Raw genomic sequence first — 57,671 nt, 5'->3', positions numbered from 1 at the left:
ATAGCGAAATTTCATGATCAGTTACAGTTGCTGTTAGTTATTTCTGTAGTAGCAAGTGCTTTATTAGCTCTTATAGATCAACTTATGCCTAATAGTTTTATAAAAAAACAAAGATTATTGAGTAAACTCTTTTCAACAACACTTTTTTATACAATTAACAGAATTATTGGAGCAACCATTGCTGTTGCTGTATTTTTTAAAGTTGGACCAAATTTTTTAGTATCTCCTGATACAGGTGGTGCTATGCTTGATTTAGCTACACAACTTGGAGTATTAGTTCCAGTAATGTTACTTTTCCAAACTTTTATTTTAGAATTTGGTGCTATGGAGTTTCTAGGATCCTTTGTAGGATTCATTGTAAGACCTATTTTTAAAGTTTCAGAAATTTGTGCAGTTAATATCATTAGTGCATGGGTTGGTCCTGGTAACGCAGCAATTATTGGAACTCAAGAACTTTTTAAAAAAGGTTATTTCACAGTCAAAGAAGCAGCAGTTATTGGTAGTCTATTTTCTACTTCAAGTGTTGGATGGGTAGTACTAGTATGTTCTGTTTTAGATGTTATGGATTCATTCGGTGCTATTTTTATCGGTATTACTTTAATAGGAGTTATTTTAGGTTTTATTGGTGTCAGAATCCCACCTATTAAAAACTATCCAGATTTATATGTTGATGGAAGTTCTGAAACAAAAATTAAAGTTAAAAAACAAGGTTCAGCTTTAAATAATGCTTTCGTAAGTTCAAGTGAACGTGCTAACGATGTAACAGTTAATAATTTTCTTTCAAAAATTGATAACATGTTATTCTACGTACTATGGTTAACACCAATTATTATTTTCTGGGGAACCGCCGCTCTTGCTATTTCTCTATTTACTCCTGTATTAGGATGGATTTCTTTACCAGTAGAATATGTATTAACTTTAGCTAACGTAGAAGATGCACGTGTAACAGCCAGTGCTATTATGTCTGGGTTTGCAGATAACTACTTACCTGTAATATTAGGAAAAGGTATCTCTTCAGCTGAAAGTAAAACTATAATTGCTATGATGAGTATTCTTCAGCTTATTTTCATGTCAGAAATTGCTACATTATTAACATCTACTAATATAGTTAAGAAATTTTTAGATGTTATCATAATCTTTGTCCAAAGAACATTCATCGCACTACCTTTCGTTATTTTATTTGTTAAGTTTTTATATTAAATACTATTATATATACTTAAAATTAATGGTAGCGAGAGTTTGGATTAAAAAGTACCACAACTCTATGCGTTAGCGTCACTAAAATAAGTTTAAATTTCTTTAAAATTGTCCTTAAGAGCCCTGCTTTAATCTCCTGGTCTGAGGATCAGGATTATCGCCCGTGTCATTAACGATAGAATTCCCCTTAAGGGGGAAAGGCTACATTCAGTATTTATTTTGATCCCTTAGCCTTTCTAGTTACAGCGACGATTAGTCAAACGGTCAACGCGAAGCCTGTCACGCACAAAGCTTGACTCTTGTGTCGTAAAAAAAGAATTGCTAATTAACACTCCTCAAAAAGACAAATATAATAGAACTACAGAACCTATATAAGTTTATTGTCTCGTAGATTGGCGTCTACGGGGCTTTTTTTTGTTTAATTTAACTACATACATTATATTAGCACTTTATACTTGTAGATAAGTTTTAATTAATTAAAATACATAAAAATATACCGTTATTACAAAAAGGGTTTCAACTTTTATTTCAGTACTTCTCTGGAACATTCTGAGTATACCTCCATTTGTTATGTATATATCTATGCTTTGTAAATGATAAAGGACTATTCCCAAAAACAAGTATTTTTGGTGTTTTTTTATAAATAGAAGTTATCAGAAAGTCATACTATATTACTTTTAATCTTAATTAAAAATTTTAATGTTAGAGATTGTAAGGGATATTTATGATTTTAAATAAAGAACAAAAAAAGAGCAGCCAATCGAATTCGATTGGCTGCTCTTTAAATCTTTGGTTATCTTAATATTTTTTTAAAGACTATCTATAATACTTGCTTGTACAATCAATCTTTCTGTTCCATCATAGTTGCAAGTAACTAACGTTAGTTTAGGAGTTGCAGTGTCATTTATTACATCAATACGATCAGGAGTGACAAGCATAATCGTATCAATTTTATAATGATGTGTGCTTTCCATATCCGTAATAGAGACCACCATTCCTTTTTCAACTTGATGTAATGGTGAGAATAATGATTTTTTGTCTCGCCAATTATGCCCCGCTAAAGCATAATTACCTACTCCTATTTTTTGATTTTTTTTCATCGTTCCTGCTCCAACCATTAAATTACTCTGCGACATTCCGTTTAAGATTGGAATTTTCATCTCTACCTCTGGAATAGAAATCACTCCAATAGCTTGACTACTTTCAAATTTAGATAAAGAAAGAATAGAGGATGCCTTTATGCTCTCTACATTTGTAAAATCAAACATTCCTTCCTTTATCTGATTATCCACTATCTGACCTGATTCGAACTCTTCTACTAGGTTTCCTGATAAATTTACTACAATGAGCTGCTGTATAGGTACCCACAGGGTCAAGCAGATACCTATAAAAATCATTACAAAACCGATTAATTTCGTTTTTTTACCCATCTCTATCTTTTCCTATTTATCATTTTGGCGCTTAACTAAGAAAATACCAGAAGAAATAAATAGCAACCCTAGTAATACTAATAAAGTATTTAACATTTCTGCCCCAGTTTGAGGTAATAAGCCGGATCCAGAGCCGGAGTTGCTTGCATCATCTGTTATTGCAGTATTTAATGACTCTTTTTTATTTATAACTTTTAATTGAATTCTTTTTACTGAACCATTTGATTCTTTGGCTATTTCAAATGATATCGGCTTATTAGAATGGATATATGACTTAGGTGCTTTAGTTTCTATTAAAGAGTAATATCCTGGTGCAAGTCCTTCAACTAGAATGCGCCCTTCGTTATCACTTTTTAATTGACTATAAACTTTCTTTCCATCATTATCTAAAATTGAGAATTCAGCGCCTTGTAAAGCTTTTTCGTTCTCATCTACTTTAAGAATTTCCAATGAACCTTGGTAATTAATAAATTGTCCTAATTGGACAGTAGCAGGTTTACCTTTTGTAGTATCTTTAATATCAAACTCTACTACATCTGTATTCCTGACGTAGCCTTCAGGTGCTTGGGTTTCGCTAATAGTATACTTTCCAGGCGCAAGTCCATTTACCTTTACCTTACCATTATTATTAGAAGTCAGTCCTGATTGAATCAGATTATCTTTACTATCTCTTATTTCAAATACTGCATTACTCAATCCTTTACCTGATACATCAACCTTTTCTAGTACAACACTTCCTTTGAAGTTCTGAACGTCTCCAACTGTAACTACTTCAGGTTCTCCTTCAAATTTATCTAGAATAGTAAATGGATAATCTGTTGTATCCTTCACATAATTTCCCGGTGCTTTTACCTCTACAAATGTATAGTTTCCTGGCGCAAGGCCTTCGGCCATGATTCTGCCATTCTCATCTGATGTTAGTGTATCCATCACTTTACCGTCTGAGTTTCGTACTTCGAAGACCGCATCTTTCAATACTTTCCCAGCTTCATTTGTTTTTATTAATTGAGCTGTCCCTTGATAATTTTTAAAATTATCTATAGAAAGTGTTACAGGCGTACCTTCTGAACTAGAAGCTATGGTAAATTCTACCGTTTCTGTGTTTAATAAATACCCATCGACAGTAGTAGTTTCTTGAATCGTATAGGTGCCTGGTGCCAAATCATTGACTGAAACTAATCCAGCTTCATCAGAAACAACATTTTCTGCAACGATGATGCCGTCTTTATTCAATACATTAAATACTGCGCCAGCTAAAGGTTCACCCGTTTTCGTTGTTTTTTTCCACTCAACACTACCTTGGTAGTTTACGAATGTTTTAACGTCAACTTCTACCGGCTTGCCTTTTGCTGAATCAACGATTGTAAAAGGTACCGTTGTTTCATTTAAAACGTAGCCTTTAGGAGCGACTGTTTCAATAAATGTATACTCTCCAGGAGCAAGATTTTCAACGAATATTTTGCCGTCTTTAGTAGACATTAAGTCTTTTTGGACGATCATTCCTTCGGAATCTACCACATCAAAAACAGCGTCTGCTAAAGCTTTTCCTTTAGAATCAACTTTTTCTAAAACAACGGATCCTTGATAGTTAATAAAGCTTCCTGCCTTTATTTGTTCTGGTTTTCCGATATGCTCTGATGCTACGGTGAATGTAATCTCTGTTTCATTTAATACATAACCATTTGGAGCTTTTGTTTCTTTAAATACGTAGTTTCCTGGTGCTAAGTTTTCTACTTTGACTTGACCTTTTTTATTTGAGATCACATCTGCTTGGATCAAGTTGCCGTTTGCATCATATAAATCAAATGCTGCACCTGCTAAATCCTTATTAGTTGCGTCTGTTTTTTGTAAGATAACGGATCCTTGATAATTTTCAAAGTTTCCAGTATTAATCATTTCTGGTTCACCTTCTGCCTCAGTCGCAATAATAAATGAGACAGGTTGCGTGTTCGTGATATAACCATCTGGAGAAGAAATTTCTACAAATGTATAGTTTCCTGGCGCAAGGCCTTCGGCCATGATTCTGCCATTCTCATCTGATGTTAGTGTATCCATCACTTTACCGTCTGAGTTTCGTACTTCGAAGACCGCATCTTTCAATACTTTCCCAGCTTCATTTGTTTTTATTAATTGAGCTGTCCCTTGATAATTTTTAAAATTATCTATAGAAAGTGTTACAGGCGTACCTTCTGAACTAGAAGCTATGGTAAATTCTACCGTTTCTGTGTTTAATAAATACCCATCGACAGTAGTAGTTTCTTGAATCGTATAGGTGCCTGGTGCCAAATCATTGACTGAAACTAATCCAGCTTCATCAGAAACAACATTTTCTGCAACGATGACGCCGTCTTTATTCAATACATTAAATACTGCGCCAGCTAAAGGTTCACCCGTTTTCGTTGTTTTTTTCCACTCAACACTACCTTGGTGGTTTACTACATCGATTATTGGAATAGTTTGCGTTCCATCTTCATTAATTGTGATAGTAAACGGAATCTTATTTGTATTTCGAATATAGCCGTCTGGTGCAACCTGTTCTTCTAAAAAATAATTTCCAGGTGCTAAATCTTCGACAATAACCGTTCCATTAACGGTTTCAATATTGCTACGTACGACTTTTTCATCTTTATCATAAATAGTAAATGTAGCCGATTTAGTAATTGGTAACTTATTTGCTCCAATTTTATTAATTTGAATTTTTGTTAATTTATTAATATATTTAAAATCGACAAATGGGTTGTCCTTACTAAAAGATAAATCAATGATGACTCCTTTGGCTAATTTATCATTTATAACATAACCTTCTGGGGCTGTTACTTCTTTAAGAAGGTAATTTCCTCTACGTAAACCGCCAAATTTTAGAATTCCTTTTTCATCCGTGGTACCCGTACGTAAGAGTTGTTTTCCATCTCTGGTATATAAATTGAATACTGCATCTTGTAATACGGTCCCTTTTTCATTTTCCTTTTGGATAGACAGTCCGCCACGAATGCTAGAACCATCTCCACCGCCAGCGTTATTTTTAGTTACCGTTTTTATATCTGAAGATTCTATAGTTTCTGTTGTCTCTCCTGTAACTCCATATTCGTTTTTTATTTCTTCACCCTTTGATAATAGAGGGTCGATATATGAACTATATTCTAATATATAAGCTTTAGTAATATCATTTTCAAATTTCAAACTGAATTGTTGTTTTCCTGTACCATTATCTGTTTTAACATCTAGGATATAATCAACATTTTTTTCTAGTATGTGGTCAGTCTTTGTAACATTTCCTTTTGTATCAACTTTTGCTTCATAAAGAATAAATGTATCTTCCATCAAGACAGAATTTAAATCAGGATTATCTGTTAACGTGTAATTAGAAACTTTGGTCTGAGTAGGATTCAATACAATACTCCAGTCCACACGTTCATTAAATTCTCCAGCTTGTTTTCCTGATTTATTTGCATATTTTCCACCATTCGGTATTTCAACAGAGGCTTCTAAATTAAATATATTTTCTCCGTTTGTAACTTCAGCTTTATTCGTCACTGTAGCATCTTGTACCCATTCATCGGTGAATTTTGTGTCAAAACTAATCCCTATAGCTGTTTTCTCACCAACGAAAGTATCTTTGAGTATAATGGTTAAATTATTTTTGTTCTCCTTGTTAGGGAATTCAATTGTGTACTTATCCGAAGAAATTTTATCTTTACTAACAATATCTCCCTTCGCATTTACTACATAGCTATACACTTCAAGTGTTTCGTCAACAAATTCTTGGTTTTTAGGAATTGTATCACTAATTTTATAAGGTGAAACAATTGGCAATCGTGCATAGTTTGTATTCACTTCCCAAGAAACTTGTTTGTTTTGGGCATTATATTTCCCTGACTTAACTCCATTTTTAGCTGTGTGTCCTCCAGGTGTCACTACAACCTCTTGACTGCTACTGTTATAGTCATTTTCACCTTCAGACCATTTAATCGTTGCTCCATTTCCATAAGAAGCTGTACCATCTGAATTTCGTTCAAAATAGGTTTTGTAGCTAAGTGTATAAGATTCGTTAATCGGTTTGTTAAATTGGATTTTAAATCCTCCTGGAGATCCCGGACTAGGTTCGGTATACGTCGGAGTATACTCCGTAAATTCTTTTCCATTAGCATCAACAATTTTTAATTCATATTTACTAGAATTCACTTGGTTTTCAATCAAGCTTAATCCGTCACCAATAAATTTATCTTCTAATAGAAGATTTTCCATTAGGTAACCATTCTCGTTTAGTTTAATTTCCCAGTCAATAGACTTATTAGTAACATCTGTTTTCACATGTTTTTTCGTGATCCCTTTTTGTTTCCATGTACCGCTACTGCCAGTTTTATTTTCAGTACCTGTTTCTACTTGGTTTTTTACAGTACCATTATTATTAACAATACCTGTTCCAGTAGAGCCAAGAATTTTTGTTTGGTATTTTATTTGGTAAGCTTGTCCCTCAACTTGGTCCTTAAAGGTTAAAGAGAAACCAGACTTATCATTAACGAGTACATATTTGTCAGGAGAAATCGCAATTTCACTTACTGTTGCCTTGCCATTTTCATCGAATTCAACTGGAAAAGCAGCAAATTCTTCTGGGACCAATTCCATTACATCTATCGGAGTCCAGCTATCTTTAATACTTGCCTTATCTGCATCAATAACCTTTTGATTGAAATTGTAGTTTATTGTCCAATCAAAAGTCTGGTGCTGCTGATTATATTCAGGTGCCCCTTTTTCAATCGATTTCCCATAATTACTACTAACTGTTGTTGAAGCACTTGTGGTCTTTTGATTATTAGTTAAGGTAGCTGTATTTTTAAATACTTGTGTTCCTTCAAACCCCTTTTTTGGTTCAATGATATTTGTCGTATACTTCAATAGATAGGCTTTAGCAGATTCTTCTTCTGTCAGTCCATCAAATAAAATAATCAACTTTCCATTCTCATCTGTTTTAACTGAATATTTTGTTGCATCTACTACAGTAGACTCTGTGCGGTTACCGAAAATATCCACATCAAGCGTATACACAACTAAGCTTCCTTCTTGATAACTCATATTAGTTGGAATAGAGTCTGTCACTGTCGGAGTTGTCAACTGCTCTAAGCCAGTATTTATATCCACCTGCCAGTAAGCTTCGTCTGAGTTCTGTCCATTGTTATTAATTGTTCCTTTTTTATCAATTAGTTTCCCACCTTTTGGTTTAACTGGAAACTTAATCGTTGTATTAGATCCTTCTTCAAATGGAATCTCTTGTTCGATAGTTCCGTCCATTAAGCTTTCTTCTAAAAAAACCTCAAACCAAAAGCTACCTGTCACGTTATCTCCATCTACACCTTCATTGAATGTAAAGGTAACCTCCCCTTCTTTACTCACTTGCCACTTCCCAATACTGCCTAATGTTCCTGAAGTTGCTGAAGAAGGTTTAAATTCACTTGGGAGATTGAATATGTAAGTATCTCCACTTTTAACCGTATGACCTTCAGGAAGTGATAAATCAAAACTTAAGCGTCCTAATTCTTTTGCTTCCAAGTCATAAGGATTGGTTGAATTAAATTCTTCTCCTTTTTCATCTTTAAATGTAACGTTTTTAAATATGATATCATCTTGATCTAAGATTGCACGATCCTTCATTACTTGTGTATTTTTTATTTCTGTTTCTTTTATTTCTGTTTCTTTTACCTTTTCTACGTCTATTTTTTCTTCTATTTCTGAATCTTTTGTTTCTTCTATTTGTTCTACTTTATCTGAGTCTTCTTGTTCTTGGTTTTCCTTATTTTCTTCATTTACCTTTTGTTGATCCATTGCTTGATCGGTTTCTTCTTCTAACTTGTTCTCATCATTAGATTGAATAGACGTTTTCAATAAATAGGCTTTTCCATCTATAAAGAATTCTAACTCAATCTTGCCAGGTTTTTCTTCTGTTACTTTTATTGGAACAAGTAACGTACCAGTTGCAGCCTCTGCTTCTGTTACGGACAAGTTAATAGTATTTGTATCTACTGAATACGTTCCAACTTTGACTTTATTTTTATTTATTAATTCTGCCTGTTCGATCGTACTTGCTGTTATTTTACTAGGAAGCACAATCTTACTTGTTGCTCTATTTTCAGCTTGCTTATTATTCCAGCCTATAGCTAAGAATATTTCCTCACCAGAAATGATTTTATCTACTGGTTCTCCTATGTAATTAGCTAAGCTTAATGATTCAACAGAGAGATTCACAGTAGGATCTATCCCCTCAGCAAATACTTCATATGGCAAGGATAAAAAGTTTGGAAGCACTAATGTAGTTACCATTAGTAACAAAAATATCTTTCTTATTTTGAGTAACATCTTTATTCCTCCTTTGTTATTTTATAGTTCTTGGCTCTCATAACGTATGCTACAATATAAGTAGTGGATAGGCAACACTTTGTTAGACAGATTTTATAAGGTGCTTCATTTTATACTCTTCAGGCGTCAAATAATTTAAGGTTCCATGTATTCGAATCGTATTGTACCAATGGACGTAGTCCATTAACCCCGTTTGTAAACTGACTAAGTTCTCAAAGTGCTGATTTCTAACAAACTCTGTCTTAAAAACTTTAAACATGGCTTCTGCAACAGCGTTATCATAAGGCGTTCCTTTATTACTTAACGATCGTTGAATAGAAAACGCAGTTAAAACATCATCAATTAAACGATTATCGAACTCATTTCCGCGGTCTGTATGAAATACCTTGATATTGGTCAAATCTGTCTTGATCGTCGCTAAAGCTTGGTAAACGAGCTGTGCATCCTTTCGGTTGCCTGCACTATAACCAATGATTTCACGGTTAAATAAATCAACAAACAGGCAAACGTAATTCCATTGGCCACCCACTCTAACATAAGTTAAATCACTAACGACAACTCTTAATGGTTCCTTTTGGTTAAATTCACGGTTCAAATGATTCATGATTTTCGCTTCATTTGTTGGTGTTTTCTGTGGCTTAAACTGAGCAATAGTGTAAGAAGATACTAAACCATTTTCTTTCATAATTCTTCCAATTCTACGTCTAGATAATAGGATTTTCTTCTTTAAAAGTTCGACTTTAATTTTTCTGGTTCCATAGTTCTCACGACTATCTCGAAAAATTTTTATAACAACTTCTGTATAGAGGTCTTGTTTCTTTTCTCGGTTCTGTTTTAAAAGGTAATAATAGGTACTCCTTGGAACAGATAAAACCTGGCACATCGCTGATACGGCATACTTATGGGCATTATTCTTGATGACTAGGACTTTCGTCCAAATATCAGCGCTGCTTGCTTTAAAATATCATTTTCCATTTCCAATTGAGCATTTCGTTTCCTTAACCTTTCTAACTCAAGCTCTTCAGGTGTCTTATTGTCTTTTTCTCTAAATGATCCTGATTTGGAATTCTGTTTAACCCATTTGTCAAAGGCCGAAGGCGTTAGATCATATTCTGCTAAAATTTCTTTTCTGGATTTGCCTGTATTGTGGAGTAAAACAATTTGTTTTTTAAATTCTTCTGAATAGGCCCTTCTTGGTCTTCTAGTCATTATAAAAATCTCCTTTTTAGTTTCTATTGATTCTAATTCTAGAGACCTTATAATAATTGTCCAGTTAAGTGTAACCTATCCATCATCATTCTAACTTCGACAGATTCAATAGCTCCATTATGAAATAACTGACTGTAAGACATTACAGGAGTTTCACGTTTTTCACCATACGAAACAAGCATTCCATCAGTATTAAAACTTAAATTTCCTCTTCTGGAACTTCCCCTAGAAGTAGGACTGAATACATCAAAAGAGTTATCTTGCTTTACCGCTTCGCGGTTTATGCTATTTATATCAATGTAATTACTTAACCCAATACTCCAATGAGGAATGATATGAAGAACTAAAATAGTTTCATTTTCAAAGTCTCCAAATATTTCTCCGTTGAGAAGCATAGCCAGTCTATTATCTCTAAAGCTTGATATTTTGGATTGAATAGATTCTAGTTCAGTAAAAGATCTTTTCAAATCGTCGTAACTCATATGGTTACACATGTTTCCATATCGAATATAAAATTCATCTCTATTTCCATCATAAAAAGCATGAGGTTTAAGAATACTCTTAGGTATATCTATAGTAATCAAAAATTCATCATTATATTCAACTAAAGTACAAGCTATTCCATGTAACACAGGTCTAATTTTTGTTTTACAAAATGATCGAAATGATTGCTCCCACATCTCCCATGTATCTTTATTTACTCCTACATCAGATGCAGCTATAGGATTATGGTTATCATCTTCTCCAATACCTACGACAAGCGTTCCTCCTTCAGCGTTGGCAAAAGAACAAATCTCTTTAAGAAAAGCACTTCTTTGTTTTTGTTCTAGTGAATTAAATTTTCCATCTTTAAATGAATATTTTTTATATTCTAATTTTTGATTCTCTTGTAACTTGTTAGTTAACAGTTCATGGATATCCATAATACGTTCCCTTTCTAGTTATGAATTTTATATCTCGTTTCAGATTGTTATAAATAGAGAAAATAGAAAGATTGAACCATATTTATTATTCTCCAACCATTCCATCGCCATCGTTATCACGCATATAAATATAAAGCCAATGATCTTTTGTAATGGGCATGGAGAAGCCAGCATCTTTTGCTTCTTTGATTGTTACCATTCCGTTATTATCTGTATCGACTGAAGAAATGTCTCCACTAGGTTTTTCTGGTTCTACAATAGAACTTTCTGGTGAGGGTTCACCTTCAGTTGACTCACTTGTTGTTAACCCTTGCTCTTTGTTGTATTCATCAGGATTTCCGTTCTGAAATTCGTCAACAACATCATTTCCTAGAATAGTATACGTATACCTATACTTACTTGGAATCTGTGTTTCAGTATCAGGATAAGTAATAATGGCTTCAAAATTGGTTGCTCCGCCTGCTTGACGAATGTTTCGTTCCATATAAGCCTGATCACCATGTCTATTCAATATACTATCTTGTGGAGTAATATTGTAAGCGTTAGATACTCCACCTAAAGAGTCTGCAATCACGTGTCCTTCATCGAAGTTTGAATTTTCAACACCAGGAACTTTTGCTTCATCATGATAATATCTACCATTCGATTTAAGGGGTTCTGTTGTATCATCTTGAAGGATAATCGAATCCGCTATGACACGAACAAGTTGCCCATGTTCATTAGTAAATCCCCAATACTCACGATTTCCAAATCCAATATTTACACGTACGTTAGGTTCTCTATGTCCAGACAGATCACCACCTTCTACAACAATCGTTTTGTAACCCTCTATCGGTTCTTCTGATGCTACTTCTTCAGTCTGGCTTTCCTTATCTGATTGTTCTTTTGTACCTTCGGTTTGATTGGAAGAGGATCCTTCTGGACTATCCTCTTCTTTGACCTCTGAACTTCCACTTGTTTGAGCACTCTCTACTGCTGTTTCTGTACCTAAATAACTTTCTGCTGCTTCGCTCTCATTTGCTGAAGGACTGCAAGCCCCCAACAAAAGAGAAGTAGCAATCAAAAAGGAAAGCATGTGTTTTTTGACGATCATTTCATTGCTCCTAAACTTTGTATATTTTTCATTTTTAAACGCTCGTTAATTAACGAACGTTTATTTTATTCGTTTTTTTATAGGTTTACGTCGTTAAACTAAGGTTTGCGTAAAGGTAAAATCGTTTCGTTAATCATATCTTCAACAGCGTTCTTTATTTCTCTCCAATACGTTAACCGTTTTACAGGATTTTCTGTCGTAGCTTTATATGCCTCATAATCACTTGTTCGTTTTAATTCGGATTCCCCGTTTTGTCTTTCTTTTTTAGGGTTGTAATGATTGACATAAAAAGTTAAGACGCTCTCTTTCATCGCCCATTCTTTTGAAAGACGATTTACTTGGTAAGCGATCGCTTCTTGAATCATTTCTTCCAATAGACTAGAGACTTGCTTGCCACGGTACTGTTCTGGTTCTTCTTGAATATCTTTCCATAATTGTTCCATTAACTCTGCAAGTTTTGGATTCGTTCGTTTCAAATCGTTGATATAGCTATCAATTTCTTCTGAATCAGACTCTAGTTCAGAGCTCATTTCAGATTCTATATAGGTTGGAACCAATGCTTGAATCAGTTGTAAAATATACTCGTAATTGATATCTTCTGTCTTAACAGACTCTAGCTCATATTCCATATCCATATCTATTGGCTCGTCTATTTCTTCAGGATCTGGTTTTATTTCTTCTAGGACATTTTCATACTTTCCATGGTAATGTTCTATTTCTTCTACAGTGACATGATACTCTTTTTCTAGTTCTGCCTCTTCATATTCCGTATACACTTGAATGGCCGCAAAAGCTTTGTCTACTTCTTGAAACGCTTTTGCATACTTTTTCTTTTGTCCTAAACTTAATGCATCAACAGATTCTGGTGAAGGAGCGATTTTTCTTAAGCCTGCTAAAGCATCTTTAAAGGCCTGATGGGCTTCTTTGAATACCGGTGCTAATAACTCGTTCTCTCCCCCATTTGAATACAACACGAGAGCATCCTTTACTTTTTGTGTATATAAAGCAGGGGTTTGAAACGTGACGACTTGACCAAAGTGTTTAGAACGATCAAATAAACGATTGGTCCGCGAAAAAGCTTGGATCAAGTCATGTGGCTGCATGGGTGCACGGTCGATAAAAAGCGTTGAGAGACAAGGTGCATCAAAGCCCGTTAACAAACGATCCACTACAATCACTAAATCCAATTGTTCTTTTCTAAATAAGTATTTTTCTTGTTTTCGTGCTAAGCGATCATTGACGTTTTTATTATACGCCCGCATGGTCTCAATAGAAAAAGAGGTGCCAAACATCTCATTGTAATCTTTAATTGCTTCTGCCATTTTTTCCTGATTGTTAACAGACGTTGCCTCGTTTTCAGAAATCGAATAAGTAATGGCCACTCTTGGAAAAGTGGGCAAAACACTTTTGGTTTTGTCATGAATCGTTACTGGTGTTTCTTCAGCAACCACTTTTTTAAATAAGTCGTAGTAACGTTGGGCTTGTGCAATAGAAGATGTCGTTAACACAGCATTGTACGTTTTACCTGGACCATTTTGAAAGCCTAATTTTCGTCGAGATTTGTTTACAATTGAATGAATGACTTCTAACATATGCTTTTCGTCTTCATAAACGGATTTTGGAATCATGCGTTCCTTTTCTTGTTCAGACAAACTTGCTAGGTCTATACTTGGATCTAGTTTTAAAACCAAGTCTTCTAATTCATCATCCGAAAAAGTGCTCTTGTATTCAATTTGAAAGCCTAAGACCGCTTTATCGTGAATCGCTTCCTTAACGGTGTATTCATGTAGGCGGCTGCCGTATTGTTCTTCCGTCGTTCGTGCTAAGTTTCCTAAAGCTTGTTTAGCATTTTCAGCAAAAATAGGCGTACCGGTAAATCCATACCAAAGAGACTGATAAAAAAATTTTTCGATCTCTTTTTTCTTTTGTGGAGAGACTGCACGGTGGCATTCATCAACTACAAAAGCGACATGCAGGTGTTTCAATTTTTTATACCGTGGAGTCGATTCTTTTCCTTCGAAACGCTTCATAACATGGTTTAGCTTTTGAATCGTCGTCACAATGACCGAGCGATCAGCTGAGAGTAATTTTTTAATCAAATCACTGACATTATCCGTCTCATCGATTTGGACCACATCGTTTTCTGCATAAGAAGTAAAAGATGAAGTCGTTTGTTGGTCTAAATCGACACGGTCAACGATAAAAATGGTTTTATCTAATGAAGGAATTTGCAACAAGTTACGGGCTGCTTTATACGACGTCAATGTTTTACCTGAACCCGTTGTATGCCAGACATACCCTGATTCTTGTCGTTTAGAAGCTTGTTTAATGGCCTCAATAGCGTGTATTTGATACGGTCTTAGTAAAATTAGCGCTTTTTTATCGCTATCGATAACGGTGTATTGAGTTACCATCTTATGAGCTTGTGGAATCGATAAAACATGTTCGGCAAAGTCTAAATAACTCGTAACAGGATCATTTTTTGAATCCACCCAAGTCGATAAAAATTGCTCATTTAATTTTGTGTCTTGTGCAGCAGCTATGTAGCGTGTATCGCTGCCATTCGATACAATAAACATTTGAAGGGCTGAAAAAATTCCGTTAAACTTGCCTTGTATTAAGTATTTTTTTATCTGTCTAAACGCATCCATATAAGAATGGGCTCTATTTTTTAGTTCAATATGAATCAGCGGCAAGCCATTGATCAACAAAGTGACGTCAAAACGTCGATCTCGATCATCCGCGCTTTGTTTAAAACTCTGAAATTGATTAATAACTTCATAAGAAGACATTCCACCTGCTATGTCTGCCCGATTTAATACTTTTAAACGAATGGTTCCAAGAGACGCATCTTCGCGTTGGACTTGCACTTTTGCCACACCATTTTCACCAGCCAACCATTTAGCTGCGTCATAGAAGTTCGCAAAGGTTAATTGGTTTTGAACCTGACGGAATTCTTGTTCCGTCAGGTTCACTCCATTTAAGACATCTTTATTGTTTCGTTCTAGTTTTTCTCTAAGGTTTACCCATAATTTTTCTTCTGTGTTTAAGTCTTTCCGATAGGTCCATTGCGAATCTCCACTAATCAATTGGTTAATGAGATTTTGTTCCAACTCTGATTCAGAAGTAAACGTGATTGCCATCCACTCGCCTCATTTCCTTAATCTTAAACAAACATCTTTTGTAGCATAGCTTTCTTTAAGTTTTGATAGGTTTCTAATTTTTTTTCATGAAGAGTAATGGTTTTATCTAATTTTCCAAATAGATCCCCTATTTTTTCTTGTTCTTCAAGTGAAGGAACCATAATTTGTAAGTCTTGTATTTTTTTTGCATTTAAATTTGCTTGGGTCCCTGTTGAAATTAATTTGTTCCATCCATTTGTTGATTCTTTTTTTAGCAAGTATTGGAAGATAAAATTTCGTGTAGCTATATCTTTGAATATCATATTATAGAATGCTTGTGACGTTGCAACATCTGTTTTTAAAATAGCCACTTTTCCGACTGAAGCATACATGGCTAATGAAATAGCTTCTTTAGGGACAAGCCATGCTGATGAACTATCTAATCCTTCCTGAGAAATACGTTTTTTTGTATCATATATATACCCGTTAGAAGCACTAATATCAGAAATACCCAAAAATGGTATATTTCCTATATAATAAGATTTATTAGTGGACTTGGGTGTCCCACCGGAAGCTCCTTTTACATAAAGACTACTTAATTTGAGATTTTCCCATTTTTGGGTAAATCCAGCAAACCTAATTTTTGGAATACTTTCTCCTTTTTGTGGAAACATCTTTTGCAGCATAGCTTTTTTTAGTTGCTTATGGTCGTTAAGAAGTTGTTGCTGAAGTGTGATTATATTATCTAGTTGCTTAAAAAATTCACCAATTTTTAGCTGTTCATCTAAATTATTGGTTACTACTATATTGACACTTTTGACTATACCTAAACTCAAATTTGCTTGTCCACCCTCATTTGCTAAATTTCTAAGTAAATTATATTTTTTGACAAGTTGGTAGTAAACAAAATAATTATATATATATCTATGAACTTGTATATTGGCATTTGCTTGGTTTGTTGCTGCTTCTATGGACAATATTCCAAGTTGACCCCTAGTTTTCCCTTGACCGTACATAGCCAATAAAATAGTTCCTACTGGCATTAATTTTGCTGAAGAATTATTTAGTCCATCAATTGTAATTTTTTCTTTTGTATCTGTTATTTCTGAGTACTTCACTTCTGCTGTAGTTGCCCACGGAATATCACCATTCCAATAACTACTTTCTCCTCTGCTAGGCGTTCCACCAGAAGAAATATCTGAAACTTCTCCCAACTCACACTTCACCCAATTGTTACTAAATTCTTTAAAACGAATTTTCGGAACTATTTTTTCTTTATTCATTATTACCACCATCATTCATCAACTGTGAGATAAAACCTTTTAATTTTTTATCGTCTTCTTCCGTTGTTCCGTGCAATTCATTCAACATCCCAAATAATTCATCTTCCGCATGAGTGAGATCTTTTTTCGTTTGTTGTATTGTTGTAGATATCGTTTCTAATGAAATTTCTTCCTCTTCTTCAAAGGTATCTACGTAACGAGGAATATTTAAGTTGTAATCATTTTCTACAATCTCTTCAAATTCTGCTACATAAGCATACTTTTCTTTATTTTCTCTTTTAGAGTGCGCTTTTAAAATCGTATCAATGTGTTCATCCGTTAACGTATTTTGATTTTTTGATTTTTCAAATCCTTGAGAAGCGTCAATAAAGAGCACATCTTTAGTTGAACGGTTTTTCTTCAAGATAATAACAGTCGTTGGAATAGAGGTATTAAAGAAAATATTAGCGGGTAAGCCAATCACTGTGTCGATTGCACCGTTCTCTAATAATACTTTACGGATTTTTCCTTCTCCACCACCTCTAAAGAGTACTCCATGTGGCAAGACGATTGCCATTACACCAGAATCTTTTAAGTGATAGTACCCATGCAATAAGAAAGCAAAGTCCGCTTTTGATTTTGGTGCTAAAACGCCATAGGTAGAAAAACGAACGTCTTCTAAAAAGCCTTTATCAGCTGACCAATTAGCAGAATAAGGTGGGTTCATAAGAACAGCATCAAAGTTTGTTGGTTCTTCTGTTGGCCAGTCTTGGTCTAACGTGTCGGCATTATGAAGATCTTGGTTTGCTGTCGAGACACCGTGAAGAATCATATTCATGCGCGCTAAGTTATAGGTTGAGGTATTGAGTTCTTGTCCAAAGTAAGAAATCGTTCCAGGTTCATTCGAGTATTTCTTAGCATTTAACAACAACGAACCGGATCCCATTGTCGGGTCATAAACAGAAAAACCTTTTTGATTTTCTTTTCCTTGAAGAACGATTTGAGTCATTAATTTTGCGACAGGTTGAGGGGTATAAAATTCTCCCGCTTTTTTACCGGATTCAGAAGCAAATTGACCGATTAAGTACTCATAAGCGTCCCCTAAGACATCTCCTGCATGACCAGCCATGTTAAGAACCGATAATTCTTTCATAACATCCGCAATGGTTTTGTTTTGTTTTTGTGGCGATACCCCTAATTTTTTAGAATACAAATCAATGTCTTCAAAAAGATTTTCAAATATTTCACTAGATTGCTCGATATCACGAAATCCTTGCACTAAGTCTTCTAATTGAAACGAACCGTCATGAATAGCGTTAACTTGTGCTGTAAACGTTAATTGTGGTTCAATCGTATAGGAAAACTCATCTTGTAATTCTTCTAATAGATCTTCTTTAATCGCACTATCTTCACACGCTTCTACGTACAACTTTTGAGCTACTTGTAAATCTTCTGTTTCTTCTTCTAGTAAGACTGATACATAACGAAGCATGTTATCTGATAGGTATTTATAAAAAACCAATCCTAATAAATAACTTTTATATTCGTTTGCATCCATTTTTGAACGCAAAATATCCGCTGAATTCCATAGAGCTTGATACAAGGTCGTTGAACTTTTTTCTATTTTTTCTGTCATTATGTAAATATCTCCTCTTTAATCTAGTCTAGTTATATTTTCAAATCTTTATTATTTCGATAAATGACATGCCTTTTTATTTCTGTTTCTTCTATTATATGTCTAATTAAATAATCTACTCAAGCTTCTACTAGTATAGCTCTTTTAAGTAGAAATAAGATTTTTTTTTAAATATTGTCAATTTGTTGTCTATTTTCCATCCTGTTTTCTATGCGTCCTGACTATCCGTTTTTTTGTTAAGTAGATGTTCTCTCTTTCGTTTATATCTTGTTAACGTACTCTTACTAATCCCAGTCATTTTCTCTACCTGTGTGTAAGAGTTAGTCTCTAGTAGACTCATTGCCAGATTGATCTGCTGTTGAGAGAATTTTTTAGGACGACCTTCTCGATATCCTGGTCGCTGCTTAGCTATTTCTTTTCCTTCTTGAGTTCGTTCTACGATTAAGTCTCGTTCAAAATCTGCGAAAGCACTAAAAATAGTAAAAATGAGCCTACCAGTAGATGTATTCTCAATCACACCTAAATTTAATACGTTAATTTTAACTCCTTTTTCAAAAAGTAATTTAATTGTGTTTAGAGCATCCTGAGTACTTCGAGCGAATCGATCGAGTTTTGTTACGACTAATGTATCTCCAACCTGAATAGTTTGGATCAGCTTCTGAAATTCTGGACGATCTTTTTTTGTTCCAGTAATTTTTTCAAAATAAATTTTGTCACAATGTTCCTCTTCTAGTTGACGCATCTGTCCTTCTAAATCTTGGTGCCGAGTACTCACTCTTGCATAACCATATTTCATACTTTCACCCACTTTTCTGTTTACTTTCGAACATAAGTTATGACACCGTTGTATGTATTGATTTTACTGGATTAATAATTCATAGTCAATACTCTTAAGTTATGACACTATATCAACCTATGATACTAAAAATATAGACTATAAATAGCTATCTTTGTAAAAAGAAGTAAATGAGTCTTATTCCAGGACAAATGATAACGATATTTAGATATGCTAATAGTTGAGTGAAATATAGAATATGATAAGAGCTTCTTTTATTAAACTTTAAATATATAAACTATAGTATAATTAAAAAAACATGTTTTTTAAGGAGATCGTACATATGTTAATTATTGAAACTAAAGAACAGCTAAAGAAAGCTAAAAAAGAAAACCAAGAAGAATTTATAGTAATAGGAGAGCTAGCAAAAAAATTATACAAAACAAGAAAAATATCTAAATTAAGCAAAAAAGTAGCAATCGGACTATCTATAGCCTTCGGGGTAGGAGCAGCAGCGACACCGTTTACAGGCGGGACATCTGCAGGGGTTTCAAGCGCAATTATGGCTACTTCTACTACTGCAATAGGAGGACCTGGAGTAGTAATAACTGCTATGTCCATAGGAGGAGTTTTACTTTTATTTGCACTTTTTAAAGATTATAATATCGATTTTGAAGTAAATCCTGCTGGAAGTGTCAGAGTCAAGTGTACAAAAAAATAAAGTTCGTTTTAGTAGTTGTTCAACACTTATAATAGACATACACAAAATATTAGAAATCATTATTTTGTGTATGTCTATTTTGGGTACACTTAAATAATACTTTTCAAGTGATCATTTTAGTTTAATTTGACATACGAAAAAGTATGAATCATTCTGCTATAGATAATTACTGATTTTTCAACAATTATTTTATTTATAAGGTGATCTTTTTTATATGAACGTTGATCCCCCTCCATAGTTTCTCCATAAATTTGGGTTATACTAGTACTAAATACACCGGTATTAGGAGGAAGTAAAATTAAAAAAAATGCACTTATTGCACTATTAATAGTTTCTTTGATTTTATTAATAGTTGTATCCATTACTTTAATTCTAACCTATAACAAAACAAATTTTTCCTTAAATGATGACAATAATGAGGAACGGATAGGAATGTCCAATAATGAAACAAATTCTATGATGGGTAATGATCAGATGGAATCAAGCAATATTATGGACATTATTAATAATTCTCAAGTAGAGAGTAAACTCAAGTTACCACAACTTTTGGAAAGTGACCAAGAAACTTCAACAGATATTTTTTATACTATAAAAACTCAATCAGGAACAACAGCATTCAAAGATGGAAGTTTAACAGAAACGTATGGGTATAACGGTTCCTATCTCGGTCCTATCATACGTATTCGCAAAGGTCAGAATGTACATCTTACTACCATCAATAAATTGAAAGAAAATACTTCTTTTCACTGGCATGGTTTAAAAATACCGTCAAATGTTGATGGTGGCCCCCACAGTCCTATTAAACCAAATGGAACAGCCACTGTTGATTTCGCAGTGATGCAAGAAGCTGCTACTTTATGGTTTCATCCCCATCCTGAAGGTCGTACTGGTGAACAAGTTTATAACGGATTGGCTGGATTAATTTATGTTGAAGACGAAAACTCTGATTCATTGGATCTTCCCAAAGATTATGGTATCAATGATTTTCCAATCATTGTTCAAGACCGTTTTTTTGACGAAGACAACCAATTTAATTATCAAGACATCCAAAATATGGATGGTACACAAGGAGATACTCTGCTAGTAAATGGAACAATCAATCCTTATATAGAGGTGAAAAACGAAAAAATAAGGTTACGTCTTGTCAATGGCTCAAATGCACGGAATTATCAATTTAATCTGTCGAGTAAGGAAAGTTTTTATCAGATTGCCTCTGATGGAGGTTTCCTGAATAAACCAGTACAGATGGATACTCTTCAATTAGTTCCTGGTGAAAGAGCTGAAATTGTAGTAGATGTAAGCGACTATAAAAAAGGAGATAATGTAAAATTAATGAACGGAAATGCTGAAGTCCTTTCCATAAAGGTTGTGGAAGAAATAAACTCTGAGGTTGGATCATTACCGAAAAATTTAAATTCTTTTTCAAATGATTTTGATAAAGTTTCTGTTCCAGATAAAAAAATCACCTTCAGCGGTATGGGAAATATGGTTGCTATTAATGGAAAACAGTTTGACATGGATCGGATGGATCTACAGGCAAAAACAGGTACCACAGAAATATGGGAAATAAATAATTTAAATGATATGATGGGTGGGATGATACATCCTTTCCATTTACATGGCGTTCAGTTCAAAGTATTAGACCGGAATGGAAAAATTCCACCTGCAAACGAACAAGGATGGAAAGATACGATAGCATTATATCCTGGAGAAAAAGTTCAGATTGAAGTTGAATTTTCAAAAAAGGGAATTTTCATGTACCACTGTCATATTCTTGAACATGAGGATAACGGAATGATGGGACAAATAATTGTAGAATAAAAAATTTGAAAACTGTTACAGACAAATTAATGGAGGCAAGGGATTTTGAAAATATTAATTGTAGATGATGAACCCAAAATATTGGATATTGTGGAAGCTTATCTCACTATAAAAAGGTTTCAAGTATTCCGTGCTTCTAACGGAATAGAAGCACTGGAAAAATTTGAATTGGTGCAGCCAAATTTAATCGTGCTGGATCTCATGTTACCGGATATATCCGGTACAGTTATTTGCCAAAAAATAAGAAAAACTTCTGACGTACCCATCATTATGCTGACTGCAAAGTCTACAGAAAATGATATTCTAAACGGTCTACAGATTGGGGCTGATGACTATATAGTAAAACCATTCAGTCCTAAAGAATTAGTTGCACGTGTAGAAACCGTCTTGCGTCGATCGGACTCGTCTGTTGTAACAGAAACTAAGTGGTCATTTGATAAAGGAAATTTGGTAATCTATCCTGAAAACAAACAGGTTTTTAAAAATCAGAAGGAAGTCATATTGACACCTACTGAATTTGAACTATTGACACTATTAGCTTCCTATCCAAAAAAAATATTTTCTCGAGAACAATTATTAGAAAACGTGAAAGGACTTGAGTTTGACGTTCTTGATCGTATCATTGATTCTCATATTAAAAACTTGCGACAAAAAATTGAGGATAACACCAGACAGCCCTATTTCATCCTAACAGTTTACGGCATGGGTTATCGATTTGGTGGGAAAAAAGATGAATCGTACAATTAAGTGGCAGTTTATATTTTCATTTGTTTCTATCTCGTTCATTATAATTGGCGCATTTAGTATCATGACGTTAAGTCTAATGGATAATCACTTTGCTAAATATGTTGCCGAGAGACAAGAGTCTGAAATAGTAGAATATACCACTAGTTTAGAGAGAATTTATGAAGAGAATGAAGGATGGCCAAATACTGCTGATTTTGAATCTATCGGTTTAGAGTCGTTACACAATTTAATTATATTGAAGGTATATGACAATGAAAAAAATTTACTCTGGGATCCTGCTTCTTCAGATGAATTGGGGAATAAACAAAAAATGCAAGATAACGCTTCCTATATGGATAAAATAATGGGCGAAATGGAGCATGACTATGTAGAAAAAACGGTTCCTTTATTTAATGGTGAACAAAAAATTGGAGAAGCTCTGATCAGTTATATGGGTCCCACAGCGTATTCAGAACATGATGCTTTATTTATTGCAGATATGAAGAATAATCTTATTATAGTAGCCATTGTAGCTTTAATTCTTTCTATCTTTTTTGCTGCTTTGGTTGCTAAAAAGATAAGTGGACCTATAGTGAGAGTAAAGGATTTTACAAGAGAAATTGCTAAAGGAGATTACACAAGTTTATCTCCTGAAAAAACTGATATCAAGGAACTAGATGAGCTCATTTCATCTGTAAATGCTCTTTCTGTTCAACTTGAGAATCAACAAGATATCAGAAACCAATTATCTTCCGATATCGCTCATGAGATTAGAACTCCATTGACAACACTAAAAGGAAGTCTGGAAGCTATGATAGATGGAATATGGGAAATAACAGATGACCGACTTCAAAGTTGTTATGATGAGGTGAACCGTATTACCCGCCTTATAGGAAGCATTGATAAAATTAATGAAATTGAAAGTCATCAGGATAGTTTAAACAAAACATCTTTCGATTTATATGCTCTCGCGGAAAATATATCTTCTAATTTTGAAGCTCTTTTTGTTAAGAAAAATATTTATTATGCATTAAATGGGGATCCTCTATTCATTACCGCTGATAAGGACAAAATAAGTCAAGTCATTACAAATCTTTTATCCAATGCTGTTAAATTTACACCCCCAGAAGGAACAATAACTCTAAAAATTCGCAACGAAGAAAATCAAGCTTTATTGACTATCGCAGATACGGGAGAAGGAATTCACCCAAAAGAAATTAATCGTATTTTTGAGAGGTTTTATATGTCTGATCTTTCAAGAAATAGTTTTCTAGGCGGGCAAGGAATTGGCTTATCTATCGTAAAAAGTATCATAAAGGCTCATAACGGAACCATAACGGTCAAAAGTGATTATGGAAAAGGTTCTACATTTACCGTTATTCTTCCTGTCAAAAGATAGTAATCATCAAAAAAAGCGGTTCACTTTTATGTAAAGTGAACCGCTTTTTCAGCTTCATGATAAAGTTTTCCATTTAATTTAGGACTAATTAAGATTTTTAAACGTTAGAATATTTATCCCTTTTCAGAAATCATTAAGTTGATTTTTTAGTTTAACTTAACACTAATAATCATTTCAGAGTAATCCCATTTGGTGTTTCACCAACCTCAACCGTGGCAATAACTTCATTAGTCTCATTCTCAATAACACTGACCGTATCATCGAATGCATTCGTGACAAAGGTGTATTGATCATCTTCACTAATGACAACTCCATGTGCACCGCTACCCACTTCGATTGTTTCGACCACTTCATTACTATTTAAATCAACCTTTGAAACGGTATTGGAAGGATTCTCTTCGGTACCTTCATTTGCCACAAATACATATTGATCATCATGTTGAACAAACAACTGGATAGGACCATTTCCAACTGCTACTTTCTCAACTTTATTGGTTGTCAGATCAACGATTGCTAACGCATTTTCTCCATTTAATGTTACTAAGAGCGTTTGTCCATCTGAGGTGATACCAGTTGTAGCTGGAGTACTGCCAACAGTTATTCTATTAATTTCTTCCATACTTTCTAAATCAAGGACGCTTACAGTGTCTTCACCCATATTGGCAACGTAAGCCGTTTTTCCGTCTTCAGCGATTCTAAAACCGTGTGGACCTTCGCCTGTTGGGATTGTTTCAACCACTTCATAAGTAGATACATCAATGACTGAAACAGTGTTCTCTCCATTATTGGAAACTGCTGCATAGCTGCCATCGTTAGTGAAAACGATATGAGCAGGGTGACTCCCTACTTCAACTTCTGCAAGTTTTTCACCTGTTTCAGTATCATAAAAAGCTGCAATACCTTTTTCATCGTCACTTTCATTACTCATACTAGTATCACTATCTTCGTCCTGTCCCATCTCCATACTTTCATTGCTCATACTGGTATCACTATCTTCGTCGTGTTCCATCTCCATACTTTCATTACTATCTGAACTGTCTTCAGCATGCCCCTCGCTGGGAACAATTGTTACACCAATGACTTTTTCATCAGGTGAAATTTGTACATTATGTGCGGACCCATCGATGGCAATCGTATCCACAACTTCGTGCGTTTGAGCATCTACTTTGGTTACACTTCCGGTATCGGAAGTGTAATAGGCTTCTGTTTGTTCCTTCTTTTCTTCTTTAGAACTAGATTGACCCTCACTAGATTCTTGTGACGTTGATACGATTTCTTGTTGAGAAGAATTTTGACTACTTGTTGAATCTTCTTGACCACAAGCTGCAAGCAAGAGACTCACTGATGACACTATTGCTAAAATGATTCTTTTTTTCATTTTAATATCCCCTTTTTTACTACGTACTTTTTACTTTTCGTACTATTTTTATTGATCTACAAATGCCTGAATTATTCATAATTTTTCCGTAGGTTTCTGAGAAGATTACGGCACTGTCATTTCATCACGAAAAGGGCAAAAAGATTCTAGCAGGAACCCTTTTGTCCAAAAGCGGGAGTCAATAACGGATACGCTACCGCTATTTTTGAGCTATGAATAATTCAGGCTAATAACAGGTATTTACTTCATCAAATAATCTTTATTTATAACCATACTATTGTAGATGTTTCTTTCTTTCCAAATAGTCTTCCTCAGAAATATTTCCTTTCGCATATTCTTTCTGAAGAATTTCCAAAGGTGTTTCTCTATTAGAACTTTGATTCGGTTGATTGAAAAATAATTTTCCAATCAGAAACACTACCACAACCAACAATAGAATCCAAAAAATTCCCATAAACATCATAGTTCCCATTCCTCCTCTATTAAAAAAATTTAGACATTCAGACATGACTATTCCTCCTTCTCTTTATTAAATTTTTCATCTGATTCAAGGTTTTTACTAGTTCTTAGATCCGTCATTCCTTCTAGATAATAGGGTTTTGAAGGATAATCTTGCCTGCGGAGATACCATATAAGGATGGATCCTATGAATAGGACAAGAGACAAGGCCTGTGAAACACGCAGAAAATCACCAATCCATAGACTATCCGTTCTCATGCCTTCAATAAAGAATCTTCCCGTTGAGTACCAAAGCACGTAACTTAACGCTACTTCCCCTTGTCGTAACAACTGTTTACGATTCCGTAGAATGATAATGATCACAAATCCTAATAGGCTCCATAATGACTCGTACAAAAATGTCGGGTGGTAATAAGTGCCATTAATATTCATTTGTTCAATGATAAATTCAGGCAAATAGAGATTTTCCAAAAATTGACGGCTGACAGGTCCCCCATGTGCCTCCTGATTCATAAAGTTTCCCCATCGACCAATAGATTGAGCCAGTAGCACACTTGGTGCTAAGATATCTAACAGAAAAGCTAAAGGAATTCCTTTTTTCTTTGTATACCAATATACGGTAAGTCCACCTGCAATCAAGCCACCATAAATCGCAATTCCACCATTCCAGATGGCTATGATTTCGCCTGGATTTTGCAGGTAATAATCCCATTCAAATAAAACATAGTAGAGACGGGCACCTACGAAACCAATCGGAATGGCCCATAGAGCTATATCAATAATGGTATCCTCTTTAAGCCCTCTTTTTTTTGCTTCTCTTGTAGCTAAAGAAATAGCTACAAATATTGCTACAGCAATGATAATACCATACCAGTAGACCCGAAACGGTCCAACTGAGATAGCAATAGGATCAATTTTACCAAGTAGTCCATTCATTCCTTAATCTCCTTCTTATAAGTTACTTTCTATTGCTCAACTATCTAGGCAAACTTACTTATAATTGATTACCTACATAATTGAGAGGTACTTTTATCCTATTTCTATAAGGCTAAGTACGGCGCAGGATCTACTCGTGTGTTGTTGTCGTAAACTTCAAAGTGTAAGTGAACGCCTGTGGAGGCTCCTGTTGTCCCCATTGTTCCTATCTGTTGACCTTGTGATACTAGTTGTCCAGGGGAAATTAACAAACTACCTGCCTTCATATGAGCATAAAGGGTTTGAAATCCATTCCCATGATCAATTTTCACGTAGTATCCCCATGAGCTATGGTACCCAGCCACTAGCACTGTGCCACTTTTAGCGGCTACGATTTGACCGCCCCCAGCTAAATCAATTCCACCATGTAACTTACGCTCGCCAGTAATCGGGTGGATTCGATAGCCAAATGGTGAGGTAGTATAGCCATTGCTCGGGCGAATAAAATCAGAATTACTGGCTTCCAAAGGTATTTCATTAGATGAAGGATTCTCAGAACCAGCAAGTGAAGAATTATTAGAGCTGATAGAGCTATCTTGTTTGTTAACGACTAAACTTTCTTCTTCAAATTCTTCAGACATGATTTCACCAGCAGAATCTTCAGCTGCTTTTTGAGCCGCTGCTTGTTTCGTCTTTTCTTCTTCAATAATTCTCTCGCGCTTTTCTTCTAATTCGTCTGATAACATACTGGTTTGGGCAGAAACTGCTTGTTGCTCTTTGACAAATGCTGTTTTTTCCAATGCTGTCATATCATAAGCTGCAGCCACTTTAGTAATTTTGTCATCTAGTTCTGATTTTTGAGCTACAAGATTACTTTTATTTACTTCAATACCACTTTTTAATGTTTCAATTGCCAATTTCTCTTCTTCTGCTTTTTTTTCATTTTTTTCGAGAAGATTCTTATCATTTTCTTGAACAATAACGATTTCTTTATTAGCCGTTACCAATTGGTTAACAATGCCTATACGACCAACCAAATCTGTGAAGGTTCCAGAAGAAAACACAACATCTACTAGATTGGAGACATTACCATCTGTTTGTACTGCACGTGCCTGAGACTTTAATTTTTTTTCGCGTTGTAAAATAAGTTCTTTCAAGGAATTAATTTCTGTTTGCAACTTTTCAATTTTCCATTTTGATTCTTCTAAATTTTTTTCTTCTTTTTGTAATTGTAGAACAAATCCGTCAATTTTCAGCTGTAATTGTTTCACATCTTCCGTAAGAGTTTCTTTTTCTGTTTCTAAACTGCCTAGTTGGTCTTCTTTTTCTTGAATGTCACTATTTATCTGAGTCGACTGCGTTTCAAGTTCTTGTTTTTTCTGCTCTAATTGCTCTGTCGTTTCTGCATTTACTGTAAGAGGTAAATAACTTGAATTTATCATTAAAGCAGCAACAAACACACCGGCTAATAGTCTTTTTTGCATAGGTACCTCCAATAAGTATTTTTATGGTTTCATTTTTGATCATAGGCTTAAAATTATGTATTGTGCCAAGATTATACAAATAGCCTTTATAAATTATTTACCCTTATTTTAAACCGTATCCTTATACCAAGGGGTATTTCTGTCTATTTCTTCTATTTAAAGTAGTCTTCTATTGTATTTTAAAATTTCTTACATTAGAGACTATCTATTGGAATTTTCCAGATTAAGTACGTCTTTTTTTATTTGATTATAATTAAAAAAAAGATCTTTCAAAAAAATTGATTACGACAACTAAAAATTACAATGAATATTATTCACTCCCTCACCTTTCCTATTGTAGTCATAAAATAGTTTATCCTGGTGAACCCTTTATTCATTTGCTTCCCTACTTCACCACTATACAATTCAATTGTGTGGAAGTTATGTAGTTACTATAAATTTCCTTTCTACATAACATCCACACAATGATTTGTTATTCTATAATTGTTAAGAGCTTATAGTACCTTAAAGGCCAAACATACTACTTAGCTCTTTATTTAACTTACTTGATAAAAGAAAGGATGATTTTAATGGAAACGATTTTATTTTTTATCATTATGATTGTTGGGCACGGATTAATGATGTTTATGATGCCTGGAATGCATGGGGGGCATGGAAAAAAACATAATCATGGCGAAAAATCTTCAGATGATGTAGAACTATTAAAAACAGAAAACGAAGAATTAAAAGAAGAACTGCACGCAGTAAAATCAAAATTAAACAGATAATAGATACGAGGTATACTAACCATGAAATCAACAGTCATTTACTTATTGGGATTTTTTTGTCTATTCTTTTTCATTCTTTCAGTATCAATTGCCATTACCATCAACTTTACACCGCTATACACATTTGATATCACTTATCTGAACATGGCAGATGAAATTGGAATGACAAAAGAGGTTATATTAAAGAATTACGGTGTATTAATAAATTACTTGAATTTTCCTTGGATAACGGAGCTTAAGATGTCTGACTTTCCAAGTTCTGAAAAAGGCTTATTTCATTTTTTTGAAGTGAAAAAGTTGTTCTTGCTTGATTACGTTACATTAGTAATCTCCGGTATCGGATCCATTTTATTTCTAAACTATCTAAAAATAAAAAAAGGAATGTGGAAACTTGTTCGTTTCTTTCAGTGGGGATCCATCATACCGCCACTATTGATTGTCACTTTATTTATCAATTTTGATACACTATTTGTCTTGTTCCATAAAATCTTTTTTAACAATGATGCTTGGTTATTCAATCCTAGCACCGATCCGATTATATTAGCTTTACCCGAAGCATTCTTTATGCATAGTTTTATATTGGCATTTGGAGTAATCGAATTTTTGTTTATAATAGGGTATTTCATTTCAAAGAAACAATGGGTAAAATACGAAAAAAAGACTCCTTGAATGTATCAAGGAGTCTTTTACACTGGTTTCTATGCGTACGAATTTATTACAAGTATTTTTATCAAAAGAATTAATTGTGCTATTAAGTTGATCAAACAAAAAGATTACACCTAGAAATCACTCTATAATTGTAGTGTCAAAACCAACATTAAGAAGAAACAAGATGTACTTAGTCGTATCATTAAAATTTCAAATTTTGAAAACTTCTTACTTATTTTCCAAGCGTATTTGTTATTGATTTAAAAGTCGTGGATTCACTTAGATGGAACAGCCTTTACATATTGTTTTTGCATCGCTGGATATCAGTAAAGTATCACTGAACCATTAAGCCCTCTATATGTATAGAGGAAAAAATAGATTTGCCCATCATAGATAAATGCAGCTCGTTCTTCCTCAAAGGTAAGCCTTTATCAAGATAAATAAAAAGGCCATTGTGTTGAGTCAACATATAGTTATTATTTTGAGGGTTTTTATATGAAATATCCACATCTTCTGCACCCACGCAACAGGTACGAGTTGCTCTAAGTGAAACAGTTATTATCGTACGACCTTTCTTCTTCATCCATTCCTGTACTGCCTCATCCACTTTAATAGATATAGTCATTTTTCTATCACTGTCCCTTTTTTAGAATAATCAGGATTTTATATCATTAAATCACAAATAATTTAGGCGTTAAAAGACACCAATATAAGTATGAAGAAAGTAATCTTATATTGACCCAACAAAAAGAACACATCTCCGGCTCCGGTATAATGGTAGTACCAAAACCAACATTAGTAGGAACTGAGACGTGCTCATATAAACTATTTACTTTATACTGCTTTTTTTTCTAATCGTAAAGTCATCGCGTTAATGGCCACGATAACTGTTGAAATTGACATTAGGACAGCTCCGAAAGCCGGTGCTAACGTAATCCCTATCGGTGCTAAGATACCTGCTGCTATCGGGATAGCGATAAAGTTATAGCCGGCACCCCAAATTAGGTTTTGTTTCATCTTACGCGTTGTTTTATTGGCTAGTTCGATAAACGATTCAATGTCTCCCGGATCGGACCGAACTAAAACGACATCAGCTGAATCAAGGGCTACCTGAGTACCTGCTCCAATAGCCACACCAACGTCAGCCAAGGCTAGTGATGGGGAATCATTCACGCCGTCACCTACCATGATCACTGTCTTGCCTTCTTTTTTCAATGATTCAACTAAATCATATTTGTCTTGCGGAGATTGGTTTGCTTTATAGTCGATTCCCAATTCTTCTGCAACCCCTTGAGCGGCTTTTTCATTATCACCGGTAGCCATAATGGGCTTGATACCCCTAGCTTTCAATACTTCCATAAGCTCTTTACTAGTTGATTTCAATTCATCCCCTAAAGCAACAGCACCGATAGCCTCCCCTTCTTCAACTAAAAGACTAACCGTTGATCCTTTTGGAATCTCAAAATCAACTTTCTGTCCAAATGCTTTTTGACTGATTAATTCATAGCGACGTCCATTTGCTTCACCTTCAACCCCAGCACCGGATACTACATTGATAGAATCAAAGTTAATCGGTTTAACTTTTTGTTTTTCAGCAAATCCTACGATTGATTGCGCAATTGGATGGCTGGATCCTCCTTCGATGCCGGACATTAAGGCAATCACTTCATCTTTACTATAGTCTTTGCTTAACGATTCCGCATTTAAGACTTTAAATTCCCCAGTGGTCAATGTTCCAGTTTTATCTAAAATCATTACATCAGCCTTTGTAGCCAATTCCAATGCTTCACGGTCTTTGACTAATAATCCGTGGCTTGCGCCTAAACTGGTACTTCGTGAGACAACAAGAGGAATCGCTAACCCTAAAGCATGTGGACAAGCAATTACTAAGGTGGTTACCGTAAAGATAATGGCGGTTTGTACATCGGTTATAAACAGCCAGACTATAAAGGCAATCAAGGCTACAGCTATAGCAACATAAAACAACGAGCTTGCTACTTTTTTGGCAAGATTCTCTGCTCGAGAGGGTTGGCTTTGTGCCTGAGCAACTAACGTTTGTACTTGGGAGATGAACGATTTGTCGCCGGTTTCTTGTACCTCAATATATAAGACACCTTCTTGGTTTGTTGACCCCCCAATTACTTGGTCTCCAGCATTTTTTTCAATCGGTTTCGATTCACCAGTCAAAAGAGCTTCATTGACTCGTGATTGTCCTCTTTGGATCACGCCATCTGCTGGAATATTTTCGCCAGCCTGAACGCGTATAACATCCCCCACTTGCAGTTGGGATACAGGACGGGATTCGACAGCATCATCTTCCAAAACAACATATGCATCTTTCGGTACTAATTCAGCAAGGGACTTCTGAGCATTTCCAGCTTCTCCTAATGCTTTCATTTCAATCCAGTGACCAAGCAACATAATTAGGAGCAGTGAGGCAAACTCAAAGAAAAAGTCCATCATGTGTTCACCCGTAACGTACCGAGCGATAACGGCATAAACACTGTATAAATAAGAGACACCTATCCCTAGTGTAATGAGCGACATCATTCCTGGATCTTTTTGTTTAAACTCATCAATAGCACCCATATAAAAGGGTTTCCCACCATAAATTATCAATATGGTAGATAATACAGCAGCCAGGATATCTGAATAGAGAAACGAAATTTGAAATGGCAGGCTAATGCCCATCATTGGAGTCAGTAACATAACAACGATTCCAAGTGGCAGAGATTTTAAGAATATGGCTTTAAAACTTCCATGATGATGGTGTTCGTGACCACTATTTCCGGCATGTCCCTCATGATCATCGTGAGCCATCTTGCTATGATCCATTTTACTGTGATCCATCTTGCTATGATCCATTTTACTGTGATCCATCTTGCTATGATCCATTTTACTGTGATCCATCTTGCTATGATCCATTTTACTGTGATCCATCTTGCTATGATCCATTTTACTGTGGTCTATATGTTCATGATCTGGCTGTTTCCCCTTTTTGTCATTCATAGCTCTTTCCTCCTTTAAAATAATACCCCTAAGCAAAATAATCCCGCTTTTCCTCTATTTCTATACTGTTAGAGGAAAAAAAGTAAGATTTACAAAAATCGTAAAAATAGTGAAGGGTGATATACCCATTTTAGCACCTTATCCATTTATTACAGAATATTTGGTATCAGAAAGAGCGGAGACAAGCTTATCTTTATCAATATCAGATTGGCTTTCAAGAACCGCTTTTTTATTCACCAAATCGATTGCAACTGACTCTACGCCTTCAATGGCTTCAAATCTTTCTTGCACTGTGTTAGCGCAACCTTCACATTTCATGCCTTCTACCAATACTTCTCTTTTCATAATAAATTCCTCTTTTCTTTTATTTTTTATTTCATTTCTTCTCTATTCTATATAGAAGTAGATTTAAATCTTTAGGAAGTTAAGGGACCACCGGACTACCCTAACTGAAAATTATAACGAATTTCTTTGCAACAGTGACAATCAATCGATTCAATGACTCTCCCTAATAAATAAGGAGTATCAGATAATGACGTCAGAAAATCAAGCTGAGAACTACTCTTTTGTCTATGAACAAAGACTATTTTTTTGTGTAAACTATTGAAGACTTTTTCAACAGTTGATTTAGATATAATCTTCTTTTCTATTGTATCTGAGCATTTCTCACATTCTATTCCTTCAATAATCAATCCTGTCTTCATATTTATACTCCCTATCAGTACTATTTTCGTCAGCTATTTAGCTAGTTACTTAACAGAAGAAGGTTTGAATCTTTTTAATCGTAATGCGTTTATTAGTACAGATACAGAGCTAAAGCTCATTGCTGCGGCTGCAATAATTGGACTCAATAAAGGGCCTCCGAAGAGATATAGTAGTCCCATTGCCACTGGAATGCCTAATATATTGTAAGCAAATGCCCAGAATAGGTTTTCCTTGATATTTTTGATTGTGGCTTTACTTAATTCGACCGCTGTTGGAACGTCCATCAAATCACTTCTCATCAAAACAATATCAGCTGATTCCATTGCAACATCTGTACCGGAACCAATCGCGATACCAGTATCCGCTTGCGCTAAGGCTGGAGCATCATTGATACCATCCCCGACCATGGCAACTTTTTTACCTTCAGCTTGTAGTTTTTTCACTTCATTCGCTTTATCTTCTGGCAATACTTCACTCATTACACGATCGATACCAACTTGTTTAGCAATCGCTTCGGCAGTTCGTTTGTTATCTCCTGTAATCATGGCTACTTCAATACCCATTCTGTGTAATTTTTCAATGGCTTTTAAACTATTTTCTTTAACGGTATCAGCAACGGCAATAATACCGGCAATGTTTCCATCCTTCGCAATATACATGGGCGTTTTACCTTGATCAGCTAACTTATCTGAAGCTGCAGCTAATTTTTCCAACGAAATACGGCTTTCAGTCATTAGTTTTTTATTGCCAAGCAATAAATGTTGACCGTTAATAATTACTTCAATACCCAATCCAGGAATGGCCTTAAATGATTCTGTTTTAATTAATGCCAAGTTTCTTTCTTTTGCTCCATTCACAATGGCTTCACCCAGTGGATGCTCAGAACCTTTTTCGGCAGAGGCAGCTAAAATCAATAGGTCAGTTTCAGAAAGACCATTTGTAGTCACAATATCGGTTACCTTTGGTTTTCCTTCTGTAATAGTTCCTGTTTTATCAAAAATAATTGTCCCAATTTTATGAGTGGTTTCCAAAGCCCCACCACTTTTAATCAAAACTCCATTTTCGGCTCCTTTACCCGTTCCAACCATGATAGCTGTTGGTGTTGCCAAGCCCAATGCACATGGACAAGCGATAACCAGTACCGAAATCGTAATGGTTAAAGCAAAAATCCAAGATTCTTGTCCTAAGAAGAACCAGGCTAGACCAGCTAGAACAGCTAGAACTATTACAATTGGAACAAAAATACCAGAAATTTGGTCAGCTAATTTGGCAATCGGAGCTTTTGAGCCTTGGGCATCTTCCACCAATTTAATGATTTGAGATAAGGCAGTATCTTTCCCAACTTTTGTTGCTTTGTATTGGAAACTTCCGTTTTTATTAATGCTTGCACCAATAACGTTGTCGCTTGGTTTCTTTTCCACCGGCATACTTTCACCGGTCAACATCGACTCATCGATTGAGGTATTTCCCTCCATTACGATTCCATCAACCGGTAGTTTTTCACCGGGGCGAACAACAATAATATCTTCAACCTGAACTTCATCAATTGCTATTTCCATTTCTTGATCGTTGCGCAATACACGTGCTGTTTTTGGTGCTAGACCCATCAGTTTTTTTATCGCTTCTGACGTTTTACCTTTTGAAACTGCTTCGAAATATTTTCCTAATGTAATCAGCGTTAAAATGACAGCTGCAGATTCATAATAAAGAACCATCGTGAAGCTGGTATCGCCCACATAAATCATATAGGTTCCAAATAGACTATAAACAAATGCGGCACTGGTGCCGAGTGCAACAAGAGAATCCATATTTGGATGTCCTTTAAATAAGGTTTTGAATCCAACCGTAAAGAAACTGCGACCATAATACATGACTGGAAGTGTTAATATTAATTGAGTTAGAGAAAAGGTTATAGGAGACATCATTGGATCAACAATTTCTGGTAGTGACAAACCTAACATATGCCCCATGGCAATATATAGTAATGGTAATGTGAAAATAGCCGACATTAAAAATCTGTGCCACATCTCTTTAATATGCTGTTGTTTTTTTTCACGGTCCAAATCGACTGCTGCTGCAGAGTCGACTTCCTCATGAGCTTCATACCCAGCATCGGTTACGGCTTTTGTTATATCCGATACATTCAATACGGTTGGATCATACTGGACTGTCATTTTTTCAGTTGCCAGATTAACAGCTGAGTTGTTCACCCCTGCAAGTTTTTGCGTTGCCTTCTCAATGGTTTGTGCACAAGAAGAACAAGTCATTCCTTCTATGTTAAACGTCTTTTGAAGCGTATTTGGTTTCGCTGTATACCCTGCATCTGTTACAGCTTTTTGAATATCTGATTCTGTCAAAGATAATTCATTAAATTGGATAGTCATTTTTTCAGTAGCTAAATTAACATTTGCTGCTTTTACACCTGGTAACTTACTTGTAGCTTTTTCAATTGTTTGTGCACAAGAGGCACACGTCATACCCTCTATGCTAAAAACTTTATTTTCCATTTTATCCCTCTTTTTCTTAGTGATGGTGCAAGTGGCATTCGCATTGTCCCGGTGCACATTCGCATGGTACCTCATCCAATGCTGTGTTTTCTTTTTCTTCCAATAGTTTTTTTAGCATATCAATATCTACCTTGCTTAGAGTAGCTTCAGCTATCATGTTACTGATAACATGACCCGATTGCTTATTACAGACTCGAGAAAGGACATCATCCGTATACAAATCCATACTTTCTTCTTCAGTAACCGCCGCTGAATAAATAAATTTATTCCCCTCTTTTATAGTCTGCAAGGCGCCTTTATCGACTAAACGACCGATCAATGTTTTGATAGTAGCTGCTTTCCACTGTTTTTTATTTTCGAGAATGGCCGTGATTTCTCTACTGGTAACCGATTCATTTGCCCAAGCTACACGCATAATTTCCCATTCTGCATCTGTTATTTTTATTGAAATAGTTGTCAACATATTATTCTCTCCTTTCGTTTACATATGTAATCTTTCTTGATATTTATAGTTTACATTCGTAAACAAAATATGTCAAGTAATTTATTAACTTTCATCTTTTCTTATTTAGGCATTTCAAAATTTTTGATCCATTCTCACTATTTTCATTAAGGTATTACGTTTATTTTGTCTCACAAGTAAAAAAGCCCTACCTAATAGAACCATTAGGCAGAGCTTTTAGGATTAGAATTGTCTTAAATAATTGTACGAATAATCTTTATCTATCCTTTATTCTTGGGATAATTCATCTTCAGTAACCCATTTATGATTTTTTACCATTTCCCCACCATCTGTTGGTTGATAGTCCAGCATATAAACGGTTGTCTCTTCAGCAGAATCTATGGTAGCAGTCGCACCTTCCATGCCTTCCATGTGGCTTGCCTCTAGAGTTACTTCTGTTCCTTCGCTTAAAGGTTCTTCTTGATTACGCGCTTCTGGTATTTCTTCTTTTAAGACCCATTTATGGTTTTCTACTATGGAATCCCCGTTCGTTGGTTCGTAAGTCACCTCATAGGCAACTGTATCAAATGCACCCACAATTGTTCCGGTAGCCCCTTCCATGCCGGCCATATGGTCGGTTTGGATAGTCACCGTGTCTCCAACTGGATAAGTTGGATTTTCTGCCTCTTGTAGACCTTCTGGTATTTCGCCAGAATCATCATGCATCATGCCTCCCATATCGTCCATACTTTCCGATTCATTCATCATATCAGACTCGGAACTATTTTCAACAGTTGGAGTACTGGATTGTTCACTTGTATCAACAGATTCTTGGTTGCCACTATCTTGGGGTGTGCAAGCAGCTAGCAGAGCTAAAGAGGATAAGGTTATTACCCCACTAATAATTTTCTTCTTATTCATAATCTACCTTCCTTTCGTTACGTCTGTAAACTTATACTGAGAGTCTAACTTTTTTATACGGAAAAATCAAATGATTCAATTTTTAGTAAGAATCGACTCAAATTAATTTTTTGATAAGTATTAAGAAAGTAAATGAAATTTTCGCCAAAATTTTAAAGTAAGCAAAAAAAATTAATTAATAGGATATTTGTTAAACTAATAAGCTATTAATGCAAGTATTTAAGTTAAGCTCTTTAGAACTTTTCTATTAAAATGCATTAATTTTAAGTTAAGAGAAACTTTTAGATGAGTTATATTTAGCTATTTTAGATAAAGAAGTTCACTACTGTTACATAAATATAGCTCATACAATACCAATAAAAAAAGAAACAGTATACTTACTAGAACGATTAAATGCATGAAATTACGTATAAACGTGTATCAAATAGAATAAGGGCTACCCTATCCTACATTAATTACCTAACGAATCACTTTTTTTGTATAGGCTATTTTTAGGAAGCTCATCAATTTAAACGACGACTTCCAGTTTCAGATTTCCGCCTACAAATTCCACAATATCACTTAATATTTGTGTTTCCTTTTTTTACTCAAGAAATATAAGATCATTTTTTTCCAGTTAGAGTCGCTAATTCAGATTGAGTTAACTGTTTTTCTTCTCTAATTCTTAAAAGAATGTTTGCAGCTTGATAGCTAACTTCCGTTTCTTTCCATGCTTTAGCAAATTCTGGGACACCCTTTTGGGTATCAAAGTAGTGTTTTAATCTATTTTCCATCGTTTTCACCCTTTCTTTCTAGGTAGTCTTTACGATACTCTTTTGATTTAGTAATTTCTCTTGAAGGAGTTTTTTTGTGAAACCATGAGTAATAGTATACTTGCTATTGCTCTTATGGAAATATAAACACCTAAAAATATTGCTTGAGAATTTTACTTTAAGTAGGATTATTCAGTCCTTTAAGACATTATTCCATATTGACTATCGATAAGATAAGAAAATAATTGAAAATCCTATTTTAACTATGGAATTGACCGATATTTTTCTACCTTTCTATAGCGATAATAAAGAAAAGTTATGTAGATTAAATAACTCCATAAAATCTACATAATTCATTGTTATATTGATACAGGTTAATCGGCGTAATCATTGCTCTACGGAACCGCAAAGATTTATTGTGGCAAGGCGAAGCGGCCTTTAGCTATATGATCTGGTATTCAGTAGGAATTTTTTTTATAGAAGGCATGCGAACCGACAGCTTATGGATTGGTGATTTACTCCGGGTGTCACGAGGGCTATCTTTGATTCTATTTACTGGTGCCATTGGGATTTGTATATACCTCAGAAGAGATTACCCCATTAAATCCTACTATTTAGAAGGATGGCGACTCAAAAAGGAATAATAAACAGAGACTAGCATGGGTGAATAATAGAAGAGGAGGTGTTAAATATGTGGAATTGCGGGAATTTATTTACACAAGAAGGAATGGGTTGGATGATGTAGATGGGACTATTTTGAATTGTACTGATTGTCGTAGTATTGTACCTTGACATAAAGCTCCTCTCCGACTGGACAAATAATCGAAGTGGAAAAGAGACCCCACTGGAATTTCTTCAAAAAGAATTCGCTAGAGGAAACATCCCGGAAGAAGAGTACTTGAAGAGAAGAAAACATTTGGGGTGAACTAGAAAAAGTGTGCAGATAAGAGAAGTGGAGGGCAATCCCAATTAAAAAATATCTAAAAAGTGTAAAACCTTTTACCATTATTATTGTCTCCCTGCTGATTATTGTTTCTGTGTTATCAGCGGTCATCTTTGCAGTACAAAATACGCAAAATGAAGCGAGCAAGCTATATGCAGTGATTTCTATCAATGGAGAGGAAGTAGACCGTTTCCTTTTGACAGAAAATGAGGAAAACCAGCTAATCACCTATTATCCGGCTCCCGGGAAGTATAATACTATCGAGATTGATGGGGAGCGGATTCGTAACAAGGAAGATAACAGCCCCCGGCAAATCGCTGTACGGACAGGCTGGATTCAAGATTCTGGACAAACTATCCTTAACTTACCCCATCGATTGATTATCGAAATCGTGTCCGATAATCCAGAAGAGGCAGAGATTGATGTCATTTCCCAGTAAAGAAGTTAAAACCACTCAAAAAGCACTCCAACTGATTTAGAAAGCTGCTGATAAGGTCAGATAGAAATATCTGTCTTTTTTGTATTTTTGTGGAAAAGAAATGCATACAAGGAAGGGATGAACATATTTCGGAATGAAGAACAGCTCATTACGAGCCCAAGACGGGTACGTACCGACATATCACCCAAGAGCTGCGCCGCCAAGGCCAGCACCACAACCATAAAAAGGTTCTGCGGCTCCTGAAGTAGCTGGGACTGAAATGTACAAAATCCACCCGTAAGTCCCGCCGCTACAGATTTTACAAGGGGGACCGTGGGCACATTGGCGGATAACCGCCTGAATCGTTGCTTCACTTCCACCATCTCGCTCCAGAAACTGGTGACGGACATCACGGAGTTCAATTAACTGGGAGAGGAGAAGTTCTACCTCAGCCCATTCCTGTACCTCTATAACGGATAAGTGATCAGCTATGGTATGGGATAGTTTAAATAGTACAGAGAATAAAAGGAGAAGCTGCTTACAGATGAAAATAACAGATATACTAAAAATGGGTCATTTAAACTACAGCGAACCCTTGAATCAGTCACGAAACGTAAAAGGGATCACCGATAATTCAAATGAAGTCCGCCCTGGCTATATATTCATAGCAATCAAAGGGCACAAGGAAGATGGGAACATCTATACCCAGCAAGCCATTCTAAATGGGGCAATCCTGATCATTGGCGAAGATGATTTCACTAATTTAACCGTTCCCTATTTGAAAGTAAAAAATGCTCGAAAGACATTGGGTCAAGTGGCAAAGAAATTTTATAAAGATCCCTCAAAAAATAAAATTATGATCGGCATTACTGGGACAAATGGCAAAACAACAATCGGTTTCTTTATTAAACAGCTATTAGAAAAACAGGGTTACAGCGTTTCCTCGATTGGGACCATCTACAATGAAATCAATGGGAAAAGAATCCAATCCGTCAATACGACACCAAATGCAAAAACAATCAATCAATTGTTAACAGCCTCAACGGACCAAGTTGTGGTCATGGAAGTTTCCTCTCAAGGCTTAGCACAAAACCGTTTGGAGGGAATCCAGTTTGATTATGCTTTATTTAATAATTTACAGCATGATCATTTAGATTATCACGGCACAATGGAAGAATACTTTGAATGCAAAGCCTTGTTGTTCGAAAAACTTAAACTGGATGGTACAGCCATAATCAATTATAATGACCGCTGGGGCAAAAAACTGACCGAACGTTTGACTGCACAAGGAAAAAAAGTCATAACCGTTGGCGAAGAACCAACTAATCAGGTTCAAATTTTAGCTAAAGAGCTAAATAACGTTTCAGTAAGGTATAAAAATAAGGAGTATAACTTGCGTACACCCTTACCTGGAGTGCATAATTTAGAAAATTTAACGATGTCTAGTTGTGTCGCTCATGAACTAGAAGTACCTTATGAGCAAGTCACAACGTATATGTCGCAGTTTTCCGGTATTGCAGGACGATTTGAAATTTTTCACTTAGCCAATAAGGTAACGGTCGTCGTTGATTACGCTCATACACCAGATGCTCTGGCGACCTCGATCAATACAGCCATCAGCAATGGTGCAAAACGCATCATAACCGTATTTGGGTTTGCAGGCAATCGTGATGAATCCAAGCGAAAAGCGATGTTAGAAAATGTTTGCCGGTTAAGTACGTATGCTATTTTAACGGTAACCGAACTTTTTGGTTCAACAATTGACAACTTATATTCCGATTATATATCCATCCAAAAAGAGTGTCAGGTAGAAGAGAAAACGAGTATCATCATGGATCGAACATTAGCTATTCAAAAAGCGATTTGGGAAGCTCAATCAGGTGACTGGGTGTTATTATTAGGCAAAGGACATGAGCAATACAAAGAAAACTACTCTTTAAAGACTAAAACAGATCAAGAAACCGTACAATATTTGCAAGGACAAGGGAATCAGCTCTCAACCTTAAAAACGTTGATCGGTAATGAGAAAGAGTTGATTAATAAGTTACAACAAGGAAGAGAGAACTGACGATGAGCCATAACGGAAAAGAAAAAAATTCTTGAAATCATTCGTTAGAATCCTTTTATAGCAAAAAACTTACAAAAAATAAGCTTGGAATTAATAAAATATGTTTAATTAGATACACTATTAATGTTATAAAAACATGTATCGGGAATCCTATTCCAATAGGGTTCTTTTTTTATATCGCTCTTCAACACATGATTTCGTGGTATATCAAACAAAATCATGTATCACTTTTGTAAGAGGAAAGGGATTTTAAATGAGTTACAACGTCCAACCATTAAGAATGCAACAAGAAATAAACGACTTTTTATTCTGTTTGAGACGCAATAACAACGCATATCGAGATGTTTTTCTGTTTTTGATCAATATTAATAGCGGTTTGCGCACAGTTGTTTTTCCTTATTAAAAGTGATTATTTAGATTACATTCCAAAGTAGAAAGAAAAGTTACTAAAAACGTACAGTGATATTGAAATCGTTGTTACTACATATGGCTTTTTCAAATAGCGGTAATAACTGATTATTTCGTTTTATTCGTAAACTCCTTTAATAAATTAATGTGCTTTGAGGTAATAAGAGTGTGGCTACTATATTAGTATCCTCTAATAAACTAATCATTTTTTATTTAGACAAAAATCTTTTTCTGTAATGAAATAATTTTTTTTTGCGATTCTTTTCAATTTTTGAAAAAAGATTACCTTTTATCTTTCTTATTTTGCTGCAGAAGCTGCACTTGTTACACTTTTTGCTCGCATCATGTACATTCGAGTAGCCATTTTACCACCTTGCATAGTTGCTTTACCAGATCCTGTTCCATACCACATGCTTCTTAAAACACTTGGCCCACGAATAATCAATACACCAAAACCAATTAGCAACATAAAACTGTACCATTCGAAGGTTGTACTAGATAATACTTCTACAATCCCAACCATTAAACCCATTTGTACAATAATACTTACAATTTGACTCAGAAATTCGCGCCACCATACAGACATGTAATTGTATTCCTCATTGATAATAGATATTGCTGCCCAAACGCTCAACAACTCCAACAAGACAAGATCCGCATGATAAATACATATTTTGATTAAAAAGGTCGCAAATACAATCAGTAAGAATAACAGTAAGATAAGTGTACTGATAACATTAGGAGCGACTTGCGAGACGTCTTCTATGTTAATAAAAGAATTGATTTTTTCTGCAGTCATACCACCAATTGAACTAAACATCCATTCTCCTAATGGATAGACAATCATATCGAGCGAAAAAATTAAAATTAACGGTAGAATTAGTACCATTGCACTAGCCTTAAAGGAATCGACAATCAATCCCCATACAGAAGCGTCTCGACTGCCTTCCGCTTCAGATAATAAAAAAATCAATACTTTAGCTAAAGCGATGGTAACTAGCATAACACCACCAAATGCTATGAATATTCCATACAATTGAGAGAAAAAACCACTCAGTGCATTGTGATCAAAAATAAGCTTTCCTAAAAGGTTAAAGGTTGTTTCTAGCAAATCTGTAATCCAGTCTGAAAACATTTTGGAAATCCTTTCTCCCATATTTACCACTCACCTTCTTCAACAGAATTCAGTTTCCACTCTCCATCTTCTATATTCATTTCAATCTCTACCAAACTTGGTGTAATTGTAGAAATACTTTCAATTGAAGCACTGTGATTTACTGTCTCCAATTCAGGATTTACGTTACTTTCCTCAATGCTAAATTCTTGCCAAAAAACACCATTATCATAACTTTCTTCACTTTCTCTTAAAAAAAACAAATTTTTACTAAATACAGAATCTGTATTAAATTCATATTCTTCAATCTCTTCAGTAATTTTTTCTTGGTAGCTTTCTGTTAAATAAGGAAAAACATCCTCTTCTAAACGAGCTTGTAAATCATCATTATCTAAGTCCGAAAAACGTTCTCGCTCTTCGTGTAGCGTCAAAAAAATTTCGAGCTGGTTTGTGCTCTTTTCTATTGCTTCTTCTTCGTTAAATCCGCATCCGGATAAAAAGAATGAAACACTCAATAACATTAACCCTTTCGTTCCTTTAATCATTTTGTCACTACCTTCCTTAGTTCATTGACTTAAAAAATCCGGCCGCTTCAGTTATTATTTCTTGTTCTTTTTGCTCTTTTGCTTTTTCACGTTCTTCAGACTGTTCCTTTTCTCGTTCGGTTCGATTCTCAGCGTCTGTTTTCATGTAGGCTTGATAGTTTTCTTTATCTTGTTCGAATTTTTCTAGTTGTTCAGCTGTAGAATGTGGTGTGTAGTCACTTTGATTCAATAAGAATTTGGGTTGCGGAAACAACACGAATTGAAAAGCTTTTTTCGCTTGAATGGGGCGTTTGTTCTGAAAGACAATTAAACTCGTATCATCTGCCATTTGCATAATTTCACCAGCCGTCATTAAATCTCTTCCCGTGTAGCTTTGATTTTCGCTGGAACTGCTAGAATTGTTCTCTTTACCATGTTGTGTGCTCTCAGACTCGGTTTCAACCTTTACGGTAGCTTTATCCAATAAGCGTTTAAAGTACTCTGCAGTAGTCGAATTCGCAGCGTTTAAGCACGTTTTCACGGCACAGTTTCCTAAAATACTTTCCGCTTTTTTATCGCCATATTTATCCTGCAATTGCGTCAAAGTTTGAATAATAGTGGCCACTCCAATTCCATACCCTCGACAAGTAGCTAAAAATTCTTCATATCCTGGAAACTTACCTAAGTTTACAAATTCATCTAAAATAAAGTTCACTGATTTCGGCAATTTTGAGTGGTTCTCAGACGCAAAATCATAGAGTTCGTTAAATAACTGGCTAAAAAAGATATTGATTAGCCCTTCCCATGATTGATCCATCACCGGAATAATCACGTAAAGCACCATCTTTTTGCGTCCAATGTCTCGTAAATTAAAATCGCTAAATCGTGTGAATTCGGCGACTTCATCATCCACAAAGTCGGATATTGTTGTTAGAAGGGACATAATGATACTGCCTTGCATGTCTCCTTTGGCTTTTTTATAGCCTAATTCATACGCTCGTCTAGCTGGGTGCTTGCGTTCAAGTTTTAAAAACTCTTCATCTAAGCCACTTTCGCCATCCTCATCTGATTCAGGGTCGAACTCTTGTAAAAAGTCTAAGATGCCCTCCATATTTCGTCTTTCAGGAGGCAATTCATACTTCACGAACAAAATAAGAGCCTTTAACAGTGCTCGTTGTGAGTAATACCAAACGTCTCTTTTACTGTCTTTGTTAGCACTGTCCACAATTTTAGTCGCCACTGTGGTGGCATGAATGTCTTTTTTGACGTAATCAATAGGATTGTGTCGGTCAGAAGCCATCATATTTGCAAAATTCAGGACCCGGACGTCATAGCCTTGCTGCTGTTTAACGGCAGCTGTTTGTTCATACACTTCTCCTTTGGGATCCGTCACAACGATGCTATTTTCCGTTTCATTATAGACATTTGTAATCACAAAACTTTGGGTTTTAAAAGACCCTGGTCCTCCCATCACCATTATATTTCGATTGGGTTTCGATTCAGTGGGTTGAATAATGACCTTATTATTTAAAATACCTAAAATGGTTCCTGTCATTTGTTTCCCTCCCCTTCAGTTGGTTGATCAAGCGAAGCGGTAAAGTTTTTCAGTATCTCTTGTTTAGATTGTGCCAGGTAATTTTTACCGTCAAAAATTTCTTTTTCGCGTGCCCAGCGTGCTGAACCATGGTATTGGTTTCGTTCATCGGCTTCCCATCCCTCTTTCTTTTCTTTAGACGCTAATTTGATTTGAACAAAGGCACAATAAAGGAAGAGACCAATGGTTCCCATTAGAAATAATGGATTGTTTGTTTCGATCAACGTTTGGATTGTTTGAAAAGGATGAAGAAGTGTCTCTTTTACTGTTTCGAGTAAGATAGTGGTCGTTAAAGACAATTTAAACTCGGATAAGGTCAGTATCAATTGAGTCAACACTACCAAGCAACACACCGAAAGGATAAAACTAACGAGAAACCAAACAAGTTTCTTTTTTACTTTGTTAAAAAAATTGTTCACCGAATCCCTCCCTTAACGGATTTAGTTGGTTGCTGTCAAACCTAGATTTGTTAATTGGCTAATCTTATACTCCCCATCAGTTTCAATGAGGGTAACTTGATACAATTGCGGCAAAGTAGAAACCACTTCATGATCCAATGAGTATTCAGTGGTTAATTGAACCAGAAAAATCAGTTGATCCGTCGGATGAAGATAGATAATCAGTTCCGTTAACTGATTCTTTACATCTAAAAAAGGCGGATCTGTAGAAGAAAGTTCTTTTAGGCGTTGAATGGTTTCATCTGTAGCCTTGTTTTTTAAGTGGTCGAAACGAGTAAGATAAGTATCGTTATCGTAGTCTAAATAAGTACGTAATCCCTCTTCAATCACGGTCAGTTTCTTTTGATTCGCTACAGTGTCAGTGAACTTAGTGTCTTGCTTGATTAGCTGGTCCATCGTTTTTAATTCTTCTTCTGCTTTTGAGAGCTTACTTTCTAGTGTTTGATTTGTTTGGTTTAAACTAAACAGCGATACAATCAAAATAAGTACCGTTACGCTTCCGGTAACCATTAGTAGTAATTTTTTCATCTCTATACCCTCAATCTTTACATCATTCATTACAATCCCAACAAGGGTGCCGGATCGATTCGATTATTGTTTTGATAGACCTCAAAATGCAAATGTACACCAGTAGAAGATCCAGAAGTACCCATATAACCAATGGTTTCGCCTGTTTCAATTTGTTGACCAGGCAGAACGGTAACCTCTTTTAAATGAGCGTAGAGCGTCTCTATTCCATTTCCATTCGTTAGTTTCACGTAATTCCCCCAACTGCTGGAGTAAGTTGCTTGAGTAACTTTCCCCTTCAATGCCGCAAAAACAGGTGGATTACCACCGCTCACAGGCGCAAAATCAACACCGCCATGCAGTTTGTTTTCTCCCGTTATAGGGTGGACTCGAAACCCAAAAGTAGACGTAATGGTTCGATCTTCAACTGGAAAGGCTAGTACCCCATTACCCGTCACTCCATCGGTTAAAGCTTGCTGCACTAAATCGGCATAATAAAAATTACCACCATTCGTGTATAAGTAATTGCCATTTTCATCAGCCACCGGGGATGAGTACGGATACGTTTGACCGGATGTATTGCCTAAAGAAGGTGCGACAACTTCTTTAGAATACACTTCTGCCAATTCAGTTGTGTGAACACCGCCGTTATCTGCAATATATGTTAAATAACCACTACCAAAATTATAGCTCTGGATAGCCGTGTTTAAGTCCACTCCTATTTGATTCATTTGATCGATCACATCTTTAAAGTGCTTAATTCCTATCTGAATACTGTAAACGGGATCTTGAATAGCATTAGGTGCTAAACCAATGGCTTCACTCGACTGCATGATATCTAACTGAGAACCATCTGACTCAGTAGCTGTAATGGCCAATACAATCTGTATATAATCTTCCATCCCATATTTGGCTAGTTCCTCTTCCATGATGGGTTTCCATTTTAGAACCGATTCAGGTATAGAAGCTAATTCGCTCTCATTAGTTCCAGTAAAATAACTGGAAAACGCGGTAACTAATATAATAATTAAGAGGAATAGCCCTAACGCAGACCAACCAAGAACTTTTCCGATTTTACTTTTAACATAAAACGTTAGTGGCTTCATTTGTATCCTCACCAACTTTACTCGTTGTTTTGTAGTGTCTCGATTTCTTTCGTCAATGTTATGATTTTATCCTTCTGAATCTGCTGTTTTTCGTCCTTTTTCTCATCATCTTCTTTAATGGCTTTTAACTCTTCTTCTGCTTTTGCCAATTCATTATCTGCTTGCTTAAGTTTAATCTTGTTTTCTAAAGAAGCTGACGGAAATTTTTCTAGTACTTTTTGTGCACTGGTCACATCATCATTGGTTAGATAAGCTAATCCCATTCTGACTGCTGTTTCTTCATCTTCTAGAAAAGGCAGAGCAGAGGACATTGCTGCAGTATCATAGGCCACAATAGCCTTTTCAGTTTCTAATTTAGTGGAGTGCTCTTCTGCAACTCCTGTCAGCGTTAAATCAAGAATCGTTTCGCTTTGATCGTTGTCGTAGTAATGGGCAATAACCGTCTCCAGAAATGACACATCTGTATCTATGGCTTGTTGGAATTGGTTATTTTCAAAGTACATAGTGGCAATGTCCTCTTTAGATTCTCCAGCTTTTTCCATAGCGATAGCCGCTTTTTCATAGTCTCCATTAACAATCTGTTGATTAGCTTCTAGTGAATAGTTTTTTTGTTCCATGTCTTGTTCCATTGCCTGAACAATTTGTTCTTGCTGGGCATTAGCGTGTTGCTTTGTCATTCCTACTGCAGTCAAAGAGAAGAGAACACTCGCAGCTAAAGCATAAAGAGTGCGTTTCTTCAATTTTTCTTTATTGGTTGAGTTATGTTGAATGTAATCATAGGTCACAAAATCATACGCTTCTTCAACAATCAGCAACATCTCTTGCCTGGTACTAGCCTGAAAAATAGCTTTAACCAATTCATTCCCACGCTTTAAGACTTCTTCTTTTTCTCCTAAACACGTTTCATAGCTAAAGTTAGTCAAAATAGCTAGAACTAATGCTTTATACCGGTCAAGATTGGAATACTTATGTTCTTGAGGCAAGACATTTGTAGCCAAATAAGTATATTTCACCGTTTGCATTGGATAATAAAAAATTGTGGCCGGATGAATACTCACAAAGTTAGGCATTTGTTGTAAAATGTTCTCTCTCAATAGTGTTTGGGCAATCGATAACTTAACGGAGTATTCTTCTTTTTTTATCATAGTAAGTGATCTCATGCTTTCTAATCGTTCATAATGAAGGTATAAGGTATGGTCATCTTCCTCTACTTGAATTAAATTAAAAAAATGAACATCATTTTGTTTTTCCAGACGTTCTATATCTTCGATTTGCTCATAGGAGCAGAGTTTTTTTGAAATTTCATACACGATTTTTTCTTTAAATAATTTGATACTTCCAAATTCAAAGTTCATCACCTTAAAGTCTTGCCATCCTAGCATCTTATCCCTCCTTGCTAGTCATATAGAAAGTTTTTAGCTTCTACCAACTCACTAGGTATCATCTGTATGCGTTCTTCATAGTTGGGTACTTCCATTGCAGGTTCTCCATAGTGTTCTTCGTACCGTTCTGGATCCTTTAACCGTAATTCTTCTTCTGTGAGCTCGACCTTCATAAATGCACGTTGCGACCCATGTATGATTAACGCTTCTCCTTGTTTTCTACGCGACAATAATTTCTTTTCTTTCTCACTGAAATTCATATGCAGTTTATCGGTCAAATCTTCCACACCTTTGTCATCTAATCCAAAAAAGACTTTAGTGTAACTGTTTCCGATAATGGCCTCTCCAACATTTTTTCTGTCACTCATAGTCCCTTCAAGGACATCTTGAATCTGTTGGGTTCCGGCAATCGCTCCTGCGTTGTACTTCCTGAACCGTTTATACGCTTGATAAAAAAATTGTGCAGCTTCTGGATTTTGAGTTAAAAAATGAAATTCGTCGACCACTAGTTTAATGTTTTCAGTCCTATTTTTAGTGATCTCGTCCCATAAGAAACTAAATGTATTGAGATAAGCAGCTGCTTGGACATCTGCTTCATTTTGTAGAGCTTTCAAATCAAACGACAACAAGTTGGCATTAATATTTATATTTGTATGGCCATTGAAAAGCGTCGTTGAACCATGAACATAACTTTCTAAAATGTAATAAAAATCTTTTAATACCTTAAAGCGGTCTTGATCGTTTTGTTTTAATTTTTCAATTTCATTAAAGACATTCTCTAAGGTAGGGTATTGTTCCGATTTAATTTCCGAAATACTGGAATACTTAAAAATACCGGCATTCAGATATGTATTGCGTAAAACAGAGTCCAATACAGCTTGCTCTACTTGAGTAATATCCGGTTTTAAGACTTGAAAAAAGCCTTTTACCCGTTGAATCTTATCTTTCACTAACAACTCTAAATCAATCGTTAAAGTTTCACTATTCTCGCTGATTTCTTCTGAGAAGATTTCTAAAGGATTGATTTTAGTTTGCGCATTTGACGATAAATGAACGACTGTCCCACCTAAGTGTTCCACTATTTGCGAATATTCATTCTCAGGATCAATAATAAAAACTTTAATGTCTCGAGCAACATACCGTAATATTTTTTGAATCATGTAGGTCGTTTTTCCGACTCCACTGGTTCCAATAACGACCATGTTTTGATTCAGTGTATTTTTACGATCTAAGTAATCGATAGCAATGAGACTGTTTGTGTCTTTGTTAATGCCTTCAACGTCGCTCCTGGGTGATAAATGAAGAATCTCAGCGTCGTCAAAAGGAAACATACTAGACGCTACTTCTGTATTCGATTCTTTATACGTATAATCCCCTAATAAATTTTCGCCAATGGGAAGGGCACTCCAAAAAGCTTGATACATCCCTTTTACTGGTATCATAGATTTCATTTGTAATTTAATAAGCGTTTTAGTGATATTTTCAGTCAAGTCATTCAAGACTTCTAACGTTGAAGCATTTAAGTAAATGTACGTGTATTGATAAATGAAACTGGAGTTGCTTTGTAAGTATTTATCCAATTGCCGATTTGCGGTTTCAATTTGTTGCTCTAAACGTTTTCGTTTTAATGGATCGTAAATCTTTAATAGTTCTGCTTCCTTATTCTTAATCGTTTCGTTGTAGTGGTGTATCATTTTTGTTGAACTCGACGACTGTAAGAATTGAGAAATTGTGATATTCCCTTTTTTTCGCTTGAGTTCGGATAACCAATTGCCATATTGAACTTTAGGGTAATCCACAATGGCTATGACGCGAATAAAATTATCGCCACTTTCAATATAATCAGGAAATTCCTCCCAAGAAAACGGATAGACCACATCTAAACTGCTCTTATCTAAAAAGGAATCCAATGAACTTTCCGTTTCTACTTTTTTGACTGGTGATTGATTCCTTTCTTCTTTGGTGCGTTTCTTTCCAAAATACACACGTTTCCCCTCCCTTCTGGAAGCCTTAATGATTGGAAAAATTCATGAGGTGTTTCAGGGTTTTCCGACATTCCATAGAGGATAATTGCCTGGCTTCCATATCGTAGTTTTCTAGGCTATTCTCCAATGTTTTGATAAATTGGGTTACTTTTTCATGAAGATTAGTGGCAGCCAATTCAAGGCTAGTCTGTTTTTTATCCTTTATTTTTTGTCGGATTACGATTAAATGTTTTTTTGTGCTCATTTGGTTCGTCAATTGTAAGTTTTGATAGTAATCCACATAGCTTGCGATTAAGGTAATCTTAGCTTGATTGATAGGATTTTCTTCTTTTACTTTTAAATAGCGTTTCTTCCAATACAACACATACTCGTCAAAAGCGACTGGAGTCGTCATATCTAAATACTGTTGCACTTCTCCTGTATCGCCTTCACCAATAGTCGACATTAAAAAAGCATTGAATTCGTCAAAAACGTCCTCTTGTTCAATTTCATTTAGTAAATCCAGGTTAACCCCGGAACCTTCAATCAAAGCGACGAGATAGCCTGTTTTTGTAATAAAAAAATCTTGATATTGTGCCTGAATTAACGACATATCCTGTAACGTTTGCTTCCCTGTGTCCAATTCTTTTGGTTCATAGCGAAAGATGTAATCATCTAAGGGTTCTTTACGTTGGTTCGTTTTGAAAGGAAACACGTTTCACCCTCCTATTCCATTGGTTTTCGTTTTTTTATATAAAATCGCTTTTGTCTAAAGCGATAACTTTTTTTATGCGTTAAATAATCCTGCATAGTAATGTTTTGACGGTGCTTAACAGGTTTTGCACTAATCAGTGCAAATGCTAGGGTTAACAATATTAGGATAATGATCAGCTTCAAACCCAATAACCATAGATTATAGGGCGGAATAGCCAGCAATATTAATCCAAAGAAAATTATGGGCAAGACATAAGTCGCCAGCTCCTTTAGTGACAGACCTAGAAAAGCCCCATAAGTTGAATTGACGTTATCTGGAAAAATAAATTTCTTCCCTTTTTTAGCCATTTAAATCCCTTCTTTTCTATACAAATAAACCATAAACCCATGGCAATAACCAAATAATGGCTGCAGCTAAAGCAACTAAGCCAGCTACCCGACCAACAGCTTGATAAACTTCGTTTTTTTCATGTGGATTGTCCGCTGCAGGCATCCGTTTGATAATAATGAATAATCCAACGACTGTCCCTACTAGCACCACTAATCCTGTTAAAATGCCTTGTACAATGTTACCAGCATTTTGCAATTTAGCTTCTACTTGTCCAGCCGATGCACCATAAACAATAGCTGGATGACTCATCACCGTTAATCCTGTTGCCACAATGGCCGAAATGATTTTTGATTTTCTTTTCTTCAACATAAAAACCCTTCTTTCACTTTAGTCTTTTCCGGTTGGTTCTTGCTCTAATCCCATTTTGGAGTAGTCCTTTTGTCTTTTTTGTTTCGTAGTTAAAAATGCGGATAAGGTTTCTTGTGCTTGTTCTTCGGAATCTAAACGTGGAGAAACAATAGCCAGATTTCCTTCTGTAAATTTCCCAATATAAAATCCACTTTCACGTTGATCTACTGACTCAAGCTCAATAATATGTAGCCTTTTTTCATATTTTTCAACTACATGACTTAGTTGGATCCCGTAAAAATCTAAAAAACCTTCTGCAAGACTCACCCCAATAAAGGAAAGTTCACTCATGATTTGATTAGGTTTAGTCGAATACTCTTCTATCTTTACTGTTCTTGCTTCTTCAACAAGTTCTGGCTTTCCATTCTGCTGTAAAAATCGTTCAAATAGATAAGAACGCGTCTCAACATTTGGTGAAAGTTCCTTTTTAATGATTTCTTTTCTGAGTGCTTCCAGTGGTTTTCCTTGTTCTCTCAACAGTTCTTCTTTCTTTGAATGACTAAGAGTTACGGACTGTTTGTCTAGGATCACTCCCTTTTGTCGATTGTGTAAAATAGAAGAATTCTCTTTCATACCAGACCATTTTTCAATATAAATACCTTTTCCTCCCTCCATAAAAAACAAAAAAAGTTATTATATAAAAATAGATTTTTTCATCTATCTTTATATGATAACTTTCATACATCAATTTTTCTAATCTTCTGCTCATTCATTTAACTATATTCTCTAATAATTTTATTAATTGCTGTTCAAGCACGATATTGCTAGGATAACCTGTTTCATCTGATAGTTCTTGAATCCTTTTAGAACTCGATTTAGTCAGTTGTATCCCTTGCTGAACGCGATTACTTTCCTTACTAACCCATTCAGTAGAAGGTGCACTATAGTCTAAAGTAAAAGCATAATTTAAAAGAGCTGTATTCGGGATTCCCGTTTGCTCTTTAAATAAAGCTAATTGATTGACTGTTTCTTGTGACAGACAAGTTGTGGAGACTGCTTTAAAAACTGATTTTTCTTCACTTTTCCAATTAGTATGATGGACAACATAACTTAAATAAGCGGATAAATACTTTCTGACGGTTAAAAGATACATTTTTCTATTGTCATACTTCAAAAGGATAAAGTCACTTATTTCGACTTGTAATTGCTGATGACTTACCTCAATCTTTTCTAATTCACTTTCTAGTTCTTCTTTGGTTACCTCTTTAAATTGATTCGCATAGAGGACTAAATGCAATAATACAGTAGAAGTCTTGGAAATTCCTAGATAATGACCGCGTCTCTCTAGTTCTTGATAAATCTCATGGGTCAGCAACAAACCAATTTTCATTAGTAGACCTCTTTTCTAAATGGTCGTATTTTCGTTAGTATACCATTGAAAAAAGAATTTTTATTGATAAATTTTATTTAAAACTCCTTAATTTGACGATTATACTACAAAAGGATATAATTGTAGTATAATCGTCAAAAGAGGTGAGTTTATGAATCAAATAAAAGACAAAGAAGAACGTTCAAAAACGAAATTATTATTGCAATTGATAGAAGAACTACATGGAACCATCACCTTTCAAGACGCTGAAAAGGCTGGTATTCATAAAGAATATGTACTCAAATTGTTCCAAGAAAATGGTTTAGAAAAAGTTGGTCCAGGTTCTTACGTTGCGATTGATCAGTTTCCTGATGAATACTATATTTTGCAAAAAAGATTTAAAAAAGGCATTTATTCTCATGAAACAGCTCTTTATCTTCTTGATTTAACTGATGTGACCCCTTTCGATTACCATATGACCTTTCCAAGGGGATACAATAATCCTTCTTTAAAGGAAAATAATATCTTAGCTAAGCATAGTAGAAAAGACACTTATTTAATTGGATTAATGACTATGAAAAGTCCACATGGAAACTCAATTCGTGTCTATGATAGGGAAAGAACCATTTGTGACATCTTTTCAAAAAGCAATCGAACAGATAAAGATGTTCAAATTAATGCCCTTAAACGTTATTTAACAACAGCAGAGAAAGATCTCATCAAATTAATGCAATACGCACAACTATTTAAAGTAGATCGTGACTTAAGAAAGTATATGGAGGTGTTAGTATAAAAACCCCAATTCAGTTGAAGACTAAGATCAAAAATAAAGCTCAAAAAGAACAAATAGACGCACAAATGCTTATGAGAAATTATATGTTGGAACGCATGTTAGTCAGAATTAGCAAATCAAAATATAGGCATTCCTTTATTTTAAAAGGTGGTTTTTTGATTGGCTCTCTTATTGGCGTAGACAAACGTACCACTATGGACATTGATACAACTATTACCGGTACAAATGTTTCATCCGATATGCTAAAAACGATATTCTTAGATCTGTGTGCTTTAGATATAGGCGATCACATTCAATTCAAGTTCAAAAATATCGAAGAAATTCGTGAAGAAGATGACTATCCAGGTTTCAGAATAGCAATAGTTGCTAATTTGCAAACAATGGCTATTCCGATAAAAGTAGACATTACAACCGGTGACATCATTATTCCAAAAGAAATTCACTATAAACATAAATTAATGTTTGAGGAAGAAGAAATTTCTATCCTTTCTTACCCTATAGAAACAATTTTAGCAGAAAAAATCCAAACGATTTACTATCGTGGTGTGTTTAATACCCGAGCTAGAGATTTCTATGATGTCTATATGTTAAGTAAATTAGAACCTATTCGAATTAACTATGATTTATTAAGAAAAGCCCTAACCGCCACTTGTAACAAAAGAAATACACCTAATATTATGCGAGATTATATAAAAACGTTGGAGTTTATACGAAACAATGAAGAAATGAGACAAATCTGGTCTAATTATCAAAATAAGACGGATTATACGAATAACTTAAGTTTTGACGAGGCATGTGACGCTTTACATCATTTGTTAACCCTTGTGTACACTAATCCTCCAATAAATAATTCTATTGAATAGAGTATCTACCTTGTGTAGGTACTCTATTTTTGCCTTATTCTTTTAATTCAACGCTTTGGTCCTTTAAAAGAACGTTTAGGTTTCTTTTTCTTCAGTTCTTTTTCTAGCGCACGTAATTTTTCTCTTTCTTCGTAATCTAATGAAGCCAGAATTTGATCTAACTGTTGAGGTCTAAATAAATAGTTCAACAATTGGCTGGAGGGCATAGATTTTTGTTGAGAAAAAGAAAATTCACTCGTTTTTTGTTCTTTTAATGTATCAGCTTGCTCTACACTCAGTACTCCCGTTTCGATACACTCATTGAGCAATAAATCGTGCAAATCTGGTCTTTCTATTAGGATAGTCTTCAATTCCTCATTCATAATTAAAGAAGAAACGTCTATAGATTCATCGTTGTTTAGGTTTCTTGCATTCCCATAGTCTTTAAAGTAAGTGACTGCGCTTTGCTGTTCTTCTAGTGTAAATTTAATCAGCGGTCTTTCTTTTAAACGAATTAAATTTTCAGCTGTTAATTGATCTCCATAATAATCAATGGCTTTAGAAAAGAGTTCTTTAGTTGGAATATCTTTATCATCCAGTTCTAAAGAAGGGAAATAACGCGTAATTTTGTCATCATAATAGTTTTGAATCACTTTCATAGCAATCTTATTTCTTTCTTGCTCTTTGATACTATTTTTTAATGTCGTGTAAACAGTATCCGGAAGATTTTCTACTGTTTTTACATCTTTGAAATCCACTTGGTATTTTTCTACAATGGATACTACCGTTTGATTCAATAGCTTATTTTTTTCTTCATAGACTGAATAGGAATCATAAGGACGTTTAACAACCTTTGATACTTCATGATACAGTTCTTGTTGGCTCGAGTGCTCAAGTAATTTTTCTACTTCTTCTGGTTCAATCACGCGGTCCTCTTTCACCGTTCGATTCGCTAAAGTTTTCACCTGATAATCAGATAAGTTCTTTTGATCTATGGTTGGATAATAGTGTTCAAGTAATCGCTCAGATTCTTTTAAAATGAGGCGATCTGCTTTCTCTACTAATTCCATTTGAGACTCAATCAAATTCAATGTCTTTGTGTCTTCTTTAAAGAGATGGTTTACCCTAGCAGAATTCGACCAATTGTTCAGCATTCGTTTCTTGTCTTCGATCTGATCAAATGAGATATACGTCTTTAATTCTTTTGATAAACGAGTGATTTCTTTCTTTTCTGTTGGACTAAGAGAACGAACAATCGTTTCAGTCTCTTTTACTTCATCAGCGTCTTTTTTTAACGTATAAACAATGGCTGCCTTTGCATTAGACTCTTTAATTTCTTTATTGATTTGAATACGATCGCTATTTTTTCCTTTGGCTTCCATCTCTCTCGCAACAAATCCTTCATGTATGGTCGGCTGCTTTTCTTCTCCTAGATCTGCGTAAGATTTTTCTGAGATTGTTTGATCAATCCCATTTTCTTTTAAAGAATGATTAGCCATGGTGGCCCAATTTTCTCTCCATTTTTGCATCCGTTCCTTCGAATCCCAGTCCGTTACATTTGCTTTTCTATTTTGACGGTAGCCACTTTTTGTATAGAGCGGATTACCTTCTTCATCATTAATATAAATTTTACGCGATTTTACGTCCCAATTGCCATTTTCATCGAAAGGGCGAATCGTCAACATTACGTGAAAATGAGGGTTCATTTCATCATCTCTATGAATAGAAATATCCGCCACCATTCCAAGGTCGACAAAGTTTTTCTGACAATAGTCTAACGTTAATTTTTCTTGTTCGAAAACCGATAATTCCACAGGCAATGCAATATTAAATTCTCTAGAAAGTTGCGCATTCTTTGATTTTTCATAATTTTCAACTTCGTTCCATAATCGTTCTCGATTTAAGCACCAGTCAGGAGCATGAGTAGGCTTCAATATAAACGTAACAGGCTGGATATCTCGACGGTAAAATTTTGTTTCGTTATACCGCTCGCTATACAATTTATCACCTGAACGATAAGCTGTACTTGAAATGGCCGATTGACCTTTACTTCTAGAAATGATTTTTGCAGACAAATGATAAATAGCCATGGTCTCATCTCCTTTCTGGTTTTATTTACTTAACATGAGCGAGAGCAAATTTTATCACACGGAATTTTTTAAGGGAATGATAAGTGAGCAAAATAAAAATTTATTTCTATGAGCACAACTCCAAATTTTACGTAGTAAAATATTGGAGTATAAGTGCGCCCTTTACAGGGACTATTTTACCATCTTGCTTTTTCTTTTACAATTATTTATCTTTCTGTCATACTATTTTGTATAGTAATTTAAACATTAAGGGAGGAAAAATATCATGGCAAACATTTCAAAAAAATTAGAACAAATAGAAAAATTAAAAAAAGAGCTATTAGAGGAAAAAGAAAAAATTGAAAATACTTTAGGAAAAGAATTGATTAACCAATTTGGATTAGACTACGAATCCTTAACAAAAAATGAAATAAAAGAATTCGTAGATAATTTAAAAGATAGCTATGATTTAATGAATGAAGACCAATCTTTAAACTCTATTAATTCAGTTGAATCACCTACAGTAGGTTAAACTTATGAGTAATCACTTTAAACAGCTGCAACAAGAAATCAATCGAGTCGAACGATCCATTCAATTAGACTCTCAAAAGAAACGAAAAGAACGAACGAAAAGACTCATTCAAAAAGGCGCTTTACTAGAAAATTATTTTGAATGTGAACATTTATCAGTTGAAGAAACAGAAGAATTATTAAAGATGTTTTCAAGTTATGTTAATGCGAATAAGACTATTAAATTTAAATAGTTAACTACTCTTTAAACAATTGAGGAAATTAATTTTAAAAGTTATACTGTGGAAGCAATGTATTTAAAAAGTCCAAGAAAGGATGATATGAATGACTAATAAACAAGCTTTAGGTTATATGTTATTGGCTTGCAAAGATCTTAAATTAGATAAAGATCAAGCTGATAAATTATGGGATGCTATGTTTAAAAATATGGATGAATTTACTGAAGAAGAAGCTCAAGAAAAAGGGCATGTATGGTTAAATTCTCATTAATTTGTATACCCTTAAATAAATTCATTAGATGGTAGTAGTATTAAGTT

The 57,671-nt window shown here is 35.1% G+C and carries 51 protein-coding genes and 2 pseudogenes; 16 read left to right on the top strand and 37 right to left on the bottom strand.

Features of this window, described 5'->3' with window-relative positions; genetic code table 11:
- Window positions 1-27: 27 nt before the first annotated feature.
- Entirely contained in the window at window positions 28-1,200 is a 1,173-nt protein-coding gene (locus CAT7_RS12550; protein ID WP_232208116.1) for a YjiH family protein, read from the top strand.
- Window positions 1,201-2,006: 806 nt separating this feature from the next.
- Here the strand turns inward: CAT7_RS12550 and CAT7_RS06235 are convergent.
- The 9 genes from CAT7_RS06235 to CAT7_RS06190 all read right to left on the bottom strand — a co-directional run bounded on the left by CAT7_RS06235 (window position 2,007) and on the right by CAT7_RS06190 (window position 19,019).
- Window positions 2,007-2,627, bottom strand: a complete 621-nt coding sequence (locus CAT7_RS06235; RefSeq protein WP_007723318.1) for a class A sortase — start codon at window positions 2,625-2,627, stop codon at window positions 2,007-2,009.
- A gap of 12 nt (window positions 2,628-2,639) precedes the next feature.
- Complete coding sequence (locus tag CAT7_RS06230; protein ID WP_035019436.1) at window positions 2,640-8,978, bottom strand: SpaA isopeptide-forming pilin-related protein; 6,339 nt, start codon at window positions 8,976-8,978, stop codon at window positions 2,640-2,642.
- Window positions 8,979-9,060: 82 nt separating this feature from the next.
- Window positions 9,061-10,187 (bottom strand): IS3 family transposase gene (locus CAT7_RS06225; RefSeq protein ID WP_156780522.1). Its coding sequence is split into 2 segments (ribosomal slippage): window positions 9,061-9,938 and window positions 9,938-10,187, totalling 1,128 coding nucleotides; the frame shifts between segments, so codons are not numbered across the junction.
- 47 nt (window positions 10,188-10,234) lie between these two features.
- A complete protein-coding gene (locus CAT7_RS06215) occupies window positions 10,235-11,110 on the bottom strand; it encodes an AlbA family DNA-binding domain-containing protein (RefSeq protein ID WP_007723308.1) in 876 nt (291 codons plus the stop codon).
- A gap of 85 nt (window positions 11,111-11,195) precedes the next feature.
- Window positions 11,196-12,203 carry a DNA/RNA non-specific endonuclease gene (locus tag CAT7_RS06210; protein ID WP_007723305.1) on the bottom strand — a complete coding sequence of 336 codons (1,008 nt, stop codon included), beginning with the start codon at window positions 12,201-12,203 and terminating at the stop codon, window positions 11,196-11,198.
- 98 nt (window positions 12,204-12,301) lie between these two features.
- On the bottom strand, window positions 12,302-15,346 hold the full coding sequence (locus CAT7_RS06205; RefSeq protein WP_007723296.1) for a type I restriction endonuclease subunit R: 3,045 nt from the start codon (window positions 15,344-15,346) through the stop codon (window positions 12,302-12,304).
- Between the two features lie 23 nt (window positions 15,347-15,369).
- Entirely contained in the window at window positions 15,370-16,608 is a 1,239-nt protein-coding gene (locus tag CAT7_RS06200; RefSeq protein ID WP_007723292.1) for a restriction endonuclease subunit S, read from the bottom strand.
- On the bottom strand, window positions 16,601-18,223 hold the full coding sequence (locus CAT7_RS06195; protein WP_007723290.1) for a type I restriction-modification system subunit M: 1,623 nt from the start codon (window positions 18,221-18,223) through the stop codon (window positions 16,601-16,603). The genes CAT7_RS06200 and CAT7_RS06195 overlap by 8 nt, the downstream gene beginning before the upstream one ends.
- Window positions 18,224-18,431: 208 nt before the next feature.
- On the bottom strand, window positions 18,432-19,019 hold the full coding sequence (locus tag CAT7_RS06190) for a recombinase family protein (RefSeq protein ID WP_007723283.1): 588 nt from the start codon (window positions 19,017-19,019) through the stop codon (window positions 18,432-18,434).
- A 322-nt stretch (window positions 19,020-19,341) separates the two neighbouring features.
- On the opposite strand from CAT7_RS06190, the gene CAT7_RS06185 reads away from it, so the two are divergent.
- Complete coding sequence (locus tag CAT7_RS06185; protein ID WP_007723280.1) at window positions 19,342-19,719, top strand: hypothetical protein; 378 nt, start codon at window positions 19,342-19,344, stop codon at window positions 19,717-19,719.
- A gap of 116 nt (window positions 19,720-19,835) precedes the next feature.
- Here CAT7_RS06185 and CAT7_RS12545 read toward each other — a convergent pair whose 3' ends face one another.
- Window positions 19,836-20,081, bottom strand: coding sequence for a hypothetical protein (locus CAT7_RS12545; RefSeq protein ID WP_007723277.1), 246 nt, complete (start codon window positions 20,079-20,081; stop codon window positions 19,836-19,838).
- Between the two features lie 70 nt (window positions 20,082-20,151).
- Here CAT7_RS12545 and CAT7_RS06175 point away from each other — a divergent pair, with 70 nt between their 5' ends.
- Genes CAT7_RS06175 through CAT7_RS06165 form a run of 3 tightly spaced genes read left to right on the top strand, consistent with a single transcriptional unit; the run spans window position 20,152 to window position 23,665 of the window.
- Window positions 20,152-21,540, top strand: coding sequence for a multicopper oxidase family protein (locus CAT7_RS06175; RefSeq protein WP_156780521.1), 1,389 nt, complete (start codon window positions 20,152-20,154; stop codon window positions 21,538-21,540).
- A 45-nt stretch (window positions 21,541-21,585) separates the two neighbouring features.
- Entirely contained in the window at window positions 21,586-22,287 is a 702-nt protein-coding gene (locus tag CAT7_RS06170; RefSeq protein ID WP_007723273.1) for a response regulator transcription factor, read from the top strand.
- On the top strand, window positions 22,271-23,665 hold the full coding sequence (locus tag CAT7_RS06165) for a sensor histidine kinase (protein ID WP_007723271.1): 1,395 nt from the start codon (window positions 22,271-22,273) through the stop codon (window positions 23,663-23,665). Before CAT7_RS06170 ends, CAT7_RS06165 begins: the two co-directional genes overlap by 17 nt.
- A 169-nt stretch (window positions 23,666-23,834) precedes the next feature.
- Here CAT7_RS06165 and CAT7_RS06160 read toward each other — a convergent pair whose 3' ends face one another.
- From CAT7_RS06160 to CAT7_RS06145, 4 genes are all read right to left on the bottom strand, one after another.
- Entirely contained in the window at window positions 23,835-25,043 is a 1,209-nt protein-coding gene (locus CAT7_RS06160) for a YncE family protein (protein WP_007723270.1), read from the bottom strand.
- Window positions 25,044-25,317: 274 nt separating this feature from the next.
- Window positions 25,318-25,551, bottom strand: coding sequence for an amino acid acetyltransferase (locus CAT7_RS06155; protein WP_007723268.1), 234 nt, complete (start codon window positions 25,549-25,551; stop codon window positions 25,318-25,320).
- A 2-nt stretch (window positions 25,552-25,553) separates the two neighbouring features.
- A complete protein-coding gene (gene lgt, locus CAT7_RS06150) occupies window positions 25,554-26,438 on the bottom strand; it encodes a prolipoprotein diacylglyceryl transferase (RefSeq protein ID WP_007723264.1) in 885 nt (294 codons plus the stop codon).
- A 104-nt stretch (window positions 26,439-26,542) separates the two neighbouring features.
- Window positions 26,543-27,901: a peptidoglycan DD-metalloendopeptidase family protein gene (locus tag CAT7_RS06145; RefSeq protein WP_007723261.1), complete on the bottom strand. Its 1,359-nt coding sequence runs from the start codon at window positions 27,899-27,901 to the stop codon at window positions 26,543-26,545.
- Window positions 27,902-28,470: 569 nt separating this feature from the next.
- Here CAT7_RS06145 and CAT7_RS06140 point away from each other — a divergent pair.
- Both CAT7_RS06140 and CAT7_RS06135 read left to right on the top strand, forming a co-directional pair.
- Window positions 28,471-28,668 carry a hypothetical protein gene (locus tag CAT7_RS06140; protein WP_007723259.1) on the top strand — a complete coding sequence of 66 codons (198 nt, stop codon included), beginning with the start codon at window positions 28,471-28,473 and terminating at the stop codon, window positions 28,666-28,668.
- Window positions 28,669-28,689: 21 nt separating this feature from the next.
- Complete coding sequence (locus tag CAT7_RS06135) at window positions 28,690-29,337, top strand: TIGR01906 family membrane protein (protein ID WP_007723246.1); 648 nt, start codon at window positions 28,690-28,692, stop codon at window positions 29,335-29,337.
- A gap of 313 nt (window positions 29,338-29,650) precedes the next feature.
- On the opposite strand, the gene CAT7_RS06130 is transcribed toward CAT7_RS06135, so the two are convergent.
- From CAT7_RS06130 to CAT7_RS12680, 9 genes are all read right to left on the bottom strand, one after another.
- Entirely contained in the window at window positions 29,651-29,941 is a 291-nt protein-coding gene (locus CAT7_RS06130; RefSeq protein WP_007723239.1) for a hypothetical protein, read from the bottom strand.
- Window positions 29,942-30,150: 209 nt separating this feature from the next.
- The gene (locus CAT7_RS06125; RefSeq protein ID WP_007723236.1) at window positions 30,151-32,325 is read right to left on the bottom strand and encodes a heavy metal translocating P-type ATPase; all 2,175 of its coding nucleotides are present in this window, start codon (window positions 32,323-32,325) and stop codon (window positions 30,151-30,153) included.
- Window positions 32,326-32,463: 138 nt separating this feature from the next.
- Window positions 32,464-32,670: a heavy-metal-associated domain-containing protein gene (locus CAT7_RS06120; RefSeq protein WP_007723234.1), complete on the bottom strand. Its 207-nt coding sequence runs from the start codon at window positions 32,668-32,670 to the stop codon at window positions 32,464-32,466.
- Between the two features lie 95 nt (window positions 32,671-32,765).
- Complete coding sequence (locus CAT7_RS06115) at window positions 32,766-33,029, bottom strand: hypothetical protein (RefSeq protein WP_007723231.1); 264 nt, start codon at window positions 33,027-33,029, stop codon at window positions 32,766-32,768.
- Window positions 33,030-33,074: 45 nt separating this feature from the next.
- The gene (locus tag CAT7_RS06110) at window positions 33,075-35,537 is read right to left on the bottom strand and encodes a heavy metal translocating P-type ATPase (RefSeq protein WP_007723229.1); all 2,463 of its coding nucleotides are present in this window, start codon (window positions 35,535-35,537) and stop codon (window positions 33,075-33,077) included.
- A gap of 16 nt (window positions 35,538-35,553) precedes the next feature.
- Complete coding sequence (locus tag CAT7_RS06105) at window positions 35,554-35,997, bottom strand: CopY/TcrY family copper transport repressor (protein ID WP_035019440.1); 444 nt, start codon at window positions 35,995-35,997, stop codon at window positions 35,554-35,556.
- A gap of 270 nt (window positions 35,998-36,267) precedes the next feature.
- A complete protein-coding gene (locus CAT7_RS06100) occupies window positions 36,268-36,900 on the bottom strand; it encodes a YdhK family protein (protein ID WP_007723224.1) in 633 nt (210 codons plus the stop codon).
- 602 nt (window positions 36,901-37,502) lie between these two features.
- Window positions 37,503-37,673, bottom strand: a complete 171-nt coding sequence (locus tag CAT7_RS12310) for a hypothetical protein (RefSeq protein ID WP_007723223.1) — start codon at window positions 37,671-37,673, stop codon at window positions 37,503-37,505.
- Window positions 37,674-37,691: 18 nt separating this feature from the next.
- Window positions 37,692-37,841 (bottom strand): type II toxin-antitoxin system RelE/ParE family toxin, encoded by a 150-nt coding sequence (locus tag CAT7_RS12680; protein ID WP_411155661.1) that lies wholly within the window; start codon window positions 37,839-37,841, stop codon window positions 37,692-37,694.
- A gap of 194 nt (window positions 37,842-38,035) precedes the next feature.
- Between CAT7_RS12680 and CAT7_RS12180 the strand changes: the two are divergent.
- The 4 genes and pseudogenes from CAT7_RS12180 to CAT7_RS12170 form a co-directional block, all read left to right on the top strand.
- Window positions 38,036-38,296, top strand: a pseudogene (locus CAT7_RS12180) (prolipoprotein diacylglyceryl transferase family protein); the annotation flags it as partial.
- A 318-nt stretch (window positions 38,297-38,614) separates the two neighbouring features.
- A complete protein-coding gene (locus tag CAT7_RS06095; RefSeq protein WP_332247931.1) occupies window positions 38,615-39,034 on the top strand; it encodes a NusG domain II-containing protein in 420 nt (139 codons plus the stop codon).
- Window positions 39,035-39,557: 523 nt separating this feature from the next.
- Window positions 39,558-41,081 (top strand): UDP-N-acetylmuramoyl-L-alanyl-D-glutamate--2,6-diaminopimelate ligase, encoded by a 1,524-nt coding sequence (locus tag CAT7_RS06085; protein WP_007723219.1) that lies wholly within the window; start codon window positions 39,558-39,560, stop codon window positions 41,079-41,081.
- Between the two features lie 253 nt (window positions 41,082-41,334).
- Window positions 41,335-41,463, top strand: a pseudogene (locus CAT7_RS12170) (tyrosine-type recombinase/integrase); the annotation flags it as partial.
- A gap of 324 nt (window positions 41,464-41,787) precedes the next feature.
- Here the strand turns inward: CAT7_RS12170 and CAT7_RS06080 are convergent.
- The 13 genes from CAT7_RS06080 to CAT7_RS06020 form a co-directional block, all read right to left on the bottom strand.
- Window positions 41,788-42,645, bottom strand: coding sequence for a conjugal transfer protein TrbL family protein (locus CAT7_RS06080; protein ID WP_007723218.1), 858 nt, complete (start codon window positions 42,643-42,645; stop codon window positions 41,788-41,790).
- A gap of 2 nt (window positions 42,646-42,647) precedes the next feature.
- Window positions 42,648-43,148, bottom strand: coding sequence for a hypothetical protein (locus tag CAT7_RS06075; RefSeq protein ID WP_007723217.1), 501 nt, complete (start codon window positions 43,146-43,148; stop codon window positions 42,648-42,650).
- 16 nt (window positions 43,149-43,164) lie between these two features.
- Window positions 43,165-44,682, bottom strand: coding sequence for a VirD4-like conjugal transfer protein, CD1115 family (locus CAT7_RS06070; protein ID WP_007723213.1), 1,518 nt, complete (start codon window positions 44,680-44,682; stop codon window positions 43,165-43,167).
- Window positions 44,679-45,140 (bottom strand): hypothetical protein, encoded by a 462-nt coding sequence (locus tag CAT7_RS06065; RefSeq protein WP_007723211.1) that lies wholly within the window; start codon window positions 45,138-45,140, stop codon window positions 44,679-44,681. Before CAT7_RS06065 ends, CAT7_RS06070 begins: the two co-directional genes overlap by 4 nt.
- Before the next feature lie 21 nt (window positions 45,141-45,161).
- Entirely contained in the window at window positions 45,162-45,707 is a 546-nt protein-coding gene (locus CAT7_RS06060) for a hypothetical protein (protein WP_023176446.1), read from the bottom strand.
- 29 nt (window positions 45,708-45,736) lie between these two features.
- Window positions 45,737-46,792 (bottom strand): lysozyme family protein, encoded by a 1,056-nt coding sequence (locus tag CAT7_RS12540; RefSeq protein ID WP_007723207.1) that lies wholly within the window; start codon window positions 46,790-46,792, stop codon window positions 45,737-45,739.
- Window positions 46,793-46,809: 17 nt separating this feature from the next.
- Entirely contained in the window at window positions 46,810-48,174 is a 1,365-nt protein-coding gene (locus CAT7_RS06050; RefSeq protein WP_007723204.1) for a hypothetical protein, read from the bottom strand.
- A 14-nt stretch (window positions 48,175-48,188) separates the two neighbouring features.
- A complete protein-coding gene (locus tag CAT7_RS06045; protein WP_007723203.1) occupies window positions 48,189-50,159 on the bottom strand; it encodes a VirB4 family type IV secretion system protein in 1,971 nt (656 codons plus the stop codon).
- A gap of 25 nt (window positions 50,160-50,184) precedes the next feature.
- Window positions 50,185-50,853 (bottom strand): TrsD/TraD family conjugative transfer protein, encoded by a 669-nt coding sequence (trsD, locus tag CAT7_RS06040; protein WP_007723199.1) that lies wholly within the window; start codon window positions 50,851-50,853, stop codon window positions 50,185-50,187.
- An 11-nt stretch (window positions 50,854-50,864) separates the two neighbouring features.
- Window positions 50,865-51,200: a PrgI family protein gene (locus CAT7_RS06035; protein ID WP_007723197.1), complete on the bottom strand. Its 336-nt coding sequence runs from the start codon at window positions 51,198-51,200 to the stop codon at window positions 50,865-50,867.
- Window positions 51,201-51,216: 16 nt separating this feature from the next.
- Complete coding sequence (locus tag CAT7_RS06030; protein WP_007723195.1) at window positions 51,217-51,552, bottom strand: CagC family type IV secretion system protein; 336 nt, start codon at window positions 51,550-51,552, stop codon at window positions 51,217-51,219.
- Between the two features lie 18 nt (window positions 51,553-51,570).
- Window positions 51,571-52,164: a hypothetical protein gene (locus CAT7_RS06025; RefSeq protein WP_035019430.1), complete on the bottom strand. Its 594-nt coding sequence runs from the start codon at window positions 52,162-52,164 to the stop codon at window positions 51,571-51,573.
- Window positions 52,165-52,300: 136 nt separating this feature from the next.
- On the bottom strand, window positions 52,301-52,921 hold the full coding sequence (locus CAT7_RS06020) for a hypothetical protein (protein WP_007723191.1): 621 nt from the start codon (window positions 52,919-52,921) through the stop codon (window positions 52,301-52,303).
- Between the two features lie 151 nt (window positions 52,922-53,072).
- On the opposite strand from CAT7_RS06020, the gene CAT7_RS06015 reads away from it, so the two are divergent.
- Both CAT7_RS06015 and CAT7_RS06010 read left to right on the top strand, forming a co-directional pair.
- A complete protein-coding gene (locus CAT7_RS06015; protein WP_007723189.1) occupies window positions 53,073-53,693 on the top strand; it encodes a type IV toxin-antitoxin system AbiEi family antitoxin domain-containing protein in 621 nt (206 codons plus the stop codon).
- A gap of 83 nt (window positions 53,694-53,776) precedes the next feature.
- Window positions 53,777-54,556 (top strand): nucleotidyl transferase AbiEii/AbiGii toxin family protein, encoded by a 780-nt coding sequence (locus CAT7_RS06010; protein ID WP_198008043.1) that lies wholly within the window; start codon window positions 53,777-53,779, stop codon window positions 54,554-54,556.
- Between the two features lie 47 nt (window positions 54,557-54,603).
- Here CAT7_RS06010 and mobQ read toward each other — a convergent pair whose 3' ends face one another.
- Window positions 54,604-56,625 (bottom strand): MobQ family relaxase, encoded by a 2,022-nt coding sequence (gene mobQ / locus CAT7_RS06005; protein ID WP_007723182.1) that lies wholly within the window; start codon window positions 56,623-56,625, stop codon window positions 54,604-54,606.
- A 265-nt stretch (window positions 56,626-56,890) separates the two neighbouring features.
- Between mobQ and CAT7_RS06000 the strand changes: the two genes are divergently transcribed.
- The 3 genes from CAT7_RS06000 (at window position 56,891) to CAT7_RS12305 (ending at window position 57,624) form a co-directional block, all read left to right on the top strand.
- Window positions 56,891-57,136: a hypothetical protein gene (locus tag CAT7_RS06000; protein WP_007723180.1), complete on the top strand. Its 246-nt coding sequence runs from the start codon at window positions 56,891-56,893 to the stop codon at window positions 57,134-57,136.
- Window positions 57,137-57,140: 4 nt separating this feature from the next.
- Window positions 57,141-57,368: a hypothetical protein gene (locus CAT7_RS05995; RefSeq protein ID WP_007723178.1), complete on the top strand. Its 228-nt coding sequence runs from the start codon at window positions 57,141-57,143 to the stop codon at window positions 57,366-57,368.
- Window positions 57,369-57,459: 91 nt separating this feature from the next.
- Window positions 57,460-57,624 (top strand): hypothetical protein, encoded by a 165-nt coding sequence (locus CAT7_RS12305; RefSeq protein ID WP_007723177.1) that lies wholly within the window; start codon window positions 57,460-57,462, stop codon window positions 57,622-57,624.
- The last annotated feature ends 47 nt before the right edge of the window (window positions 57,625-57,671 follow it).

The sequence above is a fragment of the Carnobacterium sp. AT7 genome (assembly GCF_000171855.1).
Lineage (GTDB): Bacteria > Bacillota > Bacilli > Lactobacillales > Carnobacteriaceae > Carnobacterium_B > Carnobacterium_B jeotgali.
Note: the sequence above shows the minus strand (reverse complement) of the source record. Positions and strands in the feature narration are given on the sequence as shown.

Bases quoted from the DNA above. Each gene is read 5' to 3' on its own strand.
- CAT7_RS12305 (WP_007723177.1), top strand. From the start codon at position 57,460: ATGACTAATAAACAAGCTTTAGGTTATATGTTATTGGCTTGCAAAGAT.
- CAT7_RS06115 (WP_007723231.1), bottom strand. From the start codon at position 33,029: ATGAAGACAGGATTGATTATTGAAGGAATAGAATGTGAGAAATGCTCA.
- CAT7_RS06215 (WP_007723308.1), bottom strand. From the start codon at position 11,110: ATGGATATCCATGAACTGTTAACTAACAAGTTACAAGAGAATCAAAAA.
- CAT7_RS06175 (WP_156780521.1), top strand. From the start codon at position 20,152: ATGTCCAATAATGAAACAAATTCTATGATGGGTAATGATCAGATGGAA.
- CAT7_RS06000 (WP_007723180.1), top strand. From the start codon at position 56,891: ATGGCAAACATTTCAAAAAAATTAGAACAAATAGAAAAATTAAAAAAA.
- CAT7_RS06120 (WP_007723234.1), bottom strand. From the start codon at position 32,670: ATGAAAAGAGAAGTATTGGTAGAAGGCATGAAATGTGAAGGTTGCGCT.
- CAT7_RS06060 (WP_023176446.1), bottom strand. From the start codon at position 45,707: ATGAAAAAATTACTACTAATGGTTACCGGAAGCGTAACGGTACTTATT.
- CAT7_RS06025 (WP_035019430.1), bottom strand. From the start codon at position 52,164: ATGAAAGAGAATTCTTCTATTTTACACAATCGACAAAAGGGAGTGATC.
- CAT7_RS12310 (WP_007723223.1), bottom strand. From the start codon at position 37,673: ATGGAAAATAGATTAAAACACTACTTTGATACCCAAAAGGGTGTCCCA.
- CAT7_RS06085 (WP_007723219.1), top strand. From the start codon at position 39,558: ATGAAAATAACAGATATACTAAAAATGGGTCATTTAAACTACAGCGAA.
- CAT7_RS06125 (WP_007723236.1), bottom strand. From the start codon at position 32,325: ATGAATGACAAAAAGGGGAAACAGCCAGATCATGAACATATAGACCAC.
- CAT7_RS06190 (WP_007723283.1), bottom strand. From the start codon at position 19,019: ATGAAATATGGTTATGCAAGAGTGAGTACTCGGCACCAAGATTTAGAA.
- CAT7_RS06015 (WP_007723189.1), top strand. From the start codon at position 53,073: ATGAATCAAATAAAAGACAAAGAAGAACGTTCAAAAACGAAATTATTA.
- CAT7_RS06080 (WP_007723218.1), bottom strand. From the start codon at position 42,645: ATGGGAGAAAGGATTTCCAAAATGTTTTCAGACTGGATTACAGATTTG.
- CAT7_RS12545 (WP_007723277.1), bottom strand. From the start codon at position 20,081: ATGGATACAACTATTAATAAAATCAAAGAAACTATTAATAGTGCAATA.
- CAT7_RS12540 (WP_007723207.1), bottom strand. From the start codon at position 46,792: ATGAAGCCACTAACGTTTTATGTTAAAAGTAAAATCGGAAAAGTTCTT.
- CAT7_RS06230 (WP_035019436.1), bottom strand. From the start codon at position 8,978: ATGTTACTCAAAATAAGAAAGATATTTTTGTTACTAATGGTAACTACA.
- mobQ (WP_007723182.1), bottom strand. From the start codon at position 56,625: ATGGCTATTTATCATTTGTCTGCAAAAATCATTTCTAGAAGTAAAGGT.
- CAT7_RS06010 (WP_198008043.1), top strand. From the start codon at position 53,777: ATGTTGGAACGCATGTTAGTCAGAATTAGCAAATCAAAATATAGGCAT.
- lgt (WP_007723264.1), bottom strand. From the start codon at position 26,438: ATGAATGGACTACTTGGTAAAATTGATCCTATTGCTATCTCAGTTGGA.
- CAT7_RS06145 (WP_007723261.1), bottom strand. From the start codon at position 27,901: ATGCAAAAAAGACTATTAGCCGGTGTGTTTGTTGCTGCTTTAATGATA.
- CAT7_RS06070 (WP_007723213.1), bottom strand. From the start codon at position 44,682: ATGACAGGAACCATTTTAGGTATTTTAAATAATAAGGTCATTATTCAA.
- CAT7_RS06130 (WP_007723239.1), bottom strand. From the start codon at position 29,941: ATGACTATATCTATTAAAGTGGATGAGGCAGTACAGGAATGGATGAAG.
- CAT7_RS06050 (WP_007723204.1), bottom strand. From the start codon at position 48,174: ATGCTAGGATGGCAAGACTTTAAGGTGATGAACTTTGAATTTGGAAGT.
- CAT7_RS06030 (WP_007723195.1), bottom strand. From the start codon at position 51,552: ATGTTGAAGAAAAGAAAATCAAAAATCATTTCGGCCATTGTGGCAACA.
- CAT7_RS06195 (WP_007723290.1), bottom strand. From the start codon at position 18,223: ATGACAGAAAAAATAGAAAAAAGTTCAACGACCTTGTATCAAGCTCTA.
- CAT7_RS06155 (WP_007723268.1), bottom strand. From the start codon at position 25,551: ATGTCTGAATGTCTAAATTTTTTTAATAGAGGAGGAATGGGAACTATG.
- CAT7_RS06075 (WP_007723217.1), bottom strand. From the start codon at position 43,148: ATGATTAAAGGAACGAAAGGGTTAATGTTATTGAGTGTTTCATTCTTT.
- CAT7_RS05995 (WP_007723178.1), top strand. From the start codon at position 57,141: ATGAGTAATCACTTTAAACAGCTGCAACAAGAAATCAATCGAGTCGAA.
- CAT7_RS06035 (WP_007723197.1), bottom strand. From the start codon at position 51,200: ATGGCTAAAAAAGGGAAGAAATTTATTTTTCCAGATAACGTCAATTCA.
- CAT7_RS06160 (WP_007723270.1), bottom strand. From the start codon at position 25,043: ATGAAAAAAAGAATCATTTTAGCAATAGTGTCATCAGTGAGTCTCTTG.
- CAT7_RS06235 (WP_007723318.1), bottom strand. From the start codon at position 2,627: ATGGGTAAAAAAACGAAATTAATCGGTTTTGTAATGATTTTTATAGGT.
- CAT7_RS06205 (WP_007723296.1), bottom strand. From the start codon at position 15,346: ATGGCAATCACGTTTACTTCTGAATCAGAGTTGGAACAAAATCTCATT.
- CAT7_RS06135 (WP_007723246.1), top strand. From the start codon at position 28,690: ATGAAATCAACAGTCATTTACTTATTGGGATTTTTTTGTCTATTCTTT.
- CAT7_RS06210 (WP_007723305.1), bottom strand. From the start codon at position 12,203: ATGATCGTCAAAAAACACATGCTTTCCTTTTTGATTGCTACTTCTCTT.
- CAT7_RS06020 (WP_007723191.1), bottom strand. From the start codon at position 52,921: ATGAAAATTGGTTTGTTGCTGACCCATGAGATTTATCAAGAACTAGAG.
- CAT7_RS06110 (WP_007723229.1), bottom strand. From the start codon at position 35,537: ATGGAAAATAAAGTTTTTAGCATAGAGGGTATGACGTGTGCCTCTTGT.
- CAT7_RS06100 (WP_007723224.1), bottom strand. From the start codon at position 36,900: ATGAATAAGAAGAAAATTATTAGTGGGGTAATAACCTTATCCTCTTTA.
- CAT7_RS06200 (WP_007723292.1), bottom strand. From the start codon at position 16,608: ATGAATAAAGAAAAAATAGTTCCGAAAATTCGTTTTAAAGAATTTAGT.
- CAT7_RS06165 (WP_007723271.1), top strand. From the start codon at position 22,271: ATGAATCGTACAATTAAGTGGCAGTTTATATTTTCATTTGTTTCTATC.
- CAT7_RS06140 (WP_007723259.1), top strand. From the start codon at position 28,471: ATGGAAACGATTTTATTTTTTATCATTATGATTGTTGGGCACGGATTA.
- CAT7_RS06185 (WP_007723280.1), top strand. From the start codon at position 19,342: ATGTTAATTATTGAAACTAAAGAACAGCTAAAGAAAGCTAAAAAAGAA.